The following is a 57,671-nucleotide window of genomic DNA, read 5'->3' on the forward strand; positions in this document are numbered from 1 at the left end:
GACATCTGCGTTGTCGACGAGGATGCCCACGTGGTCCGCGGCCGTTGGGACGTCACGCCCGCCATTCACCTCCACACCGAGCTGCATCGGCTGCGGCCAGACGCCCGCGTGGTGATCCACAACCACCCCTACTACGTCAGCCTGCTCGCGGCGCTGGGAATGCTGCCCGAGCTGGTCCATCAGACCGGCTCGCTGTTCCTCGACGACATGTACCTGCTCGACAAGTACGACGGCGAGATCGACGCACCCTGGCGCGCAGTCGAACTCGCCAGCCAGATCGGGTCGGCCAACCTGGCGATCCTGGCCAACCACGGCGCGATCATCACCGGACGCAACCTGGCCGAGGCGGTCTACCGGGCGGCGTCCATCGAGCGCGTGTGCCGGCTGGCCTACGACGTGATGCTGACCGGCCGGACGCCGTCGCCGATGAATCGAGGCGACATGGTGGGCATGCAGGCATCACTGATCGAACGCGCCGCCGACGTGTACTGGGCTGGCGCAGCGCGCATGACCATCAAGGCCGACCGCAGCGTCCTTGACTGACTGAACCGACGACGAGAGAAGGAGATTGAGCCCATGGCTTCCATCGACGAGATGTCGGCGAATCTGAGCTTCACCACCGCCAAGACCGGTGCCGATCGCACCGTCACATTCCTGCCCGAACCCGAACGGGCGCAGCGGCGCTACACCGTCATCTCCGTCGACGACCACATAGTCGAGCCTCCGGACACCTTCGAGGGACGCGTTCCGAAGAAGTTCGCCGATCGTGCCCCGCGGGTGGTCGACACCGATGACGGCGGCCAGACGTGGCTGTATGACGGTCAGGCGCTGCCCAACGTGGGTTTCAACGCGGTCGTCGGGAGGCCGGTGTCCGAGTACGGATTCGAGCCGACCCGGTTCGACGAGATGCGCCGCGGCGCGTGGGACATTCACGCGCGCGTGGCGGACATGGATCTCAACGGTGTGTATGCGTCGCTGAACTTCCCGTCGTTCCTGCCGGGATTCGCCGGCCAGCGGCTTCAGCAGGTGACCAAGGACCGCGACCTGGCGATGGCGTCGGTGCGGGCGTGGAACGACTGGCACATCGATGCCTGGGCCGGTGCCTATCCCGACCGGATCATTCCGTGTCAGCTGCCGTGGCTGCTCGACCCGGAGGTCGGCGCGAAGATGATCCGCGAGAACGCCGAGCGCGGGTACCACGCCGTGACATTCAGCGAGAACCCGGCGATGCTGGGTTTCCCCACGATTCACTCCGGCTACTGGGAGCCGCTGATGGCGGCGTGCGCGGAGACCGGCACGGTGGTGAACCTGCACATCGGCTCGTCGGGGACATCGCCGTCGACCACCGAGGATGCCCCGCCGGATGTGCAGGGGGTGTTGTTCTTCGCCTACGCCATCAGCGCGGCGGTGGACTGGCTGTACTCGGGAGTCTGCACCAGGTACCCCGACCTGAAGATCTGCCTATCCGAGGGTGGGATCGGTTGGGTGGCAGGGCTTCTCGACCGTCTTGACCACATGCTGAGCTACCACGAGATGTACGGTACGTGGCGTGATCTCGGCGAATCGCTGACGCCAGCGGAGGTGTTCACCCGCAACTTCTGGTTCTGCGCAGTGGAGGATCAGTCGTCGTTCGTCCAGTACGAGCGCATCGGCCAGGACAACATTCTGCTCGAAGCCGACTACCCGCACTGCGACTCGACCTGGCCTCACACCCAGCAGAAGATCCACGAGCAGATCAGCGGGCTCCCCGATGACATCATCCGAAAGGTGACGTGGGAGAACGCATCGCGGCTCTACCAGCATCCCGTTCCCGTCGCGGTCCAGGAGGATCCGAACGCGTACTGAGGGTGGCTGGCCCTACTTCAAGATGACAACCACGGCATAGCCGTCATGATCGCCGGTGGTGGTGGTCGCGGTGTTGTACGAGTTGTTCAACGGGACCATGCCGCCGTACGTAGCCTGGCCACTGGCGATGAGCCGCATCGCGAGTGCGTTGCGGGCCAGGTTGGACGAGACATACGCGTGTCTGGGGAGCAGGTCGTAGATGACGAACTGTTCGGTGCTGAAGGCACCGCTCCAGACGTAACCGGTGCTGGTCTCCACCGGGTCGGGCCCGAAGATGCGGCCGTGATTGTTGGGGAACAGGAAGAAGTTGTCGGAGAACCCCATGAGCGGGCCGTTGGGCTGTTGCCCGTAGGTGATGTCGTCGATCGTGCCCTGGAAACCGGTGCTGTGGATGGGTTGGGCGGGGTAACCGGCCCAGAACATGGCGGTGTTGAGCTTGTGGGCGGATTCGGCGGCGGATGTCGATGTCGGGTCGACGATTATGACGTTGACGGACTCCAGGACGGTCTTGCCGCGATATGGCAGTCCGCCGTAGTTCGAGATCTGCCCGTTGGACTGCAGCATCCACTTACCGATGTCGCCGTACACCGTCGGAGCCTCGTCGGCGGGCATGGGGATACCGGGGGAGATCGACGGAACGGTGTTCCGCGGGAGCATGTTGAAGCGTTCGAGTTCCCGGTGGATCAGCTGCAGCACGGACTGCACGAACGGCATTGGCGCCGTCGGCGGATCGCCCGTGCTGCTCGACTGTGGTGAGATCCCGAGGGCGGACAGAACGTTGGTAACCGCCATCGCGATCGGGTTGGCCAGGGCTGGCCGTGTCTGAGTCGGCGTCGGCTGCGTCGGCAGCGTCGGTGTGACCTGGACTGAGGCAATGGTATTCACCGCGGGCGCGGCCGCGAGTGCGGGCGCTGGGGGCTGGACAGTGGCGCGTACCGCGGCGACGTTGGTCACACGGCTCGTGACTGGGGCCGGGTTCTCGACATCGTCCGCGGGCGGGCCGCTCTGTGTCGGGTCGGCTTGATGACGCGGCACCGCGGTCGCGGTGTCGCTCGCGTGTGGCCGGATCCGGGCCCGAGGTGCGGCAGGCGCGTGAGCGTTCAGGGCCGTCGCGAGCTTCTGCGGGATGTTCGAGATCAACTCGGGTAGTGAGCCCGGGCGGCCGTTGCCCAATTGCATCTTCGGGACGTTCGTCGACCCCGGCGGGCGAGTCTTGACGTCGACTGACCCGGTACTGGTCGATCCGTCGTCAGACGGTGTCTCGGACGCGGTCTCAGCTGTCGAGGGGCCGGGTGAGGACTGGGCAGAATCGCCCGCAGCGTTGTCGGTGGGGCCCTCGGCGTAGGCAATCGCGGTACCGCCGGCAATGGCCGCTCCGATACCCAGGGCAAGCGCCAACGAACCGACGCGGCCCACAAACGATGCCGCACTCAGCGCCGTGGCGCCGGAAACCCGTTTCCGTGCTTCGACGTATGAGGCATTGTGCCGACCCACGGCCAATCCCCCTAGTCCCTCGCGGATAACCAGAGCTATCCGTGTCCTCCGTACTCGGCTGACAAAGTCTATACACACCAACGTCGCCTCCCGCAAACAAAAGGAGTCACCCGGCCACTTGCGACGTCATGGGGCATCGACCGCGCGGATGTATGGGAAGAGCACGACGGAGGACAGGGCGCGACCTGATCGGGCTGCCGCCCGGAAAGGCGTCACATCGGCACCTGGGCAAAGTGTGTTTCGACTCCGGGTGGCGCCAACTCGGAGCACGCGCCGCACCGAAATGCGCAATATCCCCCGCCCGCCCTTTATCGTGTGGCTGTGCCTGAGATGGATCGCCGCAAAGTGATGTTCATGATGGGTCTGGGGGCGGCAGCGGCAGCGTTGCCTGCCGGGGTGGCCAGCGCCGAGCCTGTTGCGCCGGTGCCCGGAGTGCCGACACCGCCGGTGGCGGACGTGGCCCCGGCGTTTCTGTTCCAGGACGAGTTCAACGGTCCGGCTGGGTCGCCGCCGGATCCCGCGTGGTGGCACCTCGTGCCCGCGCGCGAGACCATCAAGAATCCGAACGAGTGGGACAAGCCGTTCAACATGGGGCGGTACGTGACCGATCAGGAACACGCGTTCCAGGACGGCAATGGCAACCTGGTCATTCGCGCGACGCGGGGGCCGGGCACCACGATCCAGGAGAAGTACGCCAGCGCCAAGGTCGTCGGACTGTGGCGGGGCGGCATCGGCACCACGTGGGAAGCACGCGTCAAGCTCAACTGCCTGACCGACGGGGCCTGGCCGGCGTTCTGGCTCCTCAATGACGATCCCGTCCGAGGCGGCGAGGTTGACCTTGTGGAGTGGTACGGCAACCGCGACTGGCCATCGGGCACCACGGTGCACGCTCGGCTGGACGGCGAGTCATTCGCCACCGACCGGCATCCCATCGACAGCGCGTGGCACACCTGGCGGATGTCGTGGACGCCGCAGGGGATGTACTTCTGGAAGGACTACGCCCCCGGTATGGAACCGTTCTTCACGGTTCCGGCGAATTCGTTGCAGGACTGGCCATTCAATGATCCTGGCTACACGATGGTGCCGGTGTTCAACATCGCGGTAGGCGGCTCGGGTGGCCGCGAGCCCGCCGGGGGCAACTACCCGGCCGAGATGCTGATCGACTGGATCAGGGTCTTCCAGGGCTGATTGAGCCGTAGGCGGGAACCCACAGTCGATAGCTGCCGTGGGTATTTCCAATGTTCATCCGTGCTTCACGGTGAATGAAGTATTTCCTGACGCAAACGTCAAATGGCGGGTTAGCATTCGCCTGGGATTCGGCGGTGCAGGACTTTCCGTGTCAGTACGCATTCCATAAATGTCACTGCGTCGGGGAGTTCTGTCGATGGATCGCGTCAAGTACGTAGCCAAGGTGAGCGGGTTCGCGATCGCTGCGGGAGTCGGCGTCGCGATGGCCAGTGGCGCCGGCGTGGCAGCCGCTGACACCGGCGACTCCGATTCCGACGGTGGCGCATCATCGAGCGCCCCGAGTAACTCGGACTCCGGCTCGAACCCCAGCCCCGGCGACACCGACGCCAACATCTCGGCGGGACCCGCCGATCCCAAGAGCAACGACCACAGCCCGTCGAACAAGAGATCGCCGAAGCTGCCCCGAGTGTCGACCCAGGCCTCCGGTGCAAAGTCCGCGGCGTCGGCAAAGGCGGAGTCCACGGAATCCGAAAGCGCCGCCGGGCCCAGCCGGCGACCCGGATCGTCATCGGCCACCGACCGGTCGGAGGCCGACGCCCGTGACGACGCTGCGTCGGTCGCCGGGTCTGCCACTGAAAGCGCCCCAGCCCCCGCCGGCGTGGCCGACACAACTGTCGAACCCGCTGAGCCTGAAGCGGTTTCCGTCCCTCCCGTCGTGCCGAGTACGACCATCGTCGAGGTGATTGCGCCGCCGACTAAACCGAACTCTCCGACGAATCCGACCGGTATGGCGTCAGTCGTGGAGATGCTCGGCGCGGCCCGCCGCGACACTGATTCCACGGTGGAGGTGGTGCCAGCAGCGAAACCGTCACCCGCCGCGACCTCCCCGGCCGCCGAATTGCTTGCTGCCGCATCATCTGTCGCCGCATCACTCGCCGCCCCATCGACACCCGTCGTGACATCCGCGGCCGCATCGGTCCCCGTCGTGGTCGGGGTGACGGCAGCGCCATCAAGCACCGGCCAGCCCTACAAGGTGGGGGACACTGTCTACATCGACGTGGAGTTCGACCGAGAGGTCATCGTCGATGGCACCGTCTATCTGACCCTGGAGACCGGGATCACCGATCGCGTCGCCTCTGCCGTTTCAGTGGCGCCTAGCCGGACCATCCGGTTCTCGTACGTCGTGCAGGCGGGCGATAAAACCGTAGACCTCGATTACACGTCGACCGCAGCATTGGCCCTGTCCGGCAGCTCGATCCGCGACGCAACGACGAATGCCGATGCCGATCTGACCCTGCCAGCCCCCGGAACGTCGGGCTCGCTGGGCGCCAACTCGAATGTGGCAGTTAATGGTGTGTCGCCGACCGGGACGGTCAACGTGGCCGATAACGCACTGAAGGCCGGTGAGACGTCACTGGTGATCTTCACCTTCTCTGAAGCCGTGCATGGCTTCACCAACGCCGACGTCACGATTCCCAACGGGACGCTGTCAGCAGTGTCGAGTTCTGACGGCGGTATCACGTGGACGGCGATGTTCACCCCGGCGGCCAACACCACGGACTTCACGAACGTGATCGTCCTGGACAACTCCGGCGTCGCCAACTCGTTGGGCAACCCTGGTGTGGGTCCGTCGTATTCGAACAACTTCGGAATCGACACCCAGCGGCCCACGGCGACGATCGTGGTCAGCAATCCCTTTGTTCGCGCCGGTGAGAACTCGCTGGTGACCTTCACCTTCTCCGAGGCCGTGACCGGCTTCACCAACGCCGACCTGACCGTCTCCAACGGAACGCTGTCAGCGTTGTCGAGCAGCGATGGTGGCATCACGTGGACGGCAGTGTTCACCCCGGTGGCCGGGGTCGCGGACTTCACGAACCTGATCACCCTCAACAACACCGGCGTCAGCGACCTGGCGGGCAATGCTGGTGTGGGAGTGACGAGTTCGAACAACATCAGCATCGACACTCAACGTCCCACGGCGACGATCAGCGTGACGGACACGGTGTTGCGGGACGGTCAGTCCACGACGGTGACGTTCACGTTCTCCGAGCCGGTGACAGGGTTCAACAACTCCGACATCGCGGTCACGAACGGGACGCTGTCGACGGTGTCCAGCATCGACGGCGGTGTGACATGGACGGCGACCTTCACCTCGACCGCGAACGTCACCGATGCGACCAACGTGATCTCCGTGGCCATGACCGGGGTCACCGACGTGGCCGGCAATGCGGGCGTCGGCACCGTGGACTCGAACAACTACGCGGTCGAGGACACGAAGGCGCCCACGGCGACGATCACCATGGCGAACACGGCGCTGAAGAGGGGCCAGAGCACCACGGTGACGTTCACCTTCTCCGAGAGGGTGACCGGGTTCGACATCGACGACGTGACCGTGGCCAACGGGAGGCTGTCGGGATTGTCGACCGCTGACGGCGGCCTCACCTACACCGCGACGTTCACCCCGAAGTCCTACGTCAGCGACTCGACCAACACGATCACCCTGAACAGCACAGGGGCCGGGATAAGCGACGCCGTCGGGAACGCCTACATCGGCACGACGGTCTCCGCCAACTACTCGGTCAAGACAGTGCCGGGCGGGATCAAGGGATTCGTCTGGCATATCTACGACTTCGTGGTCAACCAGGTGATCCGCCCGATCGGCGGGTTCTTCCACATGCTGTTCTTCGGCCCGCCCCCGCATCTGAACCATCAGCTGCCGGTGACGCCGTGGTCCATCGATAGCCGAGCGGGTTAGCTCGCGCCTGCTGCGATCACCTGGTCCACCTCGAGGGCCCGGTCGGCCATCTCGGCGTGTGCCTTGTCCAGGTCCTCGGCCTGATCCTCATCGGCCTTCATCAGTGCCTCGATGTCGAATCCGCCCATCTCGAGGACGCCCATGTCCGAGAACGCCTTCTGCACCTTGTCGCCCCACAATCCGATGTCCTTGACGATCGGCACGATGCGGCTGAACAAGTGCGAGCGGAACTGGATCATCAGCGGCGACGTGTCGACCCACTCGGCACATTCTTTGACGTTGAGGCCGAGGGTGTCGAACACCTCCTCGCCGCGGAACCGGTCGCGCATCAGGTAGCACGCGTCCACGACGAACTCCTCACGCTCGTCGCGCTCGGCGTCGGTGAGCGCAGAGTAGTAGTCCTTCAACGAGATCCGGCCGAAGGCGACGTGCCGGGCCTCGTCCTGCATGACGTAGGCCAGTAGTTGCTTGGACAGCGACTCGGGCGGCGCCATGTCCCGCAGTACCCCGAAGGCGGCGAGTGCGAGGCCTTCGATGAGGACCTGCATGCCGAGGTAGGGCATGTCCCAGCGGGAGTCGCGCAGGGTGTCCTCCAGCAGCGCGGTCAGATGGGTGTTGATCGGGTAGACCAGCTCGACCTTCTCCTGCAGGAACCGTGAGAACGTCTCGACGTGCCGGGCTTCGTCCATGGTCTGGGTGGCCGCGTAGAACTTCGCGTCCAGGTCCGGGACGACCTCGACGATCTTGGCCGCGCACACCATCGCGCCCTGTTCGCCGTGCAGGAACTGCGAGAACTGCCAGGCCTGGAAGTGCTGGCGCATCTCGTCTCGACCCTTTTTGTCGGCTGCCTCCCACGCCGGGCTGCCGAACAGCGGGACGAATTCGTCGGGCAGTCCGATCGGGTTCGTCGGGTCGACGTCTTGCGACCAGTCGATGCGCGACTGGGCATCCCACTGTTTGTCCTTTCCCTTTTGGTACAGGGAAAGGAGCCGGGCACGCCCCTCGTCGTACTCCCACGTGAAGCGCGCGTCACCGGCGCTGGCGACCTCCCACGAGTACGGCTCGGGCACCGCGGTGTACTTGTCCTTGGTGGTCACGTGCTACCCCCTCAGGTGGGCATATGCCGACAAATCATGGTTGCAGCGTTCGGCAAGACCGTCAATGCTGACGGCCGGGTCAATTGATTGAGGGAGGATCGGTGCGACCCCAGGCCGCCGTGGGCCGCTTCGTCGCGAGGGACGGTCATGGCGCCGCACGACGGGTGACTTCAAGGTAATCGTGGAGCCGATGACGGGAATCGAACCCGCGTATTCAGCTTGGGAAGCTGATGTTCTGCCATTGAACTACATCGGCGCTACCAGTGGTGCTGGTGAGCAGAAAGGCTAGCACCCGGGTGGTGGGGCACGCGGCCATGGGCTGGATCAGGACGGATAGGCCAAGGCGGAGAGCGGTGGAAGCGGTGCGGGGCCGGGGAGCGGGCCGGTCAATGGACCAGGCGGTGGGCCGATGGGCTGCAGCTGCGTTGGGGCCGGTCCCGAAGCGCCCGGCGCCGCTTCGGCTGCCTCCGCTGCCGCATCGGTGGCCCACATCGCCTGCAGACGCTGCGCCGCGAACGCCGCGCCCTGGTCCACCAGGCCGGCGTCGGTGTATTCGTTGTGCGCGGAGAGACTCCTACCGCGGGGGTCGCACACCAGGTCGTTGTCAACGCAGAACTCGATCGCCTTGGCTTCGTATCTGGGTCCGACAACGATGTCAGGGTCGTTGATCGCACTCATGAAGCGGGTCGAGGGCTTGCCGAACAGCGTGACGGCAGCGACGTGGTCGGCCACCTCGGGCGGCATCGGCGCGGGGACGTCCGAGGCTGAAACTCCTTCGGGCACAACGCTTGCCGTGACGAATCCCATCACCGCTGCGCCCTGGGAGAACCCGCCGAGTACCAGTTTGCTTTTAGGACAGTTGGCGGCGGTGGCGAGGATGTGGGACCGCGCGTCAGCGATGCCCTGGACGGCGGTCGAAAAGGCCATGGTGGCGGGGTAGTCCACGGCGTACACCCCCACCGACTTTCCACCGACTCGAGTGCGCAGCGCGTCGACGAATGCCTCTCCGGTGGGACCGGGGCCCGGCAGTTCGGTGGTGCCACGGGCGAAGACGACCTCGGCATCGGGACACGGCGCTGCGCCCGACGTGGGCATGGCGATAAATTGCACCCCCGCCGTGGCTGCCACCGCGGAAGCCGCAATGGCCCCGATCCGTGCCAATCGCCCCATTGGCCGATGCTGTCACGCGATTTCACCGGGCGCCCGCCGAGCACGTGAATGCACAGAGATATGACAAGAACGAGCGGCATTCCTTAAGAACGGCTTTGATTCCGGTGCTCGGAATGGCTGAGCGCCGCCGTCGAGCCGGTAGTTCCAGCGGTTAGTCTCGTCGGGTGCTGCTCTCCGATCGTGACATCAGGGCCGAAATCGCCTCCGGGCGGTTGGGGATCGACCCCTTCCAGGACGGCCTGATCCAGCCCTCCAGCGTGGACGTCCGCCTCGACACCCTGTTTCGGGTCTTCAACAACACCCGCTACACCCACATCGACCCCGCAAAGCGCCAGGACGACCTCACCACGCTGGTCGAGCCCAAGGAGGGGGAGCCATTCGTGCTGCACCCCGGCGAGTTCGTACTGGGCTCGACGCTGGAGCGTTGCTCGCTGCCCGACGACCTCGCGGGCCGACTCGAGGGCAAGTCGTCGCTGGGCCGGTTGGGTCTGCTGACGCACTCGACGGCGGGCTTCATCGACCCGGGCTTCTCCGGCCACATCACTCTCGAGCTGTCCAATGTCGCCAACCTGCCAATCACGTTGTGGCCGGGCATGAAGATCGGCCAGCTGTGCCTGCTGCGGCTCACCAGCCCCGCCGAACACCCATACGGCAGCAGCGCGGCGGGATCGAAGTACCAGGGTCAGCGCGGCCCGACACCGTCGCGCTCCTATCAGAACTTCATCCAGGCCTGAGCCAACACTCGGCGCATCTGACGAAACATTTCGGAAACACGTTCGCCGTGTGGGTGAAACGCGCGGCCGACATTCTCGCCTGATGCAAGAACTCGATCCCGCCGCCACCGCCTGGCTTCTGACGGCCACGGCGCTGGTCCTGCTCATGACGCCCGGGCTGGCCATCTTCTACGGCGGCATGGTCCGCACCACCGGCGTGCTCAACATGATCATGATGAGCTTCATCTCGATCCCGCTGGTCACGGTGGCCTGGCTGCTCTTCGGCTACACCTTGGCTTTCACCGGTGACGGTGCAGGCGGTCTGATCGGCACGCTCGAGCACATGGGCCTGGCGGGCCTCGCCCCGGACACGCTGCACGGCTCGGTGCCGGAGCTGCTGTTCGTGACGTTCCAGCTCACGTTCGCCATCATCACCGCCGCACTCATCAGCGGCGCCATCGCCGATCGCGCCAAGTTCGCGGCGTGGGTGGCGTTCGTACCGATCTGGACCGTCGCGGTCTACGCCGTCGTCGCGCACTGGGTCTGGGCACCCGGCGGCTGGCTGTTCCGGCTGGGCGCACTCGACTACGCCGGCGGCTTGGTCGTCGAAATCGTCTCCGGTGCATCGGCATTGGCGCTTGCCCTGGTGCTGGGCCCGCGCATCGGCTTCAAGACCGACGCGATGCGACCGCACAACCTGCCGTTCGTGCTCCTCGGCGTCGGTCTGCTGTGGTTCGGCTGGTTCGGCTTCAACGCCGGCTCGGCCCTGGCCGCCAACGGCACCGCCGCCGCGATATTCCTCAACACTCTCGTCGCGGGCTGCCTCGGCATGCTCGGCTGGCTGTCGGTCGAGCAGATCCGCGACGGCAGACCCACCACGTTCGGCGCCGCCTCGGGTGTCGTGGCCGGCCTCGTCGCGATCACGCCGTCGTGCGGGACGGTCAGCACGCTCGGCGCGGTGATCGTCGGGCTCGCCGCCGGCGTCGTCTGCTCGTTCGCCATCGGTCTGAAGTTCCGGTTCGGCTACGACGACTCGCTCGACGTGGTGGGCGTGCACTTCGTCGGCGGCGTCGTCGGTGTACTGCTGATCGGCCTGCTGGCCACCGAGGTCATGACGGGCGGTCCGCAGGGCCTGTTCTACGGCGGTGGATTCACCCAGCTGGGCAAGCAGGCCCTGGGCGCCGTCGTGGTCGCCGCCTACGCGTTCGGCGTCTCGTATCTGATTGCCAAGGCGATCGATCGCGTCATCGGCTTCCGGGTCAGCGCCGACGACGAGACCACCGGCGTGGATTTCACCCAGCACGCCGAGACCGCCTATGCCGAGGGCGTGCACGGGCACCTCGCATCGCGTCGGCCGGGACCGTTCGGCGACTTCGGACCCCGCCCGTCGCGCCCCGAAACTGCCCCTGAATCGGCCGACGAGAACTGAGTTGACCCACCCGCTGACGACGCGGGTAGGGTCGAAACCGAGCCGTCGGCGCGGGTTCATCAGCTAATGGCATCAGGTGTAACGACTGCGCTGGTCGCGCCGATGAAACATCTAGTCGGCGGTTCGCGTTGAACTGACAGGGCTAGACGACACATACGCTGCAGCAAAGGTTTTGGAGGAGTCAGTGGACATCGTACTTGGTGTGTCGTTGACACCAAAGACGGTCCGGATGGTGCTGGTCGAAGGCGAAAAGGGTGACGGGGCAATCGTCGACCACGACACCTTCGAAGTATCCGGTGGAGATGGCTCGGCAACCTCAACTGCGACCGATCAGCTGGTCTCCGCAGTGCTCGGAACCCAGGAGAGCGCCACCGAGGGTGGGCACGTTCTCAAGGCGATCGGCGTCACGTGGAATGACCGCACGGAGGCCGCGGCGCTGCGTGACGGACTGGCCGCCCGCGGCGTCACCGACGTCATGTTGGTCTCCGAACTGCACGCCGCCGGTGCGCTGGCCCAGGCCGCCGGCCGCGCGGTCGGCTATGAGCGCACCGCGCTGCTCTTCATCGACCGCGACACCGCCACGCTGTCGGTGGTGCGCAGCGACGACGGTTCGATCGTCAAGGTCCTGAGCCGCAGTCTGCACAGCACCGACGCGCTGGCCGTGCTGACCGACATGGTCTCGGCCGTCGAGGCCCAGGACGCGCCGCCACAGGGCATGTTCGTTGTCGGCGCGGGCGTGGACATCGCCTCGGTCAAGGCCCATCTGGCCGATCTCGTCTCGCTTCCCGTCAACGCCCCCGAGGAGTCCGGGCTGGCGCTCGCGCGTGGGGCCGCCCTCGCCGCGGCCAACGCCCCGATATTCGACGCCACTACCGCGGGCCTGGCGTACTCACTCGATCCCGACGGGACGACGGCAGGCAAACCCGTCGCCCTGGCCAACGCCGCCACCCAGATGGCGCCGGTCGATGGAGCCGCCGCGGCAGCGATGGCCTACTCGGCATACGACGACGACTTCGACGGTGACCCCGACGTCGACGCGTACGAACCCGTCGACTCGCCGCGCGCCGAGGAGGGACGCAAGCCGTTCCTGCTCGTCGGCAGCGCGTTGACGTCGATCTTCGTGTTCGGTGTCGTCGCGCTGGTGATCACGCTGGCCGTCAACATTCGCCCCACCGTCGACCAGCGGCCCGACCCCGGCCAGGCCGCGATCATTCCGAGCGCGCTGCCGCCCGCCGCGCCTCCGGTCAAGGAGGCGGCACCGGCACCACTGCCGGCGCCGCCGCCCGCCCAGACCATCCAGGCGCCCGTGCCGGTGGTGCAGGAGGCGCCGGCCGCTCCGCCGCGCACCGTCTACGTCGAACAGCCGCAGGCACCCGCCCCGGTTCCCGCCGCTCCGCCGCCACCCGCGGCCCCACCGCCGCCCCCGCCGGCGGCACCCGTCATCCCGGCGCCCGTCATCATTCCGGCGCCGATCTGGCAGCCGCCGGTCTGGCAGCCGCCGAGGTGGCGTCCGCCATGGGAGCAGCCGCAGCGTCCGCCGTATGACGATGACGACGACTGGCCGCAGCGCCCGCCGTGGCAGCCCCCGTGGCAGCCGCCGAAGCAGACGCACGAGCCCGAGACGCCGCCGTGGCAACCGCCTTGGCAGCCGCCGCAGACCCAACAACCGCAGGAGCCGCAGTGGCCCGGTTCGGGTTCAGGTTCGGGTGGATGGCCCGGCTCGGGTTCGGGTTCGGGTGGTCACTCCGGTTCGGGATCGCGTGACTCGGGTGGATCCCGGGGCTCCGGTGGTTCGGGCGGCTCGGGTGGTTCGGGTGGCGGGAACTGCTTCCTGATCTTCTGCGGGTAGTGCGCTGGTCGCGGTGAGCGACCACGATTAGTCACCCACCGTTGGTCTGCTGCTCGGTGTCGCGTAGCAACTAGCTCATCGCGACGGCATATCCAGGGCATATGCGATGCACTGTGTTCGGTACGGGCTATCTCGGGGCGACACACGCGGCCGGGATGGCCGAGTTGGGTCACGAGGTCATCGGTGTGGACATCGACCCCGGCAAGATCGACAAGCTGGCTGCCGGCGACATTCCGTTCTATGAGCCCGGTCTGCGAAAGATGCTGCGGGACAACCTGGAAGCCGGTCGCCTGCACTTCACCACCGACTACGACGCCGCGGTCGAGTTCGCCGACGTGCACTTCCTTGGCGTTGGCACCCCGCAGAAGAAGGGGGAGTACGGCGCCGACCTGCGGCACGTGCACGCCGTGATCGACACGCTGGTGCCGCGGCTGCGCCGCCCCGCGGTGATCGTCGGAAAGTCCACCGTGCCCGTCGGCACCGCCGCCGAACTGTCCGCGCGCGCCCGCGACCTCGCCCCTGCGGGGGTCGACGTCGAGATCGCCTGGAACCCGGAGTTCCTGCGCGAGGGCTTCGCGGTGCACGACACCCTGCATCCCGACCGCATCGTGCTGGGCGTGCAGCGGGGTTCGGTGCGCGCCGAGGCCGCGATCCGCGACCTGTACGCGCGGCTGCTCGACGAGGACGTGCCGTTCCTGGTCACCGACCTGCAGACCGCGGAACTGGTGAAGGTGTCGGCGAACGCCTTCCTGGCCACCAAGATCTCGTTCATCAACGCGATATCGGAGGTCTGTGAGGCCGTCGACGCCGATGTCACCGTGCTCGCCGACGCACTCGGTCACGACCCACGGATCGGACGTCGATTTCTCAACGCTGGACTGGGATTCGGCGGCGGCTGCCTACCGAAGGACATCCGGGCGTTCATGGCCCGGGCCGGCGAACTCGGCGCCAACCACGCCCTGACCTTCCTGCGCGAGGTCGACAGCATCAACATGCGCCGACGCACCCATATGGTCGAACTGGCCACCAGGGCGTGTGGCGGGTCGCTGCTGGGCGCCAACATCGCCGTGCTCGGTGCGGCGTTCAAGCCGGAGTCCGACGATGTGCGCGACTCGCCTGCGCTGAATGTAGCCGGGCTGCTGCAGCTCAACGGGGCAGGCGTCAACGTCTACGACCCCCAGGCGATGGAGAATTCGCGCCGCCTGTTTCCGACACTGAACTACGCGACCTCGATAGATGAGGCGTGCGAGCGCGCCGACGCCGTACTGGTACTCACCGAGTGGCAGGAGTTCGTGGACCTCGATCCGCATCGACTGGCGGCCACTGTGCACGCGAAAGTGGTTGTCGACGGCCGAAACTGCCTGGACGTCGACATGTGGCAGGACGCGGGGTGGACGGTGCACGCGCTGGGGCGGCGTATTCCGGAGCGTTAAGTTCTGGAGCGTTAAGCTCGGGTCATGACGGTCAGGCAGCGCCTGCACTGGTTCGCCCTGCACGGGGTGATCCGCCGACTCGCGTCGTACGGCGCCAAGCGGGGCGACCCGCAGGGGCGGCTGATCGCTGACCCCGCCGTGCGCGCCGACCCCGGCGGTTTCGCCGATGAGCTCCGCGCCAGGGGACGGCTGGTCCGCGGCCGCGCGGCGTGGCTGACCACCGAACACGCAATCGCCCACCAACTGCTGCGTTCGGATGACTTCGCCGTCATGGCGATAGGCACGACACTGCCCAGGCCGCTGTACTGGCTTGAGCAGAAGACGGTGGTCAAGGGGCGACTGCACCCGCTGCTGCCGCCGTCGCTGCTGTCCGTCGAGCCCCCGGAGCACACCCGCTACCGCAAGACGGTGTCGTCGGTTTTCACCACCAGAGCCGTTGCCGCCCTGCGGGAACGGGTCGAGGAGGCCGCGAAGGGGCTGATCGACGGGCTGGACACGGCCGGCGGCACCGTCGACATCGTGGAGCGCTACTGCTCGCAGCTTCCCGTGACCGTGATCGGTGACATCATCGGCGTGCCCGACCACGACCGGCCGCGCATCCTCGAGTTCGGTGAGTTGGCGGCACCAAGCCTGGACATCGGGCTGGGCTGGGACCAGTACCGCCGGGTCGAGCGTGGACTGGACGGCTTCAACGTCTGGCTCGCCGACCACATCCGTCACCTGCGCGGCTCGCCGGGTGAGGACCTGATGAGCCAGCTCATCGACGCGGGCGAGGGCGGGACCCGCCTCAATGACGAGGAACTGCGCGCCACGGCAGGTCTGGTACTCGCCGCCGGATTCGAGACGACGGTCAACCTGCTGGGCAGTGGGATCCGGATTCTGCTGGAGCATCCCGAGCAACTCACGCTGCTGCTGGAGCAGCCCGATCTATGGCCCGGAGCCGTCGAGGAGATTCTGCGGCTCGAGTCGCCGGTGCAGATGAGCGCACGGATGGCCAAGGTCGACACCGAGGTGGCGGGCAAGACGATCAGGGCGGGCGAACCCGTCATCCTCTATCTCGCCGGCGCCAACCGCGATCCCGAGGTGTTTCCCGACCCGCACCGCTTCGACATCACCCGCGAGAACGCGGGGAGGCACCTGTCGTTCTCCGGGGGTAGGCACTTCTGCCTCGGCGCGGCACTGGCACGGGCGGAGGGCGAAGTCGGTTTGCGGACATTCTTCGAGCGCTACCCGGACGCCGCTCTGGCGGGTGCGGGAAGCCGGCGTGACACCCGGGTGCTGCGCGGATGGGCTTCCCTGCCGATCAACCTTGGACAGGCGCAGACGGCGGTACGTTCCTAGCATGGACGTCCGGGCAACGCTCATCACCGAGACCAAGGCATTCGGCGATCTCTATCGCGATGCCGACCCGACGACGCCGGTGTCGACATGCCCCGGCTGGACCCTGAACCAACTGTTCAAACACGTCGGCCGCGGCAACCGTTGGTGTGCACAGATCATCGACGACCGACGCCAGGAGCCGCTCGACCCGCGTGAGGTGCGCGACGGCAAGCCACCCGAGGACGTCGACGCCGCGATCGCCTGGCTGGAATCCGGCGCGCAGAAGGTCCTCGACGCCGTCGACCATGTCGGTGCTGACGCGCGGGTGTGGACGTTCAACGGGTCAAAGCCCGCGGGCTGGTGGATCCGGCGCCGCGTGCACGAGATGACAGTGCACCGCGCCGACGCCGCGTTGGCACTCGGATCAGAGTTCGAGCTGCCCGCCGCGCAGGCCGCCGACGCAGTCAGCGAGTGGATCGAGCTGATCATCAACGGTGCCGACCGACACGCGCCGCCGCTGGACCGGGGACGCACGCTGCACCTGCACGCCACCGACGACGGTTTGGGCCCGACGGGTGAGTGGACGATCGTCAACGACGAGGACGGCTTGAGCTGGTCGCACGACCACGCCAAGGGTGAGGTGGCGGTTCGCGGCAGGGCCGTAGACCTGTTACTGGGCATCACGCGGCGGCGGAGCGCCGCGGATGCCTCGCTCGAGGTGTTCGGCGATGCGGCGGTGTGGGACGGGTGGCTGGCCCGCTCGCCGTTCTAGGCTGACCGGATGCGAGGAATCATCCTGGCGGGCGGATCGGGCACGAGGCTGTACCCGATCACCATGGGCGTCAGCAAGCAGTTGCTTCCGGTGTATGACAAGCCGTTGATCTACTACCCGCTGTCGACGTTGATGATGGCGGGCATCCGCGACATCCAGGTGATCTCGACCGCCGGCGACGCGCCCGCGTTTCACCGGTTGCTCGGTGACGGCAGCGAATTCGGCGTTGACATCACCTACGCCACCCAGAGCCAACCCGACGGTCTGGCGCAGGCGTTCGTCATAGGCGCCGACCACATCGGAACGGACTCGGTCGCACTGGCGTTGGGGGACAACGTCTTCTACGGGCCGACGCTGGGCACCAGCCTGGGCAGGTTCCACGATGTCAAGGGCGGCGCGATATTCGCCTACTGGGTGGCCAACCCCACGGCCTACGGTGTGGTGGAGTTCGGCGACGACGGCACCGCACTGTCGCTGGAGGAGAAGCCCGCGAACCCCAAGTCGAACTACGCGATACCCGGACTGTACTTCTACGATAACGACGTCATCGAGATCGCCAAGTCGCTGAAGCGCTCTGCGCGTGGGGAATTCGAGATCACCGAGATCAACCAGCGCTACCTCGAGCAGGGCCGACTCTCGGTCGAGGTGCTGGCCCGCGGAACCGCCTGGCTGGACACCGGGACGTTCGACTCGCTGCTGGACGCCAGCGACTACGTCCGTACCATCGAACGCCGCCAGGGCCTGAAAGTCGGTGTGCCCGAGGAGGTCGCCTGGCGTATGGGCTTCATCACCGATGAACAGCTCGAGGTCCGCGCGCACGCTCTGCTCAAGTCGGGGTATGGCGACTATCTGCTGGAGCTGCTGGCCCGCCGCTAGGGGTGGCCAGCACGGCGGCGATGCCCGTCGTCAACGGCACCGACAATGCCAGCGCGATCCCACCGACCGCGGATCGGGCGACCTCGATGGCCACACTCTCACTGGTCAGTACGTCGCTCAGCGAACGGTTGGCGACGCTGAACAGCAGCAGCAGCGGAAGTGCGCTACCGGCGTAGGCGAGTACCAGCGTGTAGACGGTGCTGGCGATGTGGTCGCGTCCCACCCGCATCGCGCCGACGAAGACCGCTGTCCGCGAGGCCCCGTGCTCGGCGAGCTCGAAGGCCGTCGAGGCCTGCGTCACCGTCACGTCGTTGAGCACACCGAGCGAGCCGATGATGAACCCGGCCAGCAGTAGGCCAGTGATCGACACGTTGCCCATGTAGGCGGCGACCTCGTTGTTCTGATCCTCCGAGAGTCCCGTCAGGTGTGCTAATTCGATTGCCGCCCACGACAGTACGGCGGCCAGCAGCAGGGAGGCCAGGGTTCCGAGCAGGGCCGCACTGGTGCGCAGGCTCACCCCGTGAGCCAGATAGATGACGGCGTAGAGGATTACCGCGGCCGCGACGAGTGACACGGGAACCGCTGGCGCGCCATCGCGTAGCGCGGGTAGCAGGAACACCACAAGCACCGCGAAGGCGACGACGATGCCGATCATCGCGCGCAGCCCCCGCCACCGCGCCACCGCCACGACCACGACGGCGAATACGGTGGCCAGCGCGACCAGCGGCCACGTCCGCTCGAAGTCGTAGAACGAGTAAGTGGTGGAGCCGTTCTGATCGACCTGCCGGCTGATCCTGATGTTGTCACCGACCGCGAGATGCGGCTGGCCTGGGCCGCCGCTGAACTCGAGCAGGGTGTTGGCGCCCTCGTTGGGTCCGGAGTCGATCGCGACCAGCGACTGAACGCACTCACCTCCGCCCGCGGGGGCGGCGATGGGCGGGGCGGTCAGTACCGCGCCCGTCGACGGGCTACCGCAGTCCGCGGCGCCGCTGGAGCGGACGTGACCCGCCTCGGTGGTCACCGCGCCGCCGGTTGCGTTCTGAAATGGCAGCGGGATGTCGGCCTTCTCCTGGCTGGGCCACAGCGCCACCGCACCGATGACGACACTCAGGCCTATGGCGATCAGCAGGCCGACGACGATCCTGGCGGCCAACGGCCCCAACGGCGCGGGACCACTCATGGAGTGGGTATGCGAGTGCGACACAGGGCCCCACGGTACCCACGTGAGCGCGGGCTACTGTTGGTAGCTCGCCAGGAAGTTGCCGAGCCGCTCGATGGCGTTGGCCAGATCGCGCGCCCACGGCAGCGTCACGATGCGCAGGTGATCGGGCGCGGGCCAGTTGAACCCGGTGCCCTGGGTGACCAGGATCTTCTCCTGCAGCAGCAGGTCGAGGACAAGCTGCTCGTCGTCGCGGATGTCGTGAACCTCAGGGTCCAGCCGAGGGAAGGCGTACAGCGCACCCTCGGGCTTCACGCAGGACACCCCGGGGATCTCGTTGAGCGTGGCCCAGGCGACGTCACGCTGTTCGAGCAGTCGACCGCCGGGCAGGACGAGGTCGTCGATGCTCTGGTGCCCACCGAGTGCCACCTGAATGGCATGCTGCGCAGGCACATTGGGGCACAGGCGCATATTCGACAGCAGGCTGATGCCCTCGATGAAGCTTGCGGCGTGCTCCTTGGGGCCCGTGATCACCAGCCAGCCCGCGCGGTAACCGGCGACCCGGTAGGCCTTGGACAGGCCGTTGAACGTCAGACACAGCTGATCGGGCGCCACGGATGCCATCGCGATGTGCTCGGCGTCGTCGTACAGGATCTTGTCGTAGATCTCGTCGGCGAGCAGAAGCAGCTGGTGCTTGCGCGCGAGATCAGCCATCTGCTGCAGGGTTTCGCGGCTGTACACCGCGCCGGTGGGGTTGTTCGGGTTGATCACGACGAGCGCCTTGGTGCGCTCGGTGATCTTCGACTCGAGGTCGGCGATATCGGGCTGCCAGCCCTGGGTCTCATCGCACAGGTAGTGCACGGGGGTGCCGCCGGCCAGCGCGGTCGACGCGGTCCACAGCGGGTAGTCCGGCGCGGGGATCAGCACCTGGTCGCCGTTGTCCAGCAGCGCCTGCAGCGTCATGGTGATCAACTCGGAGACGCCGTTGCCCAGGTACACGTCGTCGATGTCGAAGCGGGGAAAGCCGTCGACCAGTTCGTAGCGGGTGAACACCGCACGCCGGGCGCTGGGGATGCCCTTGGAGTCGGAGTATCCCTGCGCGTACGGCAGCGCCTGGATCATGTCGCGCATGATCACGTCGGGCGCCTCGAAGCCGAACGGCGCGGGGTTGCCGATGTTCAGCTTGAGGATGCGATGCCCCTCGGCCTCAAGCCTGGCGGCGTGATCGTGCACGGGGCCGCGGATCTCGTACAGGACGTCCTGCAGCTTGGACGACTGCGCGAACGTGCGCTGTCGTGGCTGATTCCCGGTGCCATGCCAGGGAAGCTGATGGGTGGTCACGCGTTCAATGGTCTCATTACCGTCCACCCAATTAGCTGGCCAGGCGGGGTGCGCTGCTTCGGGAAGCAGTAAACCCCCTCCGCTAGGGGTGGAGGGGGCTTACTGGTTTGAGGGGACAGTCGCCCAGTTCCAAGTGCTGCCGGGGTCCGGAACTGGGTTTCTGGGGGTGAACCAAGAGCAGGGTATCGGCAGCGTAGGAACGTGTTGCCGTTTACCGAACGGCCAATTCTTGAACCTTTGCAGCCTCAAGTACTTCCATCCTCGAAGATACCCTTGACCAGTCCAGATAGCACGGTTTTGGTTCCGCTTGAATGTCAAGATCGGTTGTTCCAGCTATATGACGACATCTCACGCGTGAACGCAGTAGGCCCCCTCCGCTGGAGGGGGCCTACTAGTCAGGGTGTTCTCACACCGGTGTCACCGGTGATGGTTACTCGTTGCCCGAGTCGCTGGAGTCCGAGCTGTCCGAGCTGTCCGAGCCGGAGCTGGCCGAGCCGGACCCGGTGTTGGCGGTGCCGGTACCCGTTGCAGGCTTGTCGGGCGTGGCGACGGTCTCGGTGTCGGTCTTGGACGGCGCGGTCGTCGTCGAGGAGCCGTTGTTGGACACACCGGTGTTGACCTTGCCCGGTTCGGCCTTGTTGCCGTCCTTGGTGTCGGTGCGGGTGTCGGCCGGCTTCTCCTTCTCGGCGGCCACGGCCGAGGTGTCCTCCTTGGTGACGGCGACGTTGTCGGTCTCCTCGGTGACGGTGACCTTCTCGACAACCGGCTCGACGACGACAGGCTCCACGACGACGGGCTCGACGACGACAGGCTCGACGACGACAGGCTCGGTGGTGACGGGCTCCGTCTCAACCGTGTTGGACCCCGGGTCCACCTCGGTCTTCGGCGTCTCGACCACCGTGTCGGCAGGTGTCTCCAGAGAGACTGTCGTTGTGCTCAGGTCCGGAATCGAGGCGATGCCATCAGCGGGGGTCTCGGTCGGCGCGACGGTCTTCAGGGCGAACGACGCGGGCCCGGCGATCGCGTTCGCGATGAGCTTGGGAATGGTCACCAACAGGGAGGCGATGATGCCGTTGTTGTGCGGCGCCGCGGGATCCCAGGTGAGCAGACCCGGGAAGAAGGCCTTGTAGCCGTCGGTCTCATAAGCGGCCGTGTACCCGTTCAGGATTGCGCCGGCGAGCACGCCGGGGGTGTTGATGATGGCGCCCAGTGCTGCCAGCGGATCACCCGTTCGGATCGCGTTCACCAGGGCCTGGCCCTGGTCGCCGAGCGCCTCGACGCTGCCCATGACCGGGCCCAGAGCGCCAACGGCCAGGGGAAGCAACATCGTGAATAGATCGGTGCTCGCCGTGATCACCCTGACCAGGGTGTCCGCCATCTGGCGGGGAATCGTCAGGACTTCGGCGATCGGGAATGCCGCGAACACCAGCTGCCCGATCACCGCGTTGATCGCGTTGGCCGCGCCGACGACATCGCCCTGGGAGAGGGCGGTGACCATCTTCTGCATTTCCGGCACCACGACGTCGGTGGCCCAGGTGCCCAAGCTCTGGCCCAGGGCCCCGAAGCTGCTGACCACCGTCTGTGCGTAGCCGATCTGGTTGGTGAGCAGCGCCCGCAGGATCGGGGCGGGATCAACGACAACCGCAGAGCCGATCCCCACCACGTTGGTGACGACGCCTCCGATCACGTCCGCCCACTGCTGGATGGGGTTGGCCGATGCGGCGAGGTCGACCATGGCCGAGCTGATGGCCGGGACCTGGATGCTGGCCGGCGCCGACGGTGAGATGGGCGAGATGAGGAGGGCGCTGGCAGCGACCAGTGAGGCTCCGACGGCGAGACGTGGGCGAACAGCTACCTGCATGTGAATCCTTACCTATGGCGGACTTGTGTCGTGCTGGCTGAGCTGTTCATGGAGATCTGCGTGCATGGGCCTGAAATCTCACAGGTAGTTATCAGCCAGTCGCACGCACGCTAGCACTAGAACGTGTTGCTGTTTACGAAAATGTAAATTCGCTAAAAGTTGCACATAAAAATGTTCAACGCGATAGCGCGACGCTGACATGCGTCTTTTTCCGGCAGAAAATAGTACTGCTGTGTCAACTCACAAGCGATCCATGCTGACTGCACGTAGTTGTAAGGCGACCCCGGGTGGGTGCGTCGAAGCGAGCTGACGCAACCGGCGCGCGACGATCGTCCAGCTCAGCGGCCCGATCAGCCCGTGCGGTCGAGGTTTCAGACGGCGGCAGCCCAGCAAACGCTTGCTGGGCTGCCGAGGGTACGGGCGTGGCGATTCGGCCTTAGCGCTTGCCGGGCCGCTTCGTGCCGGGTGCGATCGCCAGACCCTTGACCGGTGGCCGAGGCTTCTCCTCTGGCGTTGCCTCGGGCTCCGATTGCGGTTCGGGCGCGGTCTCTGCTGCGGGCGCTGCGGCCTCCGCAGGAGGCGGCGTTGCCGCGGCGGGCTTCTTGGCGCCGGGCTTCTTGATCCCGCCCGCGAGCCCCAGTCCGCCCTTGGCCGTCGGCGGCTTCGGCGCTGCAGTTTCTGCGGGTGCCTCGGGTGCCGGTGTCTCGGCCGCTGGTGCCTCGGCAGGCGCGGCCGGAGCCGGCGTTGTTGTGGCGGGCTTCTTGGCGCCCGGTTTCTTGATCCCGCCGGCGAGTCCCAGTCCGCCCTTGGCCGTCGGAACCGGGGGAGCGGCTTCGGCGGCGGGCGCCTCGGCTGCTGGTGCCTCCGCGGCGGGTGCCGCGGCTGCGGGCTTCTTGGCACCGGGCTTCTTGATGCCGCCCGCGAGTCCGAGGCCGCCCTTGGCAGGTGCGGGGGTCTCGGCGGCTGGAGCCTCTGCCGGTGCCGCGGCAGCGGGCTTCTTGGCACCGGGCTTCTTGATGCCGCCGGCCATGCCCATGCCCTTGGCCGGTGCGGCCGGTGCCGCGGCCTCGGTCTTGGCGGCGGGCTCGGGAGCCGACTCCGCGACAACTTCCTCTGGCTCGGCGGGCGCTGCCTCGGCGGGTGCTGCGGCTTCTTCGGCGGCAGCACGCTTCTCGGCGAGCACTGCCGACCACTCGGCGGCAGCGCCCTTGGCGGGCAACGTGACTGCGTCCTTGTCCAGTGACGCGAGGAGCAGCTGGGCCACGTCGAGAACCTCGGCCGACTTGCCCAGCTCCTCGGCCTTGTCGCCGACACCGTCGGTCATCATCACGCGGCAGAACGGGCAGCCGGTGGCGATGGTCTTGGCGCCGGTGTCCAGCGCCTCCTCCACACGTTCGTGGTTGACGCGCTTGCCGATGTGCTCTTCCATCCACATCCGCGCGCCGCCCGCGCCGCAGCACAGGCCGCGGTCGGCGTGCCGTGGCATCTCGGTGAGCGTGGCGCCCGAGGCCCCGATCAGCTCACGCGGCGCCGAGTACTCCTTGTTGTGACGGCCGAGGAAGCACGGATCGTGGTAGGTGACGTCCTGGCCGACGGGCTTGACCGCGACCAGCTTCTTGTCGCGAACCAGACGGTTCAGCAGCTGCGTGTGGTGCAGCACTGTGTAGTTGGTGCCCAGCTGCGGGTACTCGCGGCCGATGGTGTTGAAGCAGTGCGGGCAGGTGGCGATGATCTTGCGGTCGACGGTCTCAACGCCCTCGAACAACTCGTTGATGGTCTCGACGTTCTGAGCCGCCAACTGCTGGAACAGGAACTCGTTGCCCGCGCGGCGAGCCGAGTCGCCGGTGCACGTCTCGCCGGTGCCCAGGACCAGGAACTTCACGCCCGCGGCGGCCAGCAGTTCGGCGACAGCCTTGGTGGTCTTCTTCGCGCGGTCCTCGAAGGCACCCGCGCAGCCAACCCAGAACAGGTACTCGAAGCCGTCGAACGAGTGCACGTCCTGGCCGTAGACCGGGACATCGAAGTCGACCTCGTCGATCCAGGTGGTGCGCTCGCGGGCGTTCTGCCCCCACGGGTTGCCCTTGGTCTCGAGGTTCTTGAACAGCACGCCGAGTTCACCGGGGAACTCGGATTCGACCATGACCTGGTAGCGGCGCATGTCGACGATGTGGTCGATGTGCTCGATGTCGACGGGGCACTGCTCGACGCACGCGCCGCAGTTGGTGCAGGACCACAGCACGTCGGGGTCGATGACGCCGCCCTGCTCGGCGGTGCCGACGAGCGGTCGGGTGGCCTGCTCGGGACCCGATCCCATGATCCGCTCGAAACCGGACTCGGGAACGTGGTCGTGCGCGTCGTGCTTGGTCTCGACGAATCCACCCTCGGTCGAGGTCAATTCCTCGACGGCGTTCTCGTCGGGCATCGGCTTCTCGCCGAGGATGTAGGGGGCCTTGGCGAACATGTGGTCGCGCAGGTTCATGATGACGAGCTTGGGGGACAACGGCTTTCCGGTGTTCCACGCGGGGCACTGCGACTGGCAGCGGCCGCACTCGGTACACGTGGTGAAGTCGAGATAGCCCTTCCAGGTGAAGTCCTCGATCTTGCCGCGACCGAACACCGCGTCCTCGGCAGGATCCTCGAAGTCGATCTTCTCGCCTTCGTGCTCCATCGGCAGCAGCGGGCCCAAGCCGTCCGGCAACCGCTTGAAAGTGACGTTGATGGGAGCCAGGCCGATGTGAAGGTGCTTGGAGTGCAGCACGATCAGCAGGAACACCAGCATGACGCCGATGTGGCCGATCAGGGCGATGGTTTCGATCCACATGTTGGCGGTGTGCCCCAGGGGGGCCAGCAGTGCGGCCATACCGTCGGAGAAGAACGCGCCGCTCTGGTACGGGAACTCCTCGCCGAGGGTGTTGACCGCTGCGCCGCGGAAGATCGCGTAGGTCAGGATGACCAGGAAGATCATGAACAGGATCTCCCACGCACCGCCGGTGTGGGATCCGTAGAAGCGCGACTCCCGGCCGAGCTTCTTGGGCTCACGGGTGATGCGGATGATGGCAAAGACGGTGATGCCGGCCAGCACGGCCAGGGCGAAGAAATCTTGCAGGAAGCCCAGGGCAGCCCACCGGCCGACGAACGGGATGTGGAACTCGGGGTTGAACAGCACACCGTAGGCCTCGACATACACCGAGCCGAGGACGAAGAAGCCCCACATGGTGAAGAAGTGCGCGAGACCGGGGATGGACCACTTCAGGAGCTTCGACTGGGCGAAGACTTCCTTGTTCTGGTTCAGGAAGCGGCGTAGCAGGTCGTCCTTGCGGCCGCGCTCGTCGCCGAGTTTCTGCCCCGAGCGGATCAGGGTGGTCAGCCACAGCACGCGCTTTGCGGCGAAGATCAAGACCACCGCGGTCATCAGCAATCCAATGACCAACCTGCTCACTTCGAGCGTGTGCTGCACCGCGTGCCTCCCAAGTTCAAGCTACCGACCAGTAACTTTTAGACATGTTACTTACGGGTAACTTATGCTAGATGCCTGCTCATAGTTACATCCATGCGACAAACGACGCTATGAAGGCTCACCTAACAAACCCGGTTGTGCTGCCATTCTCGAGGCCGTTTGACGTGATGCGGTCGAGCGCCCGATGCCTTATACCCGCGATCGCTGGGGGCCAAGCGGGCCGATGACCGTGGTCGGAGCCGTCGATCGGCTCCTGATGCCGCACATGGCCCCCGGTGCCAATGCGTTGCTGGCCCACGCGGCCGCAGCGGTGACAGTGGCCATAGTCACACAACACGACCTACGCCGGGGTGCTCAGGATGGCTCGCAGCATGGAGATCAGCTCCGACCGGGACTCCGCGCCCAGCCTGCGGCGGATGCGGGCGACATGGTGTTCGACGGTCTTGGCGGAGATGAGCAGCTGGCTTCCGATGTCGCGGTAGGGCATGCCCTGCAGCACCAGTTCGGCCACCTCGCGTTCGCGGTCTGACAACCGCGACCACGTCGGCATCGACGACGCCGGACCCGGCGCGGCCACCGTCACCGGCGCGTTGTCCGCGTCGTCCTGGGCGGTCACCGCGACCTTGAGGTCGCGCGCCAGCGCAAGCATCGCCGCCGACACGCGTCCGTCCGGCGTCTGCAGCGCGGCCTGGCTTGCCAGTCGCGTCGCGTCCCAGCCGAGACCGAACTGCGCCAGCGAGCGGGCGGCGGCCGTCACGTCGTCGACCTCGACATGATTGGCCAGCACCCGCAACCAGGTGCGGCCCGCCGTCGCCAGCGATCGTGCGAACGCGCTGTGTCCGGCGGCCGCTGTCAACGCCTGTCCGTGCGGTGCCACCGACTCCGGTGAGTTGGCGAGGATGCCCGCGTGGACTCCCGCCCAGTGCAGCGGCAGCGACCACAGCGTCGGATTGCCCAGTCCGGCAAGCAGTCCGAAGGCGTCGTTGATGACGTGCTCGAGACGCTGGACCTGGCGCAACCGGGCCGCCGCGACCCACAGTTCGCCGAGCGGCAGAAGCGAGTACAGGTCGACGGAGTACTCGGTGAGCACCTCGGTGGCGGCATACCAGTGTTTCTGGAGGGCACCGCTGTCGCCGCTCCGGCGGGCGATGGCAGTCTGCAGGGCCGCGGTCCACAACGCGTCTCGGCGGTGCAGATCCGACACCCCGGCGACGGCGGCGACGTCGGTGGCCGCCGCCGACAGTTGCCCGTCCTGCATCCGGGTCCAGCCGAGCAGGAGCCGGTGTCGATGCGCGACGAAACCGGTGTCACCGTCGGTGGCCCGTATGGCGCGGGTGATCACACTGCGGGCGCGCACGGGATCGCCGCCGTGTAGCGCGGCGAGAGTGACAAGTGCCGCGGGTGTGTCTGGTGCTACGCCCGCGGCCGCGGGCTCCGAGCCGAGCGCCTGCGAAAGGCGGGACATTGCAGCCGGATACGGGCTGTCGAGCGTCGCGAGGAGGCCCTCGCCGAGGCTGCGGGCGGCTCTGGCGGCTGAGGTCGGTGGACCCACGTCGTCACCCCCGGCCGCCGCCCGGGCGGCCGCGGCGTCACCGACTCCCATCGCCGCGATGACTCCCGCGGCCGACACGACGGCATCGGGGTACGGACCGAGCCAGGCGAACAACTCGGCGGCTTGAGCGGCGGCGCCGTCGTGCACTGCGATGCTGGCGGCGATCCGTACCGCGGCGGCTCGTTCGGCGATGTCCTCGGAGCTGAGCAGCTCGTCCGCCAACCCGCCGGCGGCACCGCAGTCGCCGGTGGCGGCCAGGGCGTCGGCCAGGCGCGCGTCGGGGATCCTGGCACCGACCTGGACGGCGGCGCGGTAGAGCCGGGCGGCGCGACCGGGATGATCCTGATGGCGCTCGGCGAACTCGGTCAATGCAGCGGCAAGTAGCGGGTCCCGCATCCCGTGATCGGCCAGTCGCAACGCGAGATCCATTGACAGTGAGGATCTCTCGGTCTGGGCGCGCAGCAGTGCGATCTCGAGGTCGTGGTGGCGCGTTGTGCCCACCGTCTGAGTGAGGCATTGATGCAGCGCGCGCAGGAAGGTCTGGCTGTGCGACGGCGCGATGAGGCCGGTAGCCCTGGCGTGATCGACCAGGCGTGCACCCTCGGCGCCGTCGAGTCCGACCGCCGCCGCGACGTCGTCCGGACCGAGTTCGGGGCTTAGCGACGAGATCAGTAGGGCGTCCAGGACGCCGTCATCGACGCGGCGCAGGCGGTCGACGAGGGCGGCGCGGGCCGCCCGAGCGATGACCGCGGCGGGCGCCTCGGCGTCGGTTGGCCCGAGGGCGGTGACCGCCGCGTGCACCAGGAAGGGCAGACCCGCCGTGGCGGCGACCAACGACCGGATCACGTCCGCCGGTGGTGTCGAACCGAGTGATTCGGCTGCGATGCGGGCGATCTCGGGTGGTGTCAGCGGTCCGAGCGCTATCGCGGGCGACTGTCTCTCCGTCGCGGTTGACAACGCCGTCAGCCCGGCGTGGTGCACCAGCGGTTGCGCCGAGATCACCACCGTCGTCGCGGCGTCATCCACGATGTCAACCAGGCGATGCAGTTCGGCGTCGTCGAGCAGGTGGGCGTCATCGATGACGACCGCGGCGCCCGGCGGATCGCCGTCGCGTGGCGCACGCGCGATAACGCTCACCCCTGCGTCGCGCAACGTCGCGCGCACCGTGCTCAGAAGCGTGGTCTTACCGGTCCCGATCCCACCCGACACCAGAGCCGTCACCGGCTCGGTGGGTGACGCCGTCAGCGTCGCGACGACATCGGGTGCGGTCACGGAACGCTAGATACCAGGGGGACTTCGGCGGCCGGAGGTGGCACGGCCGCGACCTCCGGAATGGTCTCGACGACGGGCATGGCCGCGGGCGTCGACGGGACCACCGGGTCCGGGGCGGTCGTCGGCGGATCGGCGTCCGGGGTATCGGGCTGCGTCGGAACCGTCGTGGTCGTGATCGGCGGGCGCGTTGTGGTGGTCGTCGGCGGAGGCGTCGTCGTGGTGGTGGGCGGCGTCGTCGTCGTTGTCGTAGTGGTCGTTGTTGTGGTCGTCGTTGTTGTGGTCGTGGTGGTGGTCGTCGTGGTCGGCGACGTCGTGGTGGTCGTGGTCGTGGTCGGCGGCGTGGTCGAGGACGGCGGAGCGGTGGCGGTGGTGGTCCGAACGTCCTCGCTCTGGGCGGTGGTCTCGGTCGAGGGCACGACGGTCGTGGTGATCCGGCCGTCCTCACCGGTACGGGTGATCGTCACGTTCTCGATCACCGGGTCGAGCGGGCTCGACGTGCCGGTCAGCGTCACGGCCAGGCCGCCTGCCGCTAGCAACAGGGCCGCCGCGGCCGCACCGAACAGGATTGGCGGGCGCTTGTACCAGGGCAGCGGCTCCGAAACGGGTTCGACATCCTCGTCGCGGGCGAACTCCATCTGTGGGCGGGCGTCAGTCGGCCCACCCCAGTCCTCGCCGGTCCATTCATTGCCCTCGTAGGGCACTGGCTCGTCGGACTGCGCGCCCTCGGACCACGCCAACGAGTCGGCGGCCGCCGTGTCGGCCGCGCTCGGGGCAGCCTGGGTCGGTGGCGCACCCGCCGCCCATCCCATCGTCGGGGCCAGACCGGTGGGCGCGTCGACGGCGGGAGCCAGCCCGGTGGGGGCATCGGCCGCGAGGCCGCCCGCGGCAAGTCCACCCGCAGCGGCCACCACGGCGGCACCGGCAGCGCTGACGACCTGGGGTTGCGGTGTCGTCACGACCTCGGCGCGCAGACGCTCCGACAGTCGCTGTGTGATGAACGGGATTGATGCGCCGCCACCGATCGTGGCGACCGCGGTGACGGCAGCCAGCGGCACCCGGTAGCGCTGCAACGTCTCCTCGACGACGGACAGCACGTTCGACAGGGGTTGGTCGATGAGCCGCTCGAGTTCGGGGCGCGTGATCCGGACGTCGGAGGAGAACCCGGGCAGCGTGACGGGGATGACGGCGGTGGTCTCGGCGGACAGGCGTTCCTTGGCCCGCCTGCACGAGTCGCGCAGCGCGGCGAGCGAGCCGACGGCGGCCGTGCCCGCGGGGTCCGAGTCGCCGGCGTCGGCGACTCCGGCGATGACGTGGTTCAGCAGCGACTGGTCGATCAGGTCACCGGAGAACTCCGGGTAGCGGATGGTGTCGCCGACGGTGGCCATTCCCGCGCGTGCGTCGGCGATCGTGATGCTGGTACCGCTGCCGCCGAAGTCGCAGAGCACGACAACACCGTCAGTGGGTAGGCCGGGTGTCACCCGAAGTGCGGCAAGGGCAGCCGCCGAATCCGGGACCAACTCCGGTGGAACGCCGCCAGGGGCCAGTGACGGCTTGGAGCGCAAAGCGTTTCGCAGTGCACCCAACACGCCAGGTCCCCAGTGCGCCGGCACGGCGATGGTGACCGGTGCGCCGCCGCCCGCGTCGCGGGCGATGGCGTCGAGCGCCTCGACGAGGACGATCTCGCCGCGGTGCGACGAACCGTCCGAGGCGACCAGCGGAACGGGGTCGCCGACGCGTTCGACGAAGCCAGTGAGGACAAGCCTCGGCTGATTAGGCCCGAATTGATCACCGACCTCCGGTGCGCGGTCGTTGAACAGGGCCAGTGCCGAACGGCGCACGACCGGGGCGCGGCCGACGGCCGCCGCCACCAGATTCGTGGTGCCGACTGACAATCCGAGGGAGTCGCTCATCTATGTCCAGACCTTTTGCCGGATGGAGGTGGCCCGGAGGCCGAGCACGAGAATTCAGTTCCCCACCATAACCGCCGGGATGGGGATCCGACGGTAACCCCCTAACGACACCAAACCCCTAACCGCGTTCCCCCTAATGGGGTGTTCGAGGGGGTGGGATCGGCACCGATTCCGGGCGCTACCTCCGTCGATAGCATTCGAAGACGAATCCGGTGACGAACTCTCGACACCGTGAAGCAGTTGTGAACCAAGGAGGCCAGCCGTGGCGAATTCGCTCCTCGACTTCGTGATGTCGGTGGTGCGTGACCCGGAGATCGCTGCCCAGTATGCGGCGAACCCGGCTCAGGCCATCGCCGACGCCGACCTCAGCGGTGTGACCGCATCAGATGTCAACAATCTGATTCCCGTCGTCGCCGAATCGTTCCCGTCGGCGGCCGCGTCGACCGGTGTGGACCAGGCCGGCTTGGACGTCTTCGGGGATGCCGGCACCAACGTGTGGGCCAGTGGCGCCGCGACGGCCGCGTTCGACGCGTTCGACGACCACCTGCCGGTCCAGGGTGTCGACGACGCCCATGCCGTCGTGACCGATCTGGTTACCCAGCACGACGACATCCTGTCGACCGTCATCGACACCGCAGACCCCGGCGTTCCGTCGCTCGTCACTGACGACGACGCCGCACTGGCCTTCGATGCGCCGGTGATCGACGACGTGCCCGTGCTGGACGCCCCCGACTGGGACCACCCGGATGCCACCCCCGGCGTCGATTCCGTCGGGGCTGACCACACCCCCCAATCCGACCCGAGCGGGTTCGACCTGTTCGACTGATTAACCCCCTAGTGCGACGAAGGCGCGGCCAGCAATGGCCGCGCCTTTCTCGCGTTTGCCCACGTAGAGGGCGATTTGAGGGCATCCCCCGGCATCCCCTAACCCCCTAATCAACGCCCCCAGGGAACCCCGTAATAGCGTGGTGAAGGCACGGGTTTCGGCCCCGTTTCCGGTCTCTGCGGGGGTCCATAGATTGGTCATCAGTTCGCCGGAACGCCGGCAACCAGACCCAGACACCACAACCGAAAGGCACTCCGATGACGAACCTGATCGACTACATCCTCGACCTGTTCCGCAGCCCCCAGGTCGCCGCGTCCTTCATCGCGGACCCCGACGGCGCGATGCGTGACGCCGGCCTGCCCAACGTCAGCGCCGCGCAGCTGGCCTCGGTCGCAGCCACTGCCGCACCGGCGGGTTATGCCCTCGGCGGCGGCGATCCGGTTCTGGGCCTGCAGCGTGCGGTGGCCGACCACCACAGCATCGCCTCGCCGTTCTCGCCGCAGACGACGTTCGCGCCGCAGACCCAGACCGAGTTCGCGAGCCGGAACAACACCGACCTCGCCAGCAACAACGATTTCGCCAGCCCCGATCAGCATGCCGGTGCGAACGCGCAGAACGGCGCCTTCAACCTCGGCTTCGGTGACATCACCTTCGGCGACAAGACCTCCAACACCGCAACCAACGGTGGCGTGGTCGTCGACGGCGACAACAAGGGCGACATCGTCTCCGGCGACGGCGCGGTCCTCGGCAACAACAATCACGTCAACAACGGTGACGTCATCGCCGGAACCGGCTCCAACGTCAACATCGGCGAGGGCGACATCGAGGACAACGGCACCACCGCCACCGGCGGCAGCACCGTCATCCAGGACAACGAGGGCCCCGTTCTCAACGACGTCGACGCCAGTGCCGGCAACGGCGGCGGCGCCAGCTCCGGTGGCGGCGGTGGCCTGATCGGCATCGGCAACGGCGGCAACGACGCCACCGGTGGCAACGGTGGAGGCGGCGGCATCGTCATCGTCGACAACTCGACCAGCAGCAGCACCGTCGGCGGCAACCAGACCACCGCCGGTGGCGACCTGGGCAGCGATAACGCCACCGACAACTCGATCGACGCGTCGGTCGACAACTCGGTGAACACCTCGGTGCACACAGAGACCGAGAGCACCGTGGACGACCACAGCTTCAACAGCGCCATCGGGTCGGGCAACTCCACGGACATCGCGTCGCACAACGACACCGACCTGGCGTCGCACAACACGGCCGATCTGGACGCGTTCTGATCTGACCGCACCACCGCGCGACTGGCGGGGACCTCCTTAACGGGCTGGTCCCCGCCAGTTCGCACGCCTACGGTTGGTGACACCTTTGGAGCGAGAGAGGTCCATGACGCAACCCAATGACCCCCGCAAGGTCAAGGTCATCACTGAACTCATCGACCACAGCATCAAGATCGCCACGACGAACGACCGTGGAGACCTGGTCGACCGGCTGGCCAGAGCCAGGGAGCGCATCAACGACCCGCAGATCCGGGTGGTGATCGCAGGCCAGCTCAAGCAGGGCAAGAGCCAGCTGCTGAACTCGCTTCTCAACGTGCCGGTGGCCCGCGTCGGCGATGACGAGACCACCGTGCTGGCCACCGTGGTGTCCTACGGGGAGACCGCCTCGGCCAAGCTGATCGTCGCCAGGGGTGATGGTGAGGAGCCCGAGGCCATCTCGATTCCGCCGACCGAGGTCCAGACCGATCTGCGGCGAGCACCCCAGGCCGGCGGCAGGGAGGTGTTGCGGGTCGAGGTGACCGCGCCAAGCCCGCTGCTGCGCAACGGATTGGCGTTCGTCGACACCCCGGGCGTAGGCGGGCACGGACAACCGCACCTCTCCGCGACGCTGGGCCTGCTTCCCGATGCCGACGCCATGCTGATGATCAGTGACGCCAGCCAGGAGTTCACCGAGCCCGAGATGACATTCATCCGGCAGGCGGTCGAAATCTGCCCGCTGGCAACCATTCTGGCCACCAAGATCGACCTGTACCCGCACTGGCGCGAGATCGTCGCTGCCAATGAGGCTCATCTGCAGCGTGCGGGCGTGACGGTGCCGGTAACCCCCGTGTCGTCGGTCCTGCGCAGCCATGCCATATCGCTCAACGACAAGGAACTCAACGAGGAGTCCAACTTCCCGGCGCTCGTCAAGTTCCTCAGCGAGCGGGTGCTGTCCCGTGAGAACGACCGGGTCCGCGATCAAGTATTGGCCGAAGTGCGTTCGGCGGCAGAGCATCTGACGATGGCCATCGAGTCTGAGCTGTCGGCGATCAACGACCCAGGTGAACGGGAGCGGCTCACCGCCGACCTCGAGCGTCGCAAGCAGGAGGCCCAGGACGCCCTGGCGCAGAGCGCGCTGTGGCAGCAGGTGCTCACCGACGGCATCGCCGACCTGACCGCCGACGTCGACCACGACATGCGGGCCAGGTTCCGCGCCATCACGCAGCACACCGAGCAGGTCATCGACGGCTGCGATCCCACCCACCACTGGGCCGAGATCGGCGGTGAACTCGAGGACGCCATCGCCACCGCGGTCGGAGACAACTTCGTGTGGGCCTACCAGCGGGCCGACGCGCTGGCCCAGGAGGTCGCCCGGAACTTCGAGGAGGCCGGGCTGGGTGCGGTCGAGATGCCCAACGTCGACGCCCGCCAGATCGGTGCGAGTTTCGGCGAGTTCAAGTCGCTGGCCAGGCTCGAGGCCAAGCCGATCAAGGCTGGCCACAAGGTGGTGACCGGTATGCGGGGGTCCTACGGCGGTGTGCTGATGTTCGGCATGCTGACGTCCTTCGCGGGCCTTGGCATGTTCAACCCGTTGTCCCTGGGTGCCGGTCTGGTGCTGGGCCGCAAGGCTTACAAGGAGGACATGGAGAACCGCATGATGCGGGTGCGCAACGAGGCCAAGGTCAACATGCGGCGCTTCGTCGACGACGTGTCGTTCGTGGTGAGCAAGGAGTCCAGGGACCGGCTCAAGGGTGTCCAGCGTCAGCTCCGCGACCACTACCGCGATATCGCCAACCAGGCCACCCGCTCGCTCAACGAATCGCTGCAGGCCACGCTGTCGGCGGCCAAGCTCGAGGAGAACGAGCGCAACACCAGGGTCGCCGAACTGGAGCGTCAGCTCAACATCCTGCGCCAGGTGACCGAGCACTCCGTGAACCTCGCGACGCAGGGTGATCCCGTCGCGAGCTGAGGCTGCCTAAGCTGGTGAGCCGATGAGCACAAGTGATCGAGTGCGCGCGATCCTGGCCGGAACCGTGCGGGCGTATCGCACCGACCCGGCGTATGCGCAGCGTCCGGATCTGCACAACGAACTCGAGTGGATCGGCCGACGGCTCAACCAGCCGATCCGCATTGCCCTGGCGGGCACGCTGAAGGCGGGGAAGTCCACTCTGGTCAACGCGCTGGTCGGTGAGGACATCGCCCCGACCGACGCCACCGAGGCCACGCGCATCGTCACATGGTTCCGCAACGGTCCGACGCCGCGGGTGACCGCCAACCACCGTGGCGGCCGACGGTCCAATGTGCCCATCACCCGCGACCCCGCTGATCGTGGCCTGACGTTCGACTTCGCCAGCCTCGACCCCAACGATGTGGTCGATCTCGATGTCGACTGGCCGGCCGCCGAGCTGATCGACACCACGATCATCGACACCCCGGGCACCTCGTCGCTGAACCGCGACGTCTCCGAACGCACCCTGCGCCTGCTGGTCCCCGATGACGGCGTGCCGCGCGTCGACGCGGTGGTGTTCCTGTTGCGCACGCTGAACGCCGCCGATATCGCGCTGCTGAAGCAGATCGGCACCCTCGTCGGTGGATCCTCGGGTGCGCTCGGTGTGATCGGTGTGGCATCGCGCGCCGACGAGATCGGCGCCGGGCGCATCGACGCGATGCTGTCCGCCAAGGACGTCGCGACCCGGTTCACCACCGAGATGGACAAGACGGGAATCTGTCAGGCCGTCGTCCCGGTGTCGGGTCTGCTCGCGCTGACCGGGCGCACGCTGCGACAGAGTGAGTTCGTCGCGCTCGAGAAGCTGGCAGGCGTCGATGCGGCGGAGTTGACCAAGGCGATGCTCTCGGTTGACCGGTTCGTCCGTGAGGATGCCGCGCTGCCCGTCGACGCGGCGACCCGCGCGGCGCTGCTGGACCGGTTCGGGATGTTCGGCATCCGGATCTCGATCGCGGTGCTGCGCGCGGGAATCAGCGACTCGGTGGCGCTGGCTGACGAACTGCTGGAGCGCAGCGGCCTGATCGCGCTGCGCGACGTCATCGACCAGCAGTTCGCGCAGCGCTCCGATCTGCTCAAGGCGCACACCGCGCTGGTGTCGCTGCGGCGCTTCGTCGAGGCCAACCCGATCTACGCCGCGCCCTACATCCTGGCCGATATCGATCCGCTGCTCGCTGACACGCACGCCTTCGAGGAGCTCCGGTTGCTCAGCCTGCTGCGGTCACGGCAGACGACGCTCAACGACGACGAGTTGGCCTCACTGCGCCGCATCATCGGCGGTTCGGGCACCGACGCCGCGAGTCGGCTGGGCCTTCAGCCCGACGCGCCGGATGACGGGCCACGTGCGGCATTCGCCGCAGCCCAGCGGTGGCGGCGCCGCGCCGACCATCCGCTCAACGATCCGTTCACCACTCGCGCCTGCCGGGCCGCGGTGCGCAGCGCCGAGGCAATGGTTGCCGACTACGCGGCGCACAACCGCTGAAAGGTATTGCGGAACAACGACTAAAACGGCGGGATCGAGTCGGTCATCGCGTGTAGGGCGGCCTCTTCGTTCTCTCGGCGCTCCTCGTCGATGCGGCGCTTGCGGGCCTCGGCCCGGGTGGTGTCCCGGCGCGGCATGGTGAGTCCGATGTTGGGGGTGGCGTCGCGCACGGTGCGGGCAGCGACGGGCGCGGTGGGCTTGCAGAGTGAGGGGAAGAGCAGGTGGCTGCCGGGCCGGGTGCGGTAGGTCTGCCCGCCCGGCGCGGTCCAGTCGACCGTTCCGTCAGGTAGTTGGCGGTCGCGCCAACCTTTGGGACCGTTCCAGAAGGTCTTGAGCAGATGGTGAAATCTGCAGAGGCACTTGAGGTTCGATGCACAGCTGGCGCCGGCGGGGTGCGGGATGGTGTGGTCGATATCGCAGCGTTCGGCGGACACGTCGCAGCCCGGGAAGCGGCACGTGAGGTCGCGGCAGCGCACGAAGTCGGCCAGCGCCGTCGATGGGGTGTGGCGGGGCTCGGGTGGTTTGTTGCCGGGATGGATGATGCGTTTGATCGCGGCCTGCAGCGCGAGGCGGCGGATGATCGGACCGCCCAGCACCGGACCACCCAGCATCACCCCAGGCGCGGTCGCGGGCTCGCCGGGATCAGGGTCGGTCAGCGCCTCGGTCAGGGTCAGTTCGCGGACCGGTTTGTCGAACAGGCGCGGCTGCTCACCGTCGAGGCTGGCGTCCTGCCGCGCGGTCGTCGGACTTCGATCGGTGAGGGTGTCCTCGTGGGTCACCACGAACACCACCGTGCTGCCCCGGGCCGCAGCAGCGGTGGCGTCGCAGTCGGGTTGCCCGCATAGGCAGGCCAGGCGGTCAGCACCGTTGGCCAGCGCGCCGAGGGCATCGGCGCGACGCTGATCGCGGGTGCGGGGATCGGTGTCGCAGACCGTGCCGGCCAGGGTGTCCAGACGTTGGTTGAGGGCCTTGGCGTCGTGGGCGAACAACTCACCCCACAGGGTCGCCACGCCCGAGGCGTCGTCGATGTCGATGTCCACCGATCGGCCGCGCGCCTTGTTCTGGGTGCGGCGTACCGCGTGGGGGTCGTGGCGGATGACGATCGCGTCGATCGCGTCGACCGTTCTCTGCTGTGACAGCGCCGGCCACTCGGTCAATGCCTCTGACAGCTCGGTGTCCACCGCGCGTAGTGCGTCGGGGTCCCTGATCGCTGCGGTGCGCCACACGATGGTCGAGGCCAGTTGGTAGGTCAGGCCACCGTCGGCGAACACCGCGGCCACCTTGGGCAGCCGGTCGCGTAGTGAGCTGGCGACCAACAGCTGTTTGGATGCCGCGGCGGGGGTGATCTGTTGGGCGGCGCCGATCTCGGCACACACGGCTGCCCAGTTGTCGAGGTACCACTGCTCGCGGGAGGCGGAGTTGCCGGCGGACTGGCGGGCATCGAGGATGACGACCATCGCGGTCAGGCGGCGGGCGCAGGCCGCGGCCTCCACCCGCGCCCATGCCCCGATGGCGGTACCCCCACGGGCGGGGGAGGCCTCGGCGACCAATTCATCGAACATGCGTACGAATCTAGGCCGGTCTGCAGACAAGTGCCAGCACTAAAACCGCAGCCTGTGGATGGATTCACGACTGTGGATAACTCCGGGCAGACACACCGAATCTGTCGGAGGTCAGGGGTAGGGGCCCGGCGGGAACTCCTGGGTCAGGGCTGCCCGGGCTCCGGCGCAGGCGGCGTCACCGTCTCGGTCTTCGTCTTGGTCTCGGTGACCGTGCTGGTGCTCGTGCTTGTCGTCGGCGGGACGGTGGTGGTGGTCGTCGTCGTGGTGGGGGTGGTGGTCGTGGTCGTGGTCGTGGTGGACGTCGACTCGGTCGTCGTCGGTGGCGCGGTGGTCTCGGTGGCAGTAGGTGACTGCGTGACGGTCACGGTGCCGCTCGGCACGGGTACCACGGCGGCCGACGTGCTGGTCTGCGAACTGGTCGTCGTGGCGTCTGACGGCGCAGAGTCGTCCGCGCCCATGTTGAACGCGACGTAGATGATCGCCGCGACCAGGAGCGCGGCCACGGCGCCGAACCCCACCAGCGCGGGCGGCTTGCGATACCAGGGCGTCTCGGGTTCGGGCGGATACGAGATCTGCTGCGTCGGCTCGCCCGGATAGCTCTGCTCGGCGTAGCCGCCGGTGCCGTAGTTCGCGTACGCGGTGGGTTCGCTGTCCGAGTAGTAGTTGGGATCGTTGGGATCGTCGGGAGGTCCGCTACGAGTCATGTAGGGAGATGCTATGCGGCCGACCGGTCAGGGCCGAGGGTAGAGCGTGCGTGTCTCGTTGAGACGGGGCCGCATCCGAGTGGTCTCGTCCTCGGTCGTCTCCGTGGTCTCGTCCTCGGTCGTCTCCGTGGTCGTCGTCGTGGTTTCGCTGGTCTCCGAGGTGGTCGTCTCGGTACCCGATGTGGTCTCCGAACCCGACGTGGTCGTCTCGTCACCGGGGTTGATGTCGGTGGTGATCGGCGCGCGTGTGCTGGTCACCGTCTGGGTCGTCGTCGTCGATGACGTGCGACTGGAGGTGGCACTGGGCTCCAGGTAGTACTGCCGGGCGGGGTCGGGGTCGCCATCACCGACGATCGTCGAGATCAGGAAGTAGGCGATCAGGAGGACGGCGATGGCCGCCGCGCTGGCGGCGACCAGGGTTGACGTTTGCTCGTGCCACGCGGGCTCCGGCGGTTCGCCCGAGTCGCGGTTGTCACTGTCGCCGGTCACGGGCACTGATAGTAGCCGCGCCGACGTTCGGGGTGCCCGGTCAGCCGAGCTGGGGGATCACCTCGGTGGCGAAGAACTCGAGATGGTCGAGATCGGACATGTCCAGCGTCTGTAGGTAGACGCGCTGCACACCGGCCTCGACGAACGGTCCCAGCCGGTCCACGATCTCGCCAGCCGTGCCCGCCAGCGGTGAGTTGCTGCGCAGTTCGTCGACCTCTCGTCCGATGGCGGCCGCGCGACGCGTCACCTCGGCCTCATCGCGACCTGCGCACAGCACGAACGCCGCCGAGTAGGTCAGCGAGTCGGCGGCCCGGCCGGCGTCGGCGACGGCCGCCGCCACCCGCGCGTACTGCGCCTTGAGCGTGTCGAGCGGCACGAACGGGATGTTGAACTCCGTTGCGTACTTGGCTGCTAGCGCGGGGGTGCGCTTGGGTCCGCCGCCGCCGATGACGATCGGCGGATGCGGGGTCTGCACGGGTTTGGGCAGTCCGGGGGAGTCGACGACGCGGTAGTTCGCCCCGTTGTAGTCGAAGGTCTGCCCGGTTGGCGTGGTCCACAGGCCGGTCAGGATGTCGAGCTGTTCGCCAAGGCGGTCGAAGCGCTCGCCCAGCGCGGGGAACGGGATCGCATACGCCTGGTGCTCGGACTCGAACCAGCCCGCGCCGATGCCGAGTTCCACACGGCCACCGCTCATCTCGTCCACTTGAGCGACCGAGATCGCCAGCACGCCCGGGTGCCGGAACGTGGCCGAGGTGACCATCGTGCCGAGCCTGATGGTCGAGGTCTCGCGGGCGATACCGCCCAGCGTCACCCAGGAGTCGGTGGGTCCGGGCAGGCCGTCACCGCTCATCGCCAGGTAGTGATCGGACCGGAAGAAGGCCGAGTAGCCCGCCGCCTCGGCGGTCTGAGCGACGGCGAGTTGATCGCCGTAGGTGGCGCCCTGCTGCGGTTCGACGAATACCCGGAAGTCCATGGGGGCCAGCCTAGAGCCCCGCGCGCCCTTCGCGTACGGCCCGCACTGCGTCGTCATCGCCGGAGAAGGTGACGCGAACCTGGTCGCGGCCGGACACGAACAGCAGAAGCTCGGCCGGTTCCCCGGTGACCGTCACGCTCGGTCCGCGCCCGAAGTTGGCCAGCGTCTTACCCTCCGGGGTGCGCAGAGCCACGCTGCAGGGAGTCTTGGACATCGTCATGCGCCCCATGAGCGGCACCTGACGCGCTACCGCGGCGGTCGTCGCGTCATCGAGATCCCTTGGTTCCCAACCACTTGCGGCCCGACGGACATCTTCGTGGTGGATGAACATCTCGCCGACGTTGATCAACGGATCGAGCAGCTTGAACGGTGACAGCGTCGGCGGGCCGGAGGCGATCTGGTCCAGCAGCACGTTCCAGTCGTTCTCGGCGGCCACCTGATTCTGTACGCGCTCGGTGTAGCCGGCGAGTTTCGGAATGAGGATGCCGGGCGCGGCATCGATGCGACGCTCGCGGATCACGAGGTGCGCTGCGAGATCCCGGGTGGTCCACTCACCGCACAGCGTGGGGTGATCGGGGCCGACGCCACGCATCGTGGTGACGAGCCCCGCCCGCTCGGACTGGGCAACTGACATCTGAATCCCCCGTTAGAACACTGTGCTGGTCAAAAAACGTCGACATTCTCGATGGCTACGAACATGCCGCGGCCAGTGGTGTTGTTGATGAACTTGGTGCCGGCCTCACTGGCCTCGATGGTCCACCCGACCGCGGTGTAGGCGCGGTAATCCAGCGTGACAGCGGGAATGTCGCCCAGGTTGCCCAGGACCCACTGCTCGTCGCCTTCGGCGGTCAGTCGGACGCCGTTGGCCGGTGACCCGTCGACCTCCGGCGAGTTGGTGAAGGGCGCCTCGCAGCCGACCTCCTGCTCGCTGATCTGGCAGCGCGTCATGCCCGACTTCGTCTGGATGAACACGTAGCCGTTCTGTGGCGGTAGCGCCTCGGCGCCGGCGGGTGGGGTGAGGGGTGGCGGAGGCGTGAAAGTGGGCGGGGGCGTCGCGGACGTCCTGCTCGGCCGTTCCGTCGGGAACGTCGGCTCGGTGGGGTTCTGCGCCGCGGAGCGGGGATTCCCCTCGGTCGTGGAGGTGCACCCGGTCAGCGCGGCGACGCCGAGCAGCGCCGCGCACGTCAGCGCCCGTAGCGCTGCCCCACTCATTGCCCGCACTCCGTCACGGTACCCAGGGGGTTCCGGGTGTGAAACTCGCGACCGGGGATGGTTATGAAGCCGTGTTCATAGCCGCGTAGCCCCTCGACAGCTCCCGCAGTTGCGCCGCACCGTCGCCACGGAAGGAGCTGCCGTGCATGAGTGCGAGCGTCGGCTCCAGCCGGGCGAGAAATTCGAGCGTGGGCGCCAGATTGGTGGTGAGGCCCGTGGCGTGAAACATGCCCTCGGCCTCGAGCGCGGGGGCGACCACGTCACCCTCGGTCAGGGGTGGGCACCGGCCCACATGGGTGAACAGGTCGCCGGCCAGCAGCGTCGAGGTGGTCTCGTCGAACCACAGGCCCGCCTCCCAGTTGTGCGGGACGTGCGGGGTGGCGATGAAGCGAAGCCGGTGGCCGCCGATGTCGTGCGGTTCCGCCGTGGCCACCACGGGCGGCCGGTCGCACATGTCGGTCAGCGAGAGCCCGCACGCCAACGGGCCGTGGATCACCTCGGCGTCCGGAGCGGCGTGCAGGAACAGGTTCATCGCGCCGCACTCGTCGGCCTCGAGGTGGCCGAACGAGATCCAGCGCAGAGCATCGAGCGGAATGACCCGTTCGATGGCCGCGGACACGTGTGGGAAGAGGAATCGCTGACCGGTGTGGAACAGAAAAGGCTCGTCACCGGTGAGCAGGAACTGGTTGAAGGTGAAGCCGTGCTCGGTGATGTCCGGAATCCACGTGGACAGCCGGAACACGCCAGCACCGATTTCGTCGACCGCGGTGTCCATCAACTCATGGTGCGCCGGTCGCGGCGACTTGGCACCGAGATTGCACTGAGGGTCGCGTTTCGGCGAGATTGGCGACCCTCAGTGCAATCTGATCGATCGTAGCCGCTACTTGACGAACCGATTGTCGAGAAGCTGCGCGTAGTCGGGCAGCGTGGCATTGGCGTCGATCTTGTCGTTGGCCTTGGCCCATGCGCCGAGCCTGGCGAGGTCGTCGGCCAGCGCAGGCTGCAGTTGCAGCGTGAAGTCGTACTCCGACAGCACGCTCTTGACCAGCGTGGGATCGAGTTGGGTCGCCTCGGCGACGGCGGACACCGCGCCATCGGTCTGGTTGGTGAGGTCCTTGCTCGCCTCGCCGAGCGCGGTGAAGAACGCCGCGAGATCCGCGGTCTTGTCCTTGGCCGCCGACTCGGTGGTCAGGTACAGGCAGTGGTCGACGAAGGCGTCCGTCCCCGGCTTGAGCAGCACGGCGTCCTCCCCGAGTGCCGCGATGGTCTGCGCCTGATACGGCTGGAAGATGGAGATCGCGTCGACGTTGCCCTGCGTCGCGGCCGTCACCATCGCCGACGGGGCGACCTGGACGAGTTTGGCGTCAACGCCCGAACTCTCGAGCACGCTGGTGGCGAAGTAGGCGGCGCTGGTGCCCAACGGTGTGCCGATGCTCTTGCCGTTGAGGTCGGCCAGAGTAGCGATGCCCGATTCCTTGCGGGCGACGATGCGCGACCCGTTCCACCGCGACCCGTCGGCGACAACGCGTAGCGACGGGGTCTTGACCAGGGCCGCAGAGGACGGCACCGCTGCCGCGGTGGTGACGTCGACCTGGCCCGCGGTGAGCGCCTGCAACGCCTCGACACCGGTGGAGAAGTTGATGACCTTGACCTTGATGCCCTGCTTCTCGAAGTAGCCCTCCTGCGCGCCAACCGGTATGTGCGACCACGACGGATCAACGACGAAACCGACGGTGAGTTCGCGTTCGGCACTCGAGTTCGACGTGCATCCGGTGGCGGCGGCGATAATCGCCGCGGTGGCCAGTAACGCACCGGCGGCGCGGCGTTTGAGGTGTCTCATCGGTGATCTCCTGTTGTGGTGAGAGTGGTTGGGGTGGGCTCTAGTTCGTGGTGCAGCCACCGCCTCATCGCGCTGTAGCCGTCGAGTTCGGCGAGGCTGTCGGCGGGCCGGGGTCTGGGGAGCGGGTTGTCCACACGGCTGCGCACACCGCCGTCGGACAGCACGACGATGCGGTCGGACAGCCGGATCGCCTCATCGACGTCATGGGTGACGAAGACGACGGTCCGCCGCAGCCGAGACCACAGTTCGACCACCAGATCCTGCATGCGCAAGCGGGTCTGGGCGTCCAGTGCGGCGAAGGGCTCGTCCATGAGCATGACGTCGGGCTCGCCGGCGAGCACACGCGCAAGGCCAACCCGTTGGCGCATCCCACCCGAGAGCTGGTTGGGTCGCTGCCGCGCAACGTCTTCGGAGAGGCCGACAGCGGCTAGTAGCTCCCTGACCTTGGCCGGGCGTTCCCGCGATGGCAGCGACCTGGCTCGGAGCGCGAAGTTCAGGTTGGATTCGACGCTCATCCAGGGAAACAGGATGTCCCGTTGAAAGGCCATGCCAAGTCGCGGATCCGGGCGGGTGACGACCTCATCACCGTCGGTGACGCGTCCCTCGGTTGGCTGTAGGAGGCCCGCGAGGCAGTACAGAAGCGTGGACTTTCCGCTGCCGGAGGGGCCGACGAGCACCGTGAACGACCCGTCGGGGAACTCCAGGTCGACGTCACGCAGCGAGGGTTCCGTCTGGCCGTCGTGGCGGACGGTCAGGCCGTGCGCGCGCAGTGTCACGTCATCGCTCCTGTTCGGCCCACCGGGTCACCGGCGCGGTGATCCGGACCAGCAGCTGATCGACGACGGCACCGAGGATCCCGAGGATGACGAGGCAGAAGATCAGTCGGTCGGCCTGAGAGAAGAGCTGTGACTGGTAGATGCGATAGCCGAGCCCGTTGGTTGTCCCGGTCATCTCGGCCACGACGATGAGCACGAATGCCATTGCCGCGCCGACTCTTAGGCCTGCCGCGATATCGGGTGCGGCCTCGGGAATGACGACCCTGGTCAGGGTGTGCCAGCGCGTCGCGCCCAGGCAGCGGGCGGCCTGGATGAAGTCGACCGGGGTCGTCGACAGCCCGGCGTGGCTGTTGATCCACACCGGGACGAACACTCCGAGCGCCACGACGATTGCCTTGCTCTCCTCGCCCAGGCCGAACCACAGGATGGCCAGCGGCACCAGGCCGATCGTCGGAATGGGTGCGAAGAGTCGCAGAATCGGCTGCATGAGAAGTCGGCCCGCCGTGGTCGCTGCGGTCAGCACGGCGAGCCCGAAACCAGCGATCGCCCCGATGCCGAATCCCGCCGCGGCGCGCAGCAGACTGGCGTGGATGTCGGGCCCGAGGTCGCCCCGGGCGATCATGCCCCATCCGGCGCTACCGATCTCTGGAACGGTGGGGAACAGTGCGCGCGGGAAGACGCCGGTCGCGGCGACCACCGACCACAGCAGCACGACGATCGCCAACCCGACCGCGAGTGCGGCCGCGCGTCCGCCCCGGCTCCGCACGCTCAACCGAATCTTCTGTCGATCGGCTTCTGCGAGTGGGGTGTTCCCGCGGGCACCCACTCGAAGGGGACAGCCTGCGAGCGGTAGATCATCCGGGTCTCGCTGAGCCGGTCGACGCCGGGCACGCGGGGTGTCTTGACCTCGGGCTCGCCCGCCACGCCGAGGCCGGTGGATGGTGTGAAGTACTCCCACACGATCTGGCCGTCCGGTGTCACCTGGAACAGCCGGCCCTGCATGCCCTCGGTGATGAGTGTGTTGCCGTTCGGCAGGCGTTGGGCGTTGCTGACGAACGAGCTGAAGAACGTCCATGTCGGCTGGCCGGAGTCCTCCGCGGTGTACTGCCAGACGATGTCGCGCGTGACCGGATTCACTTCGAGGACACGGGAACCCGCGTAGATGCCCAGGGGTGCAGGCGGATAGCCGGCGCCGCCCTGGTTGTCGAAGATCAGCACGTTGCCCGCCCCCGGTAGGCCGTCGGCGATGATGTGCGGGTTGTGCTGGCCCGAGATCTGGTCGAGGGGACGTGGCACGTGGTGGGTGTTGATCCGCTGATGCTCCGAACCGGGAACGGCATCGAAATAGGGCCCCAACCGCCACGTGATGGCGCCGCTGCGCTTGTCGATGAGCAGGATGACATTGGCCTTGCGGGCGCCGATCAGGATGTTGTCCGGTCCGAACACCGACCGCGGGTCCTCGCGGTGCCACTTGTTAGGCCCGATGCTCTTGGCGCTGTTGATCTCCAGGTAGCCCCATGGGTTTCCGGGGTCCCGGACTGCCGCCGCCCGAAGGGAGGCCAACCCTTCGGGAGAGAAGCCGAACTCCGAGAGGTGATCGCCCGCAAGCCATTCCCAGACGATGTCGCCCGCCGGGGTGACCTCGTAGAGGCCCTGGTCGCCGACGGGTTCGTCGCCGAGTCCGGGAACCACGCGGGGGATGGTGACCAGGAACAGGAAGTTGCCGTTCGGCAGCAGTTCCCAGTCGTGGTTCTGCCGCGCCGCGCCGCCGGGTGCCTGCGCACCCCACTCCCAGAGTGTCTCGCCGGTCCACGACACCTGCCCGACGGTGCGGTTGGCGTAGATGCCGCCCCGGGAATCGGGTGCGTCGGACAGTTGCACGCCGATATCGCCGAGTCGGCCACCGTTGATCGCCGGGTCGAGAACACGGGCCGGTACGCCGGCGAAGGGCCACTCGTTGCGGACCTCCCCGTTCAGGTCGATCAATCGCGTGACGCCGTCGGGTGCGGTGTAGAGCACGAAGCTCGGGTGGGCACGGTCCGGGTCGAGGTAGGTGACACCGCTGAGTTGAGCTAAGGCCATGAACGACATTTCTACGGACGATGTTCGTGCCGAGACAGGGTTCGGATCGGGCGGATCTAAACGATTAGCAGCGCGGCTGAGATCCGTAGGCTCGGCGTTCTATCGATGAGGGGATGACGTGAAACGGGTGACGATCGTCGACGTCGCACGCCGGGCGGGGACGTCGACGGCCGTGGTCAGCTACGTGCTGAACCCCGGCGGTAAGCGCGTCTCGGATGCCTTGCGGGCCCGCGTGATTGAGGCTGTCGCAGATCTCGACTACCGTCCCGACCGTCATGCACGGGCCTTGCGGCGCCGGACGAGGTGGGGGCAGGTGGGCCTACTGATCCCGGATGTGACGCTGCCGTTCTACGGCATGCTCGCCGGGTCGATCGAGAGTGAGGCGCGCGCCCGACGGCAGTTGGTCCTGACCGGCAGCACCGGGTTCGACGCCGCGGCCGAGGTGGAACTGGCGAGGTCGTTCGCCGATGCCGGGGTCGACGGTCTGCTCGTCGCCGGGATGGTTGACGGTGCCGCGGTCGGGCGGGTGTGCGAGGAATCCCGCATCCCGCTGGTGTGGGTGCACAGCAACCGGGGCGTCACGGGCACGCAGATCGTGTGCTCCGACCATGTCCGCGCGGGTGCGCTGGCCGCGGAGCACCTCATCGGCGCGCACAAACGGACGTCGACGGCCTTCGTCGGCGGCTTCACCGATCAGCATGTCCAACACGGCGATCGCGACACCGTTCGGCAGCGATTCGAGGGCTATCAATCCGTCGCCCGCGGTTCGGGCCGCCACATCGCGACCGATCTGACCCTGGCCGGCGCCTACCGCGCGGTGCGGGTCTCGCTTGAGGAGCACGGCGTCCCCGACGGGGTGGTTGTCGGCACGTTCCTGCAGTCCGGTGCGGTGCTGCGCGCCCTGGCCGATGCGGGGCTGCGCGTGCCCGAGGACGTGCCCGTCGTCGCCTTCGACGGTGACGCTCGCAACGAGTATGCGCAGGTGGCACTCACCACAGTGCAGCAGGACATCGGTGAGATAGCGTGCCGTGGAATCGATTTGGCGCTCAATGGGGTGTCATCGGACGGTGGGGCACCGGCGCCGGTGGATGGCAAGCTGGGTGTGACGCTGGCCGTTGCCGACAGCTGCGGGTGTAACGCGCGGCGTTGAGTGACGCGGTGATTTGCCGCGACGGCAAACGTACTTGCTCCACGAGGCGGGCTATGTGCAGAATCGTCGGGTGGACGAGGCCATGCAATCGGGAATGGTCGAGTTCTATGAGGCCACCGCTGAACCTCTGACACGGCAGTGCGTTTCGACGGCCTTCGCGATGGTGGGCGGGGTCAGATCGGGTACGAGCGTCCTCGACGTTGCAGCCGGTCCCGGGGGGCTCAGTGTGGCTGCCGCCGAGGCCGGAGCACGGGTACGGGCGACGGACCTGTCGCCCGCCATGGTGGCCCGGCTGTCGCAACGGCTCGGCCCCTACGCGAACTGCACCGCCCAGGTCATGGACGGCCAGGCACTCGACGTACAGGACGGTGCCTTCGACGCGGTCTTCTCGATGTTCGGGGTCGTGAATCTGCCGGACTGGCGCCAAGGCCTTCGCGAGCTTGCGCGCGCCACGCGCGCGGGTGGCCACGGCTGCATCAGCACCTGGACAGATCCCCGCGGGGTCGGACCGGTGCCGATCCTCGTGGAGGCATTGCGTACGACGTTCCCCGAGGTCGCGCTTTTCCCACCTGACGGGGAGGGTGTCACGCTGCTGCGATCGCCGGCTGTCCTGCAGACGGCGATGGGTGCGGTCGGATTCGAGGACGTCGAGGTTCGCGAGGTCGAGGTGATCTGGACCGGTCCGTCGCTCGAGGCATTCGTTGCCGACAGGGATCGGCTCTACGGCTTCATGCCGGGCTACGCCGCGCTGACGCCAGCCGACCGCGACCGACTGGCCCCGGCGCTGCGCCGCGCTGCGCAGAACAGGGGCCCGGACGGTTCGGTGCGGGTGGTCTCCACCGCATTGGTCGCCGCGGGCCGGCGCGTACCTCTCTGTGCTGGGGGCGACAGCCCTCTGGGCTTGTAGGCTTCCGCCGTGTCGCGCAACGACGGTGAGCAGCCCCTGACACCGCGGATCGTGCTGGCGCGGCAAGATCTAGCGGCGCGTGGCTTGCGTCTCCGGTTCGACACCGAGCAAGTTCAGACGCCTACCGACTGGAGTTGTTTCGACGACTCACGGCACCTGATCTATGTGCATCGCCAGGGCAGTCTGCGATCGATGGATACCGATATCGACTGGGGGCCGACGGGTGGCGGACCACCTCAGGTGGGCGATGTCTGGGTGGTGCCCGCAGGAGAGCGGCGCACGTCGGTTGTCCAGGGTGGCGAGCCCACCGGATTCTGCGAGATCGCCATTCCCGCGCAGGCCGTCGGCAGTGCGGCACTACCGCGAGTAAAGAAACGCGATCCACTCATCCATCAGCTGACTGAGGGTTTGGCCACGCTCGTCGGTCGCGATGACGGGATGTCCCGGCTGCTCAGGGACTCGCTGGCGGAGTCGCTGCGCCTGCACATTGTGGACACCTGCACCTACGCCCCGCCCAAACCTCGACTCAGGCCGGGGCCCGACGTTCTGGACGCCGCGACTCGATCCGCGCTCTTCGAGTTCGTCGAGGACGGTCTGGACTCGGAGATCACGCTGGAGGCTCTCGCGGATCTTGCCGGGATGTCAGTTGGCAAGTTCATCAAGGCGTTCGCCGCCGCGTTCCACACCACGCCGTATCAGTTCCTGCTGGACCGGCGCATCGATCGGGCCAAGTCGCAGCTGCTGAGTACCTCGCTCACCATCACCGAGATCAGCGCCGCCGTCGGGTTCTCCACGCCGAATCACTTCGCGACCGCCTTCAGGCGTCGGGTGGGTGTCTCGCCGAGCGGTTATCGCCGAAACGGCTGACGGACCCGACACCACCACCTCCTAGACCAGTGGGCCCCCTCGATGAGGGGGCCCACTGCTTTCAGAGCTGGGAGTTCAGCGGGCGGCTAGGCCGGCGACGTGCTGGGGGCCGTGGTGGTTGTGCCAGCCGGGAGTCTGGGTGGGGGCGGGGTGGGCCTTGACCACGGGTGCGTAGGAGTAGCCGGGGCCGGTGGGGGCCTGTGCGGTTTGGGCGTTGGCCATGCCGGCCAGTCCGAGGGCGGCGCCGCCGATGATGCCGGCGGAGACGATGGGCAGGGCGATCAGGCGTGCGATGCTGGTCATTTCTTGAATCCTTCTGTCTGGGTGTGCTTTTGGTTTCTCTGCCGGTGTGTTTCGGCGTTGAGATAACTATGTCGCGGTTCCAGGAGGATGTATGTCGGGTAAGTGGTGGAGCCACCGGGTGAATCCGGTGTCCACCGATCGGGGGACAGCCTCGGTGTGCTCGGTGTGCGGCAATTTGGTGCGTCGACGGACCACGTACGAGGAATAGGATCACTGCTGTGCCCGCTCGCCCCTTGAAGTTCGATCCCGACGAGTTGCGGCGACTCTCGCGCACGCAGCAGGAAATTGCCGATCAGACGGCAGCGACAAGGCTGGGTGAGGACCTCGGAAGTGCGCCGAGCGCGCTGGCCGGCTTAAACACCGCCGACGCGTGTGTCGTCGCGGGGGAAGCCTTCGACGCCCTCATCGACGACGTAGTCCGCGATATGAACAAGCAGGCCGCGGCCCTCAAACTGGCCGCGGAGCGCTACGAGGCGACCGATGCCGACGCCGCCGTCAACCTGTCCAATCCGATGAACCTCTAGCCGACGATGATCACGATCAGTCAGGTCGAGGCGACCGACACGAACTGGATTGAGGCGAAGCTCGCGATCGTGCAGGAGCGCGCCGCCACTACATTCGTTTCGCTCATGACGCAGAAGAAGCAGGACCTCGAGACTGCCGTCATCGGGAACGCCGGGGACGCGGCGCAGAAACGCAGCGATCAGATCGTAGGGCAGTTGGAACGACTCGCAGCCGCGTTGGACAGACTGCGAGAGGCGCTCGGCCAGGCGATGTCCCGCTTGACGAACAGTCGCTCGCAGGTCTTGGACAGCGTGGCCAAACTCGAGGGGCAGGGGTGGGGGGTGGCAGACAACGGGACTGTGAGCCTGGTGCCCGGCAGCCCTCTCGCCGGTTACGCGAAGATCAGCCCGACTAACGACATGCACGTTCGTCAGTTGGCGGCGGAGCACACCGTGACTTTGAAAACCCTACTGGCGCAATTCGAAATCGACGATGCCAGCGTCGGAGCGCAGATCAGCGCCGCCGCGGCGGGTACCTAGACCATCGTCATTGGTGGCGGCGCTTCTTCGGGCATTTCATCCGGCTCGTCGGAGGTCGGTTCCTCGGCGGGCCTCACATTGGCGCACAGCAGGGCACTCAACGGAACGGCGAAGAGCAGCAGCGCGAACGTCGTGTCGCCAGCCGATAAGTCCGGATAGGTGGTGACGATCCCAGCGGCGGCAGCCACCAGCAACAACTGTGCCGACACCGTGAGGACGACGCCGGTGTGCGCACGTCCGGAGTCCGGCGGTATCGCCCACAGCAGCGCGAACAGTGCGGCCGTGACTGCGATGATCGGCGCCAGCGGGGCTGCGATGACGTTGGGCAGCCAGGACGCTCCGACGACGATCAGCAGCGGAATGAGCACCAACCGGTTCGTCATCTCCGCCGAGAACAGTGTCGGTCGACGAAACAGGCCCAAGACCGTTGCAACACAGCCGATGACGGTGAGGCATATGACGATCTGGGATGGTTTCGACCAAAACGGGACGGCCCTGACGAAGCCCAGCTGTTCGGCTGTCAGGGCGATGTACATAGGCACCAGGAACAGCAAGCCCACCCTGGCGACCAGCTGCCCGACCGTGCCACGCCACCGCGCTCGTAGCGCGACGGGTACCAGTACAAGCAGTGCCCCCCACATGATGACGAGGCTGAGTTCGATGGACGGCTGGATGGCGTCACCTTCCGGTCCGGTGATCGCGTTCGCGATCAGGTTCACGATCGTCAAGACGCCGATGAGAATCTGATTGGACAGGGCGCTGACACCGATGGCCAATGTCGTTGCCACATCACCACGTTGGGTCAGCGGTGACTGAAACGAGCGCTGCGTCACGTAGGCGATCGCGACCGCGACGATGATGGCGTGCGGCCAGGTCGCCCAGTGGCCGGGTGTCCAGTAGCCCTCCAGGAAGCCGGAGGAGATGTCGGCGACGTTGTTGACCTCGAGCACGATGATGACGACGGCGATCACGCACAGGACGGCTGTGAAACCCCACCCCGCGCGGTGTCGGGAGACGTGATGAGCGATGGCTGACCGCGAGTGCGCGGCGAGCGCCACGCCGCCGGTCGCCATGGCGGCGACGAATGCGAGTGATATGCCGAAGACGTAGGTCTGGGTGGGGATGTTGGCGAGGAGCATGGTGAGTAGATCGTTGGGATCTGCTGGCACGTCGGCGTTCAGGGCACGTCCGAACGTGATGTTGGCGTAAATGGAGGGGATCCACGGTGCGGCGACCAAGCAGGCGAGCAGAATGCTGAGCCACGGTCCGGCGGGCCGGTGGCGGACGTGGAGGCAGGTGATCACGATGCTGGCGGCGGCCAGCCATGAGGCGGCCGCCGGAATCGCCTGCCATGAGCGATTGATCGCCAGGGACAGGATGGGGATCAGCGGAGTGGCGATACCGGCGCACCAGGCCAGGGCGGAGTGGTGGCGCGGGGCGTTCTCGCTGGTGGCCGTAAAGACATAGCCGACGGCCGCGATGCCGGAACCAATGGCGATACCGCACAGCAGAGGCCAGGTCGGCGAGTATTTGAAGACCAGTTCGCCGTCGAACAGTGAGTGTTCCTCGAAGGCGAAGAGCCCCGGAATGAAGCCGAATGCCAACATGACCGCAGCGCCGATCCAACTGACGATCGCCAGCGCGCGCAACGGTCCGGGGAGTGCGCCGGGGCGCAGGTGCGTCGGCCGGCGCCGGGCGTCGTCCCACAGGCGTTGCGCGAGCGGCCGCAGCTCAGGTGTCAATTCCACCGCGGCATTATTGCCCAGCGCAAGGACTCTGGGTGGGAGGATCTCGCAGAAAGGCCCCTCCTTCTGGCTGAAGGAGGGGCCTGCCTGACTAGCTGGTGCTGCTGCTCGAGGTGGCGCTGGAGGTGCTGCGGTCGCCGCCGAGGGCCTTCTTGATCCCGTCGCCGAAGTTCTTCGCCGCGGCCCCGACCTGATCGCCGAGGGCCTTGAGGCCTGCCTGAGTCTGATCGCCGGACTTGTTGTTGGCCCCGGCCTTGACGACAGGCACCACCTTGTTGCCGTCTTTGGTGTCGACAGGCGTGACGGTGGTGTCAGGGTCAGTGGCTTCACCGTCGGCCGGTGCGGCCGGGTTCGCCTCGGATGGCACAGTTTCCGTGACGGCCGGAGTTTCCGCCTCGATCGGTGTTGCCGGTTCCGGTGTGACCTCCGGAGTGGTCACCTCGACGACCGGAGCGGTGGCGGGAGTGTCCACGGTGGGCTCGGTCGCGGTCTCCACGGGGGCGGTGGCAGTCGAGGCCGAGACGGTGTCCTTCTGCGGCGTTCCGTTCAGCGACACCAGCGCGGCGGTGAGACTCGGCGTGGCACTCACGTCCGTTGCGGACGTCTCGGCGGTCGTGGTGCTCAATCCAAAGGCCGACAGCCCAGACAAGTTGCCCAACAGATTGTCGCGATCCGCACCGGGTGTCGCGATCGCGTTGGCAATGGTTTTTATCGCGCCCAGTATGGCGCCGACAGCGGAGAACGCGGCGCCGCCACTGTTACCGAGGAAACCGCCCTGGTCGAAGCCGCCGGAGACGAATCCGTTGAGGAATGCGCCGGTGACCGTGGCCGGGGCGTTCACCATGGCGTTCACGAAACCTGCCAGATCGCCGGTGCGCAGGGCGCTCCCGAGGCTGTCAATGACGTGACCCGTGGCAACGAGCGACGAGTTCATCGGGCCGATCACCCCATACAGCAGCACCGACGGCAGCACCGACGGGATGATGTTGACCAGCTTCCCGAGGTTCGTGAACGGCTGAGCGAGAACGCCCGCAATGGGGAAGCTGGCGCTGATCAGCGGTAGTCCGAGAACCAAGCCGAGCGATGAGAGGGTGAGGATCCCGGCTTCGACCTGCCCGGCCGCGATCTGACCGAACGCCTGCTGAATTGTCGCTGGCGCGCCGAACGGATTGTTGGGGGACAGCGCCGAGGCGTAGGCGTCGCCCAGCCCTTGCATCGTGGTGATCAGGACATTTGCGCTGTACAGCTGGTTGGCGATGATCTGCCTGAGGATCGGGGCGGGGTCCTCGAGCCACGTCTGGAACTGGCTGCCCACATTCTGAGACGCAGTCGTGATGACCTGTCCCCACAGTTCGAGGGGGTTGGTCAGCGCCGAGAGTTCCACCGCTGCGGACGAGGCGTGCATCTCCGGAAGTTGGACGTCCGGGATCGGTGCGATGGGACTGAGCGCGAGGGCACTGGCGCCCACCAGCGCCACACCTGCAGCCAGGTAGGGCCGGGCAGCAACGTGCATTTGATCTCCTTTTACGGGGCCGTGAATTAGGACCGCGCAGACGTTACCCGGGAGTAAGTTCGTTCGTCCGCAAATTGGAGAACCTCGCTTGACGGGTGTCAAAGGCCACGCCGCCCCCGCAAATTTGGGGACTGGATTCGGAAACATCCTGTTCAGTGCCGTCGCAACGGCGCTGCCTTGAGGTGTCGACACTCAAATGATTGCGTATGCGGCAAAATTTTGACGGGCGTGGTCATGGGGTTGCTGGCAGGCGTGCGCGCCGTAAGCACGGTTAGGTTACTCAGCGGTAATGTTCGTTCGTTATCGCAACACTGGATTCGCGCGCGGGCCTTCGGGTTCGCGCGTGGGCGTCCCGGTCAACCTGTGTCATGCCCACGACTGCACGTTGCGAGCCTAGGCCCGTGGGGGTGGTCATGCGACGCAACAGCTCGTACCGGTCAGGCGAATCCTGCAACGAACTGGCAGACCCGGCCACTCAAGAATCTACGGATTCAGTTGCGGCACCTTGCGCCGACATGGCTCTCGGCACTTAAACCGAAGGCCCCCTCCTTCTGGTGGAAGGAGGGGGCCCGCGGGTTTAGCTGGTGTGGTTACTCGTTGCTGCCGCCGGCGTCGCTGCCGGTGCTGCTGCTCGAGCTGGAGCTGCTGCGGTTTCCGCCGAGGGCCTTCTTGATGCCGTCGCCGAAGTTCTTGGCCGCGGCCCCGACCTGATCGCTGAGGGCGTTGAGCCCCGCCTGGGTCCGGTCGCCGGAGGTCTTGTTGGCCCCAGCCTTGACGACGGGCACCACCTTGTTGCCGTCCTTGGTATCGACGGGCGTGACGGTGGTGTCGGGGTCGGTGGTCTCACCCTCGGCCGGTGCCGTCGTGCTCGGCTCGGTCGACACCGGCTCGGTGGCCGTGGCCGGCACTTCCGCCTCGATCGGTGTTGTGGGTTCCGGTGCGACCTCGGGGGCGGTCACCTCGACCACCGGAGTCGTGGCGGGCGTTTCCACGGTCGTCTCCGGCGCGGGTGTTGTGGATCCCGACACGACCTCGACCTTGGGTGCCTCGACGGCCAGGGCCGGTGCGGCCTCCAAGGAGACCAGCGTTGCGGTCGCTTCGGGTAGCGAGGCAACGTCGGCCAGCGATGGCGGTGCCGGAGGCTTGATCGCCGCCGCGATTGCCCGGGGCACACTCACCAACAGCGTGTAGAGCAGGCCGGGGACGCCGCCATTTTGGCCATGGGAAATGAGCCCCGGCAGAGAGGTGCCTGCAAGCCCGTTGATCAGCGTGTCGAGGACCTTGGCGGGTGCGCCGATGGCCTCGTTCACTGCCCCCGCCAGGTCGCCGACGCGGATCGCGTCCAAGATCGCCTGGGCGCTGTTCCCCATCGCGGTGGTGACGCCCAGGGTGTTCTGCAGGAAGCCCAGTCCGAGCCACATCACCTGCGAGTTGACCGCCTCGAGTGCTGCCGTGACGTTCTTCGAGATGCTCACCGGGATTTCCAACAGGCTCATCAAGCTGATGGGGCCACTGAGGAACATCACGACGAAAGACATGTTGAGCGCCTGCACGGCGCCTTCGATGTTGCCCGTCTTGAGCGCGTTGGCGGCCTCTCTCAGCGCCGCCGGCAGGGTCCCGTATGGGTCCGCGCTGGTCCCGGTGGCCCACTCCGCCATCCCCTTGACGAATCCCGTCATAGCGGTCACGTACTGCTCTGCGTACCCGAGTCCGTTGCTGATGGACTGACCCAGGAACGGGAAGGGCTGGGAGAGCCACTCGGTGCCGATGTACGCGACGTTGCCGATCGTGTTCCCGACGAGGTCCACGTACGGCGTGAAGGGGTTCGAGAAGGCCGAGAGTTGCACCGAGGCGGTGGACACTGCGGCGCGGGACATCAGGGCTTCCGGGGCAGCGGCGGTGACGGGGCTGATGGGGGTGAGGGCGATGGCGCTGGCACCGGCCAGTGCGACACCCGCCGTGAGGTAAGAGCGAACGCTGATCTGCACGAATCTCCTTGATGTACCGCGACGATGCACCGCGACGATATTGACGACCGTGACCATATCTGAGCGGAGCCTGTGAAATCGCAAATATTTGAAACTCGTTCTACTGCCGCGCAGCGGCATGGGAGCCCCGTTACTTGTCAGTTGAAAGAAATAGCTGGCCGGTGGCGGTTTGTGTCCAGTACGGCAAACTAGGTCCAACGTAACTTATTTTTGAGATCCACTACGTAGAAAGTTAGTTGTAACCGGTTCCACTACTGGGAACGCTCGCTGCCAGGGCGCTGGACACACCGTGTTACCGGCTAGTACACGTCTAGTGAGGACGTCTTGGACCGGCCAGCAGTTGTGCGGTACGAATGGTAGTCGTCCGTCATCCCGATGCTTGCGCCAAAGATCGCCAAGTTCTGGCAAGCGCGATGTGACGCGATGGGCGGTACTGAGGGCAGGGGATATGCCCTAGATCATTTTGCTGTTGACGGGCGAACCGACACCCGTCGCCTCCAGGTGGCCGGACCAGAAGTGCAACACGTTCATGCTGCTGAGGCGTGCGCCAGCTGTCGCGTGGACGATGGCGACACGGCCGCGGCGTCCACGGCAGGCAGCGTGAGCTGCATGCTCGACACGTTCAGGACGCCCAGCGGAGGAACGACCGTCGCATAGAGCCCCGCGGTGGAGACGAGCTGCAGGGTCACGGTCTGACCCGGACGCAGCGTGTGCGCCACCTGCTCCAGCGCGACGGTGACCGTGTGCGTCTGCCCGTCCAGCGTCACCGGTATCGGGGTGACCACGTATCCCAGCACCAAACCGGTGGTGTCGTCGACCAGCTGGGCGTAGACGTGCCGGCTGACACCTGTGCCCGAATAGGTGAGGGTGAGTTCCGGCGCGCCAACGAGATAGGTCGTCGTCGCCGCTGCCGGAACGGTGAGGTTCACGGCATTGATTGCCTTGAAGCTCAACGGGACAAAGGGCAGGCCCGAGCCGCCCAGGTACGGGAGCAGCGGCAGGGTGGCGCCACCGTTCAGCGTCGCGACGAGCGGATCACCCTGGGGCAGAACGTAGTTCTCTGACGAGAACCACTGCCCGTTCTGGTCGACCCACTCGAACTGCGGGCCGGTCGACACCGGCACGCCCTTCACGTAGAGGTCGAGCCACTCGAGGGTTCGCCGCTCGATCAGCGCGCCATCGCTGAGGTCGAACAGATTGTTCAGGCAGGCGCCGTGGCCGCCGCAGAACCACACCACCTTTGTCGGGACACCGTTCTCAATCAACGCCAGCGCGGTCGCGTTGGCCTCCTGCAGCGTGAAGAGCGTGTCGACGGTGCCCTGGATAAGCAGGGTCGGCGCAGTGATGTTGTCCAGCAGGAAGTCTGGACCCCGCTCGGCCAGCAGGTCCTGGTCGGCCTGCGACATGGCTCCGATCAGGGCGCCGACGATCGCCGCGGGATAGATCCGCGGATTGACGTCGGCAAGGGTGAATACGAGGGCCCCGGACAGTAGGGTGCCCCAGCCGCTCTTGAACGCCCCGGCCTTGTACAGCGAGCTGTTGAGGCTGTTCCAGGCGATCGTCGGCACGATGGCATCGACCCGATGGTCGGTGGCGGCGGTCACCAGTTGTATGCCGCCGCCGTACGACACCCCGACCATGCCGATCCGCGGGTCCAGTCCAATCGCACTGTCGAGCCGGGCCTCTGGTTGTGCGGCCACCCAGCTGATGATGGCAGAGACATCGCGGGCCTCGAACTCCGGCGAGTTGAGTTCCAGCACACCGCCCGAACGCCATTCGCCGCGCGGATCCCACGTGACGACGTTGTATCCGGCGGCGCGCAGTGTCGCGATGCTCACCATGCCCACGGCGTCGGTGAGGATGTCGTCAACCACGGTGCCGTTGAGGTTCGTCGCGCCGGGCATGCCCAGACCGGGACCGTAGAGGACGGTGGGCGCCTTCTGTCCTGCGTGAAGCCCGGCCGCAGGCATGAAATGGACATAGATCGGCGTGCCGTCGAACGAGATCACCTTGACGTCGCGCGAGACGGGGCTGCCGTGCGGCCGGCCCCACTGCACCGGATAACCGATGAACGGATGGAGGACGTCACTGATGATCGGGATCTGATGGATGAACTCGACGATCGGGGTCACGACGATCGGTCCGAGGATGGGAATCTGCTGCAACCACGCCAGGGGTGCCACTTGCGGGATGGCGACAACCGGCGATGGGGCGGGTGCGATGGGCTCGGTCGTGGTGAGTGCGGTCGTCACCGGATTGCCAACCGCGGAAAGGGTGGGCGACGTGCCGAAGGTCTCCCGCCGCGCGGCGGCCAGCAGCGTCCACATCGCCGGTGACTGCGCGGGCGCAGTCGGTGCGTTGCCGGCAAAGGGGCTGATGAGCGAGGTCACCAGACTCGTTATCGCCGCCACCATGGAGTCGGCTGGCTTGTGCGGCACAGTGGCCGGCGCATCC

General features: G+C 67.0%; 45 protein-coding genes and 1 tRNA gene (1 of these 46 running past the window's edge). 20 read left to right on the plus strand and 26 right to left on the minus strand.

The features are described from left to right. Together ABIA65_RS16645 and ABIA65_RS16650 are read left to right on the plus strand one after the other, a co-directional pair. Positions 1-543, plus strand: a 543-nt coding sequence (locus ABIA65_RS16645) for a class II aldolase/adducin family protein (protein ID WP_354524237.1), incomplete at its 5' end; no start/stop codon positions are given. 33 nt (positions 544-576) lie between these two features. After that, a complete protein-coding gene (locus ABIA65_RS16650) occupies positions 577-1,845 on the plus strand; it encodes an amidohydrolase family protein (protein WP_241401397.1) in 1,269 nt (422 codons plus the stop codon). 12 nt (positions 1,846-1,857) lie between these two features. Here ABIA65_RS16650 and ABIA65_RS16655 read toward each other — a convergent pair whose 3' ends face one another. Beyond that, a complete protein-coding gene (locus tag ABIA65_RS16655) occupies positions 1,858-3,339 on the minus strand; it encodes a hypothetical protein (RefSeq protein ID WP_241401396.1) in 1,482 nt (493 codons plus the stop codon). Between the two features lie 330 nt (positions 3,340-3,669). On the opposite strand from ABIA65_RS16655, the gene ABIA65_RS16660 reads away from it, so the two are divergent. Together ABIA65_RS16660 and ABIA65_RS16665 are read left to right on the plus strand one after the other, a co-directional pair. Then, on the plus strand, positions 3,670-4,527 hold the full coding sequence (locus ABIA65_RS16660) for a glycoside hydrolase family 16 protein (RefSeq protein WP_241405881.1): 858 nt from the start codon (positions 3,670-3,672) through the stop codon (positions 4,525-4,527). A gap of 196 nt (positions 4,528-4,723) precedes the next feature. Further along, on the plus strand, positions 4,724-7,282 hold the full coding sequence (locus tag ABIA65_RS16665; RefSeq protein ID WP_354524238.1) for an Ig-like domain-containing protein: 2,559 nt from the start codon (positions 4,724-4,726) through the stop codon (positions 7,280-7,282). Here the strand turns inward: ABIA65_RS16665 and ABIA65_RS16670 are convergent. The 3 genes from ABIA65_RS16670 to ABIA65_RS16680 all read right to left on the minus strand — a co-directional run bounded on the left by ABIA65_RS16670 (position 7,279) and on the right by ABIA65_RS16680 (position 9,474). Further along, positions 7,279-8,379 (minus strand): ferritin-like domain-containing protein, encoded by a 1,101-nt coding sequence (locus tag ABIA65_RS16670; RefSeq protein WP_354524239.1) that lies wholly within the window; start codon positions 8,377-8,379, stop codon positions 7,279-7,281. The two genes, ABIA65_RS16665 and ABIA65_RS16670, sit on opposite strands and share 4 nt — an antisense overlap. 182 nt (positions 8,380-8,561) lie before the next feature. After that, positions 8,562-8,635, minus strand: a tRNA-Gly gene (locus ABIA65_RS16675). 68 nt (positions 8,636-8,703) lie between these two features. Beyond that, positions 8,704-9,474 (minus strand): cutinase family protein, encoded by a 771-nt coding sequence (locus ABIA65_RS16680; RefSeq protein ID WP_354524240.1) that lies wholly within the window; start codon positions 9,472-9,474, stop codon positions 8,704-8,706. Between the two features lie 239 nt (positions 9,475-9,713). Here ABIA65_RS16680 and dcd point away from each other — a divergent pair, with 239 nt between their 5' ends. The 7 genes from dcd to rfbA all read left to right on the plus strand — a co-directional run bounded on the left by dcd (position 9,714) and on the right by rfbA (position 17,941). Next, positions 9,714-10,283 (plus strand): dCTP deaminase, encoded by a 570-nt coding sequence (gene dcd, locus ABIA65_RS16685; RefSeq protein ID WP_241401392.1) that lies wholly within the window; start codon positions 9,714-9,716, stop codon positions 10,281-10,283. An 82-nt stretch (positions 10,284-10,365) separates the two neighbouring features. Next, a complete protein-coding gene (locus ABIA65_RS16690) occupies positions 10,366-11,691 on the plus strand; it encodes an ammonium transporter (RefSeq protein WP_241401391.1) in 1,326 nt (441 codons plus the stop codon). Positions 11,692-11,875: 184 nt separating this feature from the next. Further along, positions 11,876-13,540: a DUF7159 family protein gene (locus ABIA65_RS16695; protein WP_241401390.1), complete on the plus strand. Its 1,665-nt coding sequence runs from the start codon at positions 11,876-11,878 to the stop codon at positions 13,538-13,540. A gap of 101 nt (positions 13,541-13,641) precedes the next feature. Next, entirely contained in the window at positions 13,642-14,973 is a 1,332-nt protein-coding gene (locus ABIA65_RS16700; protein ID WP_354524241.1) for a UDP-glucose dehydrogenase family protein, read from the plus strand. A 24-nt stretch (positions 14,974-14,997) separates the two neighbouring features. Beyond that, on the plus strand, positions 14,998-16,314 hold the full coding sequence (locus ABIA65_RS16705; protein ID WP_241401388.1) for a cytochrome P450: 1,317 nt from the start codon (positions 14,998-15,000) through the stop codon (positions 16,312-16,314). 1 nt (position 16,315) lies between these two features. Continuing rightward, entirely contained in the window at positions 16,316-17,065 is a 750-nt protein-coding gene (locus ABIA65_RS16710; RefSeq protein WP_241401387.1) for a maleylpyruvate isomerase family mycothiol-dependent enzyme, read from the plus strand. A 9-nt stretch (positions 17,066-17,074) separates the two neighbouring features. Continuing rightward, positions 17,075-17,941 carry a glucose-1-phosphate thymidylyltransferase RfbA gene (rfbA, locus tag ABIA65_RS16715; protein ID WP_241401386.1) on the plus strand — a complete coding sequence of 289 codons (867 nt, stop codon included), beginning with the start codon at positions 17,075-17,077 and terminating at the stop codon, positions 17,939-17,941. Here the strand turns inward: rfbA and ABIA65_RS16720 are convergent. The 6 genes from ABIA65_RS16720 to ABIA65_RS16745 all read right to left on the minus strand — a co-directional run bounded on the left by ABIA65_RS16720 (position 17,892) and on the right by ABIA65_RS16745 (position 30,493). Beyond that, on the minus strand, positions 17,892-19,121 hold the full coding sequence (locus tag ABIA65_RS16720) for a YibE/F family protein (protein ID WP_354524242.1): 1,230 nt from the start codon (positions 19,119-19,121) through the stop codon (positions 17,892-17,894). The two genes, rfbA and ABIA65_RS16720, sit on opposite strands and share 50 nt — an antisense overlap. Before the next feature lie 54 nt (positions 19,122-19,175). Then, a complete protein-coding gene (locus ABIA65_RS16725) occupies positions 19,176-20,468 on the minus strand; it encodes a pyridoxal phosphate-dependent aminotransferase (protein WP_241401384.1) in 1,293 nt (430 codons plus the stop codon). 403 nt (positions 20,469-20,871) lie between these two features. Then, entirely contained in the window at positions 20,872-22,302 is a 1,431-nt protein-coding gene (locus ABIA65_RS16730; protein ID WP_354524243.1) for a hypothetical protein, read from the minus strand. A 436-nt stretch (positions 22,303-22,738) separates the two neighbouring features. Next, positions 22,739-25,714 (minus strand): heterodisulfide reductase-related iron-sulfur binding cluster, encoded by a 2,976-nt coding sequence (locus ABIA65_RS16735; protein WP_354524244.1) that lies wholly within the window; start codon positions 25,712-25,714, stop codon positions 22,739-22,741. 385 nt (positions 25,715-26,099) lie between these two features. Then, on the minus strand, positions 26,100-28,583 hold the full coding sequence (gene iniR, locus ABIA65_RS16740) for an isoniazid response ATPase/transcriptional regulator IniR (protein WP_354524245.1): 2,484 nt from the start codon (positions 28,581-28,583) through the stop codon (positions 26,100-26,102). Next, on the minus strand, positions 28,580-30,493 hold the full coding sequence (locus ABIA65_RS16745; RefSeq protein ID WP_354524246.1) for an Hsp70 family protein: 1,914 nt from the start codon (positions 30,491-30,493) through the stop codon (positions 28,580-28,582). The genes iniR and ABIA65_RS16745 overlap by 4 nt, the downstream gene beginning before the upstream one ends. Positions 30,494-30,755: 262 nt before the next feature. Between ABIA65_RS16745 and ABIA65_RS16750 the strand changes: the two genes are divergently transcribed. The 4 genes from ABIA65_RS16750 to ABIA65_RS16765 all read left to right on the plus strand — a co-directional run bounded on the left by ABIA65_RS16750 (position 30,756) and on the right by ABIA65_RS16765 (position 36,063). Continuing rightward, complete coding sequence (locus ABIA65_RS16750) at positions 30,756-31,319, plus strand: Rv0340 family IniB-related protein (protein ID WP_241401379.1); 564 nt, start codon at positions 30,756-30,758, stop codon at positions 31,317-31,319. A gap of 257 nt (positions 31,320-31,576) precedes the next feature. Further along, complete coding sequence (locus tag ABIA65_RS16755; protein WP_241401378.1) at positions 31,577-32,602, plus strand: IniB N-terminal domain-containing protein; 1,026 nt, start codon at positions 31,577-31,579, stop codon at positions 32,600-32,602. A gap of 103 nt (positions 32,603-32,705) precedes the next feature. Then, positions 32,706-34,547: a dynamin-like GTPase family protein gene (locus ABIA65_RS16760; RefSeq protein WP_241401377.1), complete on the plus strand. Its 1,842-nt coding sequence runs from the start codon at positions 32,706-32,708 to the stop codon at positions 34,545-34,547. A gap of 22 nt (positions 34,548-34,569) precedes the next feature. After that, on the plus strand, positions 34,570-36,063 hold the full coding sequence (locus tag ABIA65_RS16765; protein ID WP_354524247.1) for a dynamin family protein: 1,494 nt from the start codon (positions 34,570-34,572) through the stop codon (positions 36,061-36,063). Positions 36,064-36,083: 20 nt separating this feature from the next. Here ABIA65_RS16765 and ABIA65_RS16770 read toward each other — a convergent pair whose 3' ends face one another. The 11 genes from ABIA65_RS16770 to ABIA65_RS16820 form a co-directional block, all read right to left on the minus strand. Continuing rightward, positions 36,084-37,625: an HNH endonuclease signature motif containing protein gene (locus tag ABIA65_RS16770; protein WP_354524248.1), complete on the minus strand. Its 1,542-nt coding sequence runs from the start codon at positions 37,623-37,625 to the stop codon at positions 36,084-36,086. 143 nt (positions 37,626-37,768) lie between these two features. Then, complete coding sequence (locus ABIA65_RS16775) at positions 37,769-38,329, minus strand: hypothetical protein (protein ID WP_354524249.1); 561 nt, start codon at positions 38,327-38,329, stop codon at positions 37,769-37,771. Positions 38,330-38,356: 27 nt separating this feature from the next. Further along, positions 38,357-38,818 carry a hypothetical protein gene (locus tag ABIA65_RS16780; RefSeq protein WP_354524250.1) on the minus strand — a complete coding sequence of 154 codons (462 nt, stop codon included), beginning with the start codon at positions 38,816-38,818 and terminating at the stop codon, positions 38,357-38,359. Positions 38,819-38,858: 40 nt separating this feature from the next. Next, entirely contained in the window at positions 38,859-39,791 is a 933-nt protein-coding gene (locus ABIA65_RS16785; RefSeq protein WP_354524251.1) for an LLM class F420-dependent oxidoreductase, read from the minus strand. 10 nt (positions 39,792-39,801) lie between these two features. After that, positions 39,802-40,425, minus strand: coding sequence for a TIGR03085 family metal-binding protein (locus ABIA65_RS16790; RefSeq protein ID WP_354524252.1), 624 nt, complete (start codon positions 40,423-40,425; stop codon positions 39,802-39,804). A gap of 29 nt (positions 40,426-40,454) precedes the next feature. After that, positions 40,455-41,003 carry a hypothetical protein gene (locus ABIA65_RS16795; RefSeq protein ID WP_354524253.1) on the minus strand — a complete coding sequence of 183 codons (549 nt, stop codon included), beginning with the start codon at positions 41,001-41,003 and terminating at the stop codon, positions 40,455-40,457. 61 nt (positions 41,004-41,064) lie between these two features. Further along, entirely contained in the window at positions 41,065-41,778 is a 714-nt protein-coding gene (locus ABIA65_RS16800) for an oxygen-binding di-iron domain-containing protein (RefSeq protein ID WP_354524254.1), read from the minus strand. A 105-nt stretch (positions 41,779-41,883) separates the two neighbouring features. After that, positions 41,884-42,843 (minus strand): ABC transporter substrate-binding protein, encoded by a 960-nt coding sequence (locus tag ABIA65_RS16805; protein ID WP_354524255.1) that lies wholly within the window; start codon positions 42,841-42,843, stop codon positions 41,884-41,886. Beyond that, positions 42,840-43,619, minus strand: coding sequence for an ABC transporter ATP-binding protein (locus tag ABIA65_RS16810; RefSeq protein WP_354524256.1), 780 nt, complete (start codon positions 43,617-43,619; stop codon positions 42,840-42,842). The genes ABIA65_RS16805 and ABIA65_RS16810 overlap by 4 nt, the downstream gene beginning before the upstream one ends. A gap of 1 nt (position 43,620) precedes the next feature. After that, positions 43,621-44,385, minus strand: a complete 765-nt coding sequence (locus tag ABIA65_RS16815; RefSeq protein WP_241405880.1) for an ABC transporter permease — start codon at positions 44,383-44,385, stop codon at positions 43,621-43,623. A 2-nt stretch (positions 44,386-44,387) separates the two neighbouring features. Further along, positions 44,388-45,701, minus strand: coding sequence for an aryl-sulfate sulfotransferase (locus tag ABIA65_RS16820; protein ID WP_354524257.1), 1,314 nt, complete (start codon positions 45,699-45,701; stop codon positions 44,388-44,390). A gap of 118 nt (positions 45,702-45,819) precedes the next feature. Here ABIA65_RS16820 and ABIA65_RS16825 point away from each other — a divergent pair, with 118 nt between their 5' ends. From ABIA65_RS16825 to ABIA65_RS16835, 3 genes are all read left to right on the plus strand, one after another. After that, a complete protein-coding gene (locus ABIA65_RS16825) occupies positions 45,820-46,851 on the plus strand; it encodes a LacI family DNA-binding transcriptional regulator (RefSeq protein ID WP_354524258.1) in 1,032 nt (343 codons plus the stop codon). A 70-nt stretch (positions 46,852-46,921) separates the two neighbouring features. Then, complete coding sequence (locus ABIA65_RS16830) at positions 46,922-47,758, plus strand: class I SAM-dependent methyltransferase (protein WP_354524259.1); 837 nt, start codon at positions 46,922-46,924, stop codon at positions 47,756-47,758. Positions 47,759-47,767: 9 nt separating this feature from the next. Beyond that, positions 47,768-48,625 carry a helix-turn-helix transcriptional regulator gene (locus ABIA65_RS16835; RefSeq protein WP_354524261.1) on the plus strand — a complete coding sequence of 286 codons (858 nt, stop codon included), beginning with the start codon at positions 47,768-47,770 and terminating at the stop codon, positions 48,623-48,625. A 75-nt stretch (positions 48,626-48,700) separates the two neighbouring features. On the opposite strand, the gene ABIA65_RS16840 is transcribed toward ABIA65_RS16835, so the two are convergent. Continuing rightward, positions 48,701-48,928 (minus strand): hypothetical protein, encoded by a 228-nt coding sequence (locus tag ABIA65_RS16840; protein ID WP_241401362.1) that lies wholly within the window; start codon positions 48,926-48,928, stop codon positions 48,701-48,703. Positions 48,929-49,146: 218 nt separating this feature from the next. On the opposite strand from ABIA65_RS16840, the gene ABIA65_RS16845 reads away from it, so the two are divergent. Then, on the plus strand, positions 49,147-49,452 hold the full coding sequence (locus tag ABIA65_RS16845) for a type VII secretion target (protein WP_354524262.1): 306 nt from the start codon (positions 49,147-49,149) through the stop codon (positions 49,450-49,452). 6 nt (positions 49,453-49,458) lie between these two features. After that, complete coding sequence (locus ABIA65_RS16850; RefSeq protein WP_354524263.1) at positions 49,459-49,971, plus strand: hypothetical protein; 513 nt, start codon at positions 49,459-49,461, stop codon at positions 49,969-49,971. Here the strand turns inward: ABIA65_RS16850 and ABIA65_RS16855 are convergent. The 4 genes from ABIA65_RS16855 to ABIA65_RS16870 form a co-directional block, all read right to left on the minus strand. Then, positions 49,968-51,719, minus strand: a complete 1,752-nt coding sequence (locus ABIA65_RS16855; protein ID WP_354524264.1) for a hypothetical protein — start codon at positions 51,717-51,719, stop codon at positions 49,968-49,970. The two genes, ABIA65_RS16850 and ABIA65_RS16855, sit on opposite strands and share 4 nt — an antisense overlap. 88 nt (positions 51,720-51,807) lie before the next feature. Further along, positions 51,808-53,229 carry a hypothetical protein gene (locus tag ABIA65_RS16860; protein WP_354524265.1) on the minus strand — a complete coding sequence of 474 codons (1,422 nt, stop codon included), beginning with the start codon at positions 53,227-53,229 and terminating at the stop codon, positions 51,808-51,810. A gap of 590 nt (positions 53,230-53,819) precedes the next feature. Then, on the minus strand, positions 53,820-55,217 hold the full coding sequence (locus tag ABIA65_RS16865) for a hypothetical protein (protein ID WP_354524266.1): 1,398 nt from the start codon (positions 55,215-55,217) through the stop codon (positions 53,820-53,822). Positions 55,218-55,744: 527 nt separating this feature from the next. Beyond that, positions 55,745-57,671, minus strand: partial view of a CocE/NonD family hydrolase gene (locus tag ABIA65_RS16870; RefSeq protein WP_354524267.1) — the 3' portion only. It continues 266 nt past the right edge of the window; the window shows 1,927 of its 2,193 coding nt (coding positions 267-2,193); its start codon lies off the right edge, out of view; the stop codon is at positions 55,745-55,747.

The sequence above is a fragment of the Mycolicibacterium sp. 624 genome, assembly GCF_040548615.1.
In the GTDB taxonomy this organism is placed as follows: domain Bacteria; phylum Actinomycetota; class Actinomycetes; order Mycobacteriales; family Mycobacteriaceae; genus Mycobacterium.

Excerpts from the sequence above, each read along its gene's own strand:
- ABIA65_RS16665 (WP_354524238.1), top strand. The coding sequence starts at position 4,724 with ATGGATCGCGTCAAGTACGTAGCCAAGGTGAGCGGGTTCGCGATCGCT.
- ABIA65_RS16860 (WP_354524265.1), bottom strand. The coding sequence starts at position 53,229 with ATGCACGTTGCTGCCCGGCCCTACCTGGCTGCAGGTGTGGCGCTGGTG.
- ABIA65_RS16775 (WP_354524249.1), bottom strand. The coding sequence starts at position 38,329 with ATGACTCGTAGCGGACCTCCCGACGATCCCAACGATCCCAACTACTAC.
- ABIA65_RS16710 (WP_241401387.1), top strand. The coding sequence starts at position 16,316 with ATGGACGTCCGGGCAACGCTCATCACCGAGACCAAGGCATTCGGCGAT.
- ABIA65_RS16660 (WP_241405881.1), top strand. The coding sequence starts at position 3,670 with ATGGATCGCCGCAAAGTGATGTTCATGATGGGTCTGGGGGCGGCAGCG.
- ABIA65_RS16840 (WP_241401362.1), bottom strand. The coding sequence starts at position 48,928 with ATGACCAGCATCGCACGCCTGATCGCCCTGCCCATCGTCTCCGCCGGC.
- ABIA65_RS16705 (WP_241401388.1), top strand. The coding sequence starts at position 14,998 with ATGACGGTCAGGCAGCGCCTGCACTGGTTCGCCCTGCACGGGGTGATC.
- ABIA65_RS16720 (WP_354524242.1), bottom strand. The coding sequence starts at position 19,121 with ATGAGTGGTCCCGCGCCGTTGGGGCCGTTGGCCGCCAGGATCGTCGTC.
- ABIA65_RS16700 (WP_354524241.1), top strand. The coding sequence starts at position 13,642 with ATGCGATGCACTGTGTTCGGTACGGGCTATCTCGGGGCGACACACGCG.
- ABIA65_RS16680 (WP_354524240.1), bottom strand. The coding sequence starts at position 9,474 with ATGCCCACGTCGGGCGCAGCGCCGTGTCCCGATGCCGAGGTCGTCTTC.
- ABIA65_RS16785 (WP_354524251.1), bottom strand. The coding sequence starts at position 39,791 with ATGGACTTCCGGGTATTCGTCGAACCGCAGCAGGGCGCCACCTACGGC.
- ABIA65_RS16805 (WP_354524255.1), bottom strand. The coding sequence starts at position 42,843 with ATGAGACACCTCAAACGCCGCGCCGCCGGTGCGTTACTGGCCACCGCG.
- ABIA65_RS16850 (WP_354524263.1), top strand. The coding sequence starts at position 49,459 with ATGATCACGATCAGTCAGGTCGAGGCGACCGACACGAACTGGATTGAG.
- ABIA65_RS16745 (WP_354524246.1), bottom strand. The coding sequence starts at position 30,493 with ATGAGCGACTCCCTCGGATTGTCAGTCGGCACCACGAATCTGGTGGCG.
- ABIA65_RS16755 (WP_241401378.1), top strand. The coding sequence starts at position 31,577 with ATGACGAACCTGATCGACTACATCCTCGACCTGTTCCGCAGCCCCCAG.
- ABIA65_RS16770 (WP_354524248.1), bottom strand. The coding sequence starts at position 37,625 with ATGTTCGATGAATTGGTCGCCGAGGCCTCCCCCGCCCGTGGGGGTACC.
- ABIA65_RS16760 (WP_241401377.1), top strand. The coding sequence starts at position 32,706 with ATGACGCAACCCAATGACCCCCGCAAGGTCAAGGTCATCACTGAACTC.
- ABIA65_RS16800 (WP_354524254.1), bottom strand. The coding sequence starts at position 41,778 with ATGGACACCGCGGTCGACGAAATCGGTGCTGGCGTGTTCCGGCTGTCC.
- ABIA65_RS16735 (WP_354524244.1), bottom strand. The coding sequence starts at position 25,714 with ATGACCGCGGTGGTCTTGATCTTCGCCGCAAAGCGCGTGCTGTGGCTG.
- ABIA65_RS16690 (WP_241401391.1), top strand. The coding sequence starts at position 10,366 with ATGCAAGAACTCGATCCCGCCGCCACCGCCTGGCTTCTGACGGCCACG.
- ABIA65_RS16820 (WP_354524257.1), bottom strand. The coding sequence starts at position 45,701 with ATGGCCTTAGCTCAACTCAGCGGTGTCACCTACCTCGACCCGGACCGT.
- ABIA65_RS16790 (WP_354524252.1), bottom strand. The coding sequence starts at position 40,425 with ATGTCAGTTGCCCAGTCCGAGCGGGCGGGGCTCGTCACCACGATGCGT.
- ABIA65_RS16730 (WP_354524243.1), bottom strand. The coding sequence starts at position 22,302 with ATGCAGGTAGCTGTTCGCCCACGTCTCGCCGTCGGAGCCTCACTGGTC.
- ABIA65_RS16650 (WP_241401397.1), top strand. The coding sequence starts at position 577 with ATGGCTTCCATCGACGAGATGTCGGCGAATCTGAGCTTCACCACCGCC.
- ABIA65_RS16765 (WP_354524247.1), top strand. The coding sequence starts at position 34,570 with ATGAGCACAAGTGATCGAGTGCGCGCGATCCTGGCCGGAACCGTGCGG.
- rfbA (WP_241401386.1), top strand. The coding sequence starts at position 17,075 with ATGCGAGGAATCATCCTGGCGGGCGGATCGGGCACGAGGCTGTACCCG.
- ABIA65_RS16795 (WP_354524253.1), bottom strand. The coding sequence starts at position 41,003 with ATGAGTGGGGCAGCGCTACGGGCGCTGACGTGCGCGGCGCTGCTCGGC.